This is a genomic window from Paracoccus sp. 08, from assembly GCF_024105395.1.
Lineage (GTDB): Bacteria > Pseudomonadota > Alphaproteobacteria > Rhodobacterales > Rhodobacteraceae > Paracoccus > Paracoccus marcusii.
Map to the genome: position 1 here is coordinate 110,971 of NZ_WEKR01000076.1, position 45,847 is coordinate 156,817.

The 45,847-nt window shown below is 67.8% G+C and carries 47 protein-coding genes (1 of these 47 cut by a window edge); 20 read left to right on the forward strand and 27 right to left on the reverse strand.

The window, feature by feature from the left end; genetic code table 11:
* The 9 genes from GBO37_RS21060 to pyrH all read right to left on the reverse strand — a co-directional run.
* Window positions 1–588, reverse strand: partial view of an OmpH family outer membrane protein gene (locus GBO37_RS21060; protein WP_252930691.1) — the 5' portion only. 81 nt of this gene lie to the left of the window's left edge; 588 of the gene's 669 nt are visible here — the first part of the coding sequence; it begins with the start codon at window positions 586–588; the stop codon falls past the left edge of the window.
* Window positions 588–2,888: an outer membrane protein assembly factor BamA gene (gene bamA / locus GBO37_RS21065; protein WP_052715117.1), complete on the reverse strand. Its 2,301-nt coding sequence runs from the start codon at window positions 2,886–2,888 to the stop codon at window positions 588–590. The genes GBO37_RS21060 and bamA overlap by 1 nt, the downstream gene beginning before the upstream one ends.
* Window positions 2,889–2,990: 102 nt before the next feature.
* Window positions 2,991–4,313, reverse strand: a complete 1,323-nt coding sequence (rseP, locus tag GBO37_RS21070; RefSeq protein WP_252930692.1) for an RIP metalloprotease RseP — start codon at window positions 4,311–4,313, stop codon at window positions 2,991–2,993.
* Window positions 4,310–5,461 (reverse strand): 1-deoxy-D-xylulose-5-phosphate reductoisomerase, encoded by a 1,152-nt coding sequence (gene dxr, locus GBO37_RS21075; protein WP_252930693.1) that lies wholly within the window; start codon window positions 5,459–5,461, stop codon window positions 4,310–4,312. Before dxr ends, rseP begins: the two co-directional genes overlap by 4 nt.
* A gap of 3 nt (window positions 5,462–5,464) precedes the next feature.
* A complete protein-coding gene (locus GBO37_RS21080; RefSeq protein WP_045999414.1) occupies window positions 5,465–6,331 on the reverse strand; it encodes a phosphatidate cytidylyltransferase in 867 nt (288 codons plus the stop codon).
* The gene (uppS, locus tag GBO37_RS21085) at window positions 6,328–7,059 is read right to left on the reverse strand and encodes a polyprenyl diphosphate synthase (protein WP_045999415.1); all 732 of its coding nucleotides are present in this window, start codon (window positions 7,057–7,059) and stop codon (window positions 6,328–6,330) included. Before uppS ends, GBO37_RS21080 begins: the two co-directional genes overlap by 4 nt.
* Before the next feature lie 7 nt (window positions 7,060–7,066).
* Window positions 7,067–7,630 carry a ribosome recycling factor gene (gene frr, locus GBO37_RS21090; protein WP_045999416.1) on the reverse strand — a complete coding sequence of 188 codons (564 nt, stop codon included), beginning with the start codon at window positions 7,628–7,630 and terminating at the stop codon, window positions 7,067–7,069.
* 86 nt (window positions 7,631–7,716) lie between these two features.
* On the reverse strand, window positions 7,717–8,514 hold the full coding sequence (locus tag GBO37_RS21095; RefSeq protein ID WP_045999417.1) for an ion transporter: 798 nt from the start codon (window positions 8,512–8,514) through the stop codon (window positions 7,717–7,719).
* Window position 8,515: 1 nt separating this feature from the next.
* Window positions 8,516–9,241 carry a UMP kinase gene (gene pyrH, locus GBO37_RS21100; protein WP_045999418.1) on the reverse strand — a complete coding sequence of 242 codons (726 nt, stop codon included), beginning with the start codon at window positions 9,239–9,241 and terminating at the stop codon, window positions 8,516–8,518.
* Window positions 9,242–9,322: 81 nt separating this feature from the next.
* On the opposite strand from pyrH, the gene miaA reads away from it, so the two are divergent.
* Both miaA and GBO37_RS21110 read left to right on the forward strand, forming a co-directional pair.
* Window positions 9,323–10,216, forward strand: a complete 894-nt coding sequence (gene miaA / locus GBO37_RS21105; protein WP_252930694.1) for a tRNA (adenosine(37)-N6)-dimethylallyltransferase MiaA — start codon at window positions 9,323–9,325, stop codon at window positions 10,214–10,216.
* An 86-nt stretch (window positions 10,217–10,302) separates the two neighbouring features.
* The gene (locus tag GBO37_RS21110) at window positions 10,303–11,349 is read left to right on the forward strand and encodes an AraC family transcriptional regulator (RefSeq protein ID WP_252930695.1); all 1,047 of its coding nucleotides are present in this window, start codon (window positions 10,303–10,305) and stop codon (window positions 11,347–11,349) included.
* 66 nt (window positions 11,350–11,415) lie between these two features.
* Here GBO37_RS21110 and GBO37_RS21115 read toward each other — a convergent pair whose 3' ends face one another.
* Entirely contained in the window at window positions 11,416–12,159 is a 744-nt protein-coding gene (locus GBO37_RS21115) for an RlmE family RNA methyltransferase (RefSeq protein ID WP_252930696.1), read from the reverse strand.
* A gap of 1 nt (window position 12,160) precedes the next feature.
* Window positions 12,161–13,282, reverse strand: coding sequence for a Ppx/GppA phosphatase family protein (locus GBO37_RS21120; RefSeq protein ID WP_042245371.1), 1,122 nt, complete (start codon window positions 13,280–13,282; stop codon window positions 12,161–12,163).
* A 118-nt stretch (window positions 13,283–13,400) separates the two neighbouring features.
* Here GBO37_RS21120 and GBO37_RS21125 point away from each other — a divergent pair, with 118 nt between their 5' ends.
* The gene (locus GBO37_RS21125; protein WP_127898279.1) at window positions 13,401–14,852 is read left to right on the forward strand and encodes a TrkH family potassium uptake protein; all 1,452 of its coding nucleotides are present in this window, start codon (window positions 13,401–13,403) and stop codon (window positions 14,850–14,852) included.
* Here the strand turns inward: GBO37_RS21125 and GBO37_RS21130 are convergent.
* Complete coding sequence (locus tag GBO37_RS21130) at window positions 14,849–16,132, reverse strand: peptidoglycan-binding protein (RefSeq protein WP_252930697.1); 1,284 nt, start codon at window positions 16,130–16,132, stop codon at window positions 14,849–14,851. The genes GBO37_RS21125 and GBO37_RS21130 overlap by 4 nt on opposite strands.
* Window positions 16,133–16,239: 107 nt before the next feature.
* Between GBO37_RS21130 and GBO37_RS21135 the strand changes: the two genes are divergently transcribed.
* The 3 genes from GBO37_RS21135 to glyS are packed head-to-tail and all read left to right on the forward strand — an operon-like array spanning window position 16,240 to window position 19,894.
* Window positions 16,240–17,163 (forward strand): glycine--tRNA ligase subunit alpha, encoded by a 924-nt coding sequence (locus GBO37_RS21135; protein ID WP_045999422.1) that lies wholly within the window; start codon window positions 16,240–16,242, stop codon window positions 17,161–17,163.
* Window positions 17,160–17,636: a DUF6446 family protein gene (locus GBO37_RS21140; RefSeq protein WP_252930698.1), complete on the forward strand. Its 477-nt coding sequence runs from the start codon at window positions 17,160–17,162 to the stop codon at window positions 17,634–17,636. The genes GBO37_RS21135 and GBO37_RS21140 overlap by 4 nt, the downstream gene beginning before the upstream one ends.
* Window positions 17,636–19,894, forward strand: coding sequence for a glycine--tRNA ligase subunit beta (gene glyS, locus GBO37_RS21145; RefSeq protein WP_252930699.1), 2,259 nt, complete (start codon window positions 17,636–17,638; stop codon window positions 19,892–19,894). Before GBO37_RS21140 ends, glyS begins: the two co-directional genes overlap by 1 nt.
* 147 nt (window positions 19,895–20,041) lie before the next feature.
* Here glyS and GBO37_RS21150 read toward each other — a convergent pair whose 3' ends face one another.
* The 12 genes from GBO37_RS21150 to GBO37_RS21205 form a co-directional block, all read right to left on the reverse strand.
* Window positions 20,042–20,821, reverse strand: coding sequence for a succinate dehydrogenase iron-sulfur subunit (locus GBO37_RS21150; RefSeq protein ID WP_045999425.1), 780 nt, complete (start codon window positions 20,819–20,821; stop codon window positions 20,042–20,044).
* Between the two features lie 12 nt (window positions 20,822–20,833).
* On the reverse strand, window positions 20,834–21,658 hold the full coding sequence (locus tag GBO37_RS21155; protein ID WP_252930700.1) for a hypothetical protein: 825 nt from the start codon (window positions 21,656–21,658) through the stop codon (window positions 20,834–20,836).
* Entirely contained in the window at window positions 21,655–21,969 is a 315-nt protein-coding gene (locus GBO37_RS21160; protein ID WP_252930701.1) for a hypothetical protein, read from the reverse strand. Before GBO37_RS21160 ends, GBO37_RS21155 begins: the two co-directional genes overlap by 4 nt.
* A 4-nt stretch (window positions 21,970–21,973) precedes the next feature.
* Window positions 21,974–22,342 carry a hypothetical protein gene (locus tag GBO37_RS21165; RefSeq protein WP_252930702.1) on the reverse strand — a complete coding sequence of 123 codons (369 nt, stop codon included), beginning with the start codon at window positions 22,340–22,342 and terminating at the stop codon, window positions 21,974–21,976.
* The gene (sdhA, locus tag GBO37_RS21170; protein ID WP_139597446.1) at window positions 22,342–24,144 is read right to left on the reverse strand and encodes a succinate dehydrogenase flavoprotein subunit; all 1,803 of its coding nucleotides are present in this window, start codon (window positions 24,142–24,144) and stop codon (window positions 22,342–22,344) included. The genes GBO37_RS21165 and sdhA overlap by 1 nt, the downstream gene beginning before the upstream one ends.
* A 7-nt stretch (window positions 24,145–24,151) precedes the next feature.
* On the reverse strand, window positions 24,152–24,541 hold the full coding sequence (locus GBO37_RS21175) for a succinate dehydrogenase, hydrophobic membrane anchor protein (RefSeq protein WP_045999429.1): 390 nt from the start codon (window positions 24,539–24,541) through the stop codon (window positions 24,152–24,154).
* A gap of 7 nt (window positions 24,542–24,548) precedes the next feature.
* The gene (sdhC, locus tag GBO37_RS21180) at window positions 24,549–24,941 is read right to left on the reverse strand and encodes a succinate dehydrogenase, cytochrome b556 subunit (RefSeq protein ID WP_045999430.1); all 393 of its coding nucleotides are present in this window, start codon (window positions 24,939–24,941) and stop codon (window positions 24,549–24,551) included.
* Window positions 24,942–25,186: 245 nt separating this feature from the next.
* The gene (locus GBO37_RS21185) at window positions 25,187–26,221 is read right to left on the reverse strand and encodes a MaoC family dehydratase (protein WP_252930703.1); all 1,035 of its coding nucleotides are present in this window, start codon (window positions 26,219–26,221) and stop codon (window positions 25,187–25,189) included.
* The gene (locus tag GBO37_RS21190; RefSeq protein WP_252930704.1) at window positions 26,218–26,424 is read right to left on the reverse strand and encodes a DUF1737 domain-containing protein; all 207 of its coding nucleotides are present in this window, start codon (window positions 26,422–26,424) and stop codon (window positions 26,218–26,220) included. The genes GBO37_RS21185 and GBO37_RS21190 overlap by 4 nt, the downstream gene beginning before the upstream one ends.
* Before the next feature lies 1 nt (window position 26,425).
* Window positions 26,426–26,977: an NnrU family protein gene (locus GBO37_RS21195; RefSeq protein ID WP_252930705.1), complete on the reverse strand. Its 552-nt coding sequence runs from the start codon at window positions 26,975–26,977 to the stop codon at window positions 26,426–26,428.
* 42 nt (window positions 26,978–27,019) lie between these two features.
* Window positions 27,020–27,862, reverse strand: a complete 843-nt coding sequence (locus GBO37_RS21200) for a CoA ester lyase (RefSeq protein WP_252930706.1) — start codon at window positions 27,860–27,862, stop codon at window positions 27,020–27,022.
* An 82-nt stretch (window positions 27,863–27,944) separates the two neighbouring features.
* Complete coding sequence (locus GBO37_RS21205) at window positions 27,945–28,694, reverse strand: sulfite exporter TauE/SafE family protein (RefSeq protein WP_371927666.1); 750 nt, start codon at window positions 28,692–28,694, stop codon at window positions 27,945–27,947.
* Window positions 28,695–28,851: 157 nt separating this feature from the next.
* On the opposite strand from GBO37_RS21205, the gene mdh reads away from it, so the two are divergent.
* From mdh to GBO37_RS21260, 11 genes are all read left to right on the forward strand, one after another.
* Window positions 28,852–29,814, forward strand: coding sequence for a malate dehydrogenase (gene mdh, locus GBO37_RS21210; protein ID WP_045999436.1), 963 nt, complete (start codon window positions 28,852–28,854; stop codon window positions 29,812–29,814).
* A gap of 67 nt (window positions 29,815–29,881) precedes the next feature.
* Window positions 29,882–31,051 carry a hypothetical protein gene (locus tag GBO37_RS21215; RefSeq protein ID WP_252930707.1) on the forward strand — a complete coding sequence of 390 codons (1,170 nt, stop codon included), beginning with the start codon at window positions 29,882–29,884 and terminating at the stop codon, window positions 31,049–31,051.
* Window positions 31,052–31,236: 185 nt separating this feature from the next.
* Entirely contained in the window at window positions 31,237–32,430 is a 1,194-nt protein-coding gene (gene sucC / locus GBO37_RS21220; protein WP_127898268.1) for an ADP-forming succinate--CoA ligase subunit beta, read from the forward strand.
* A gap of 81 nt (window positions 32,431–32,511) precedes the next feature.
* The gene (gene sucD, locus GBO37_RS21225; RefSeq protein ID WP_045999684.1) at window positions 32,512–33,396 is read left to right on the forward strand and encodes a succinate--CoA ligase subunit alpha; all 885 of its coding nucleotides are present in this window, start codon (window positions 32,512–32,514) and stop codon (window positions 33,394–33,396) included.
* Between the two features lie 92 nt (window positions 33,397–33,488).
* Window positions 33,489–33,842, forward strand: a complete 354-nt coding sequence (locus GBO37_RS21230; protein ID WP_139085319.1) for a hypothetical protein — start codon at window positions 33,489–33,491, stop codon at window positions 33,840–33,842.
* A 34-nt stretch (window positions 33,843–33,876) separates the two neighbouring features.
* Entirely contained in the window at window positions 33,877–36,843 is a 2,967-nt protein-coding gene (locus tag GBO37_RS21235; RefSeq protein ID WP_252930708.1) for a 2-oxoglutarate dehydrogenase E1 component, read from the forward strand.
* 4 nt (window positions 36,844–36,847) lie between these two features.
* A complete protein-coding gene (odhB, locus tag GBO37_RS21240) occupies window positions 36,848–38,365 on the forward strand; it encodes a 2-oxoglutarate dehydrogenase complex dihydrolipoyllysine-residue succinyltransferase (protein WP_252930709.1) in 1,518 nt (505 codons plus the stop codon).
* A 98-nt stretch (window positions 38,366–38,463) separates the two neighbouring features.
* Window positions 38,464–38,718, forward strand: a complete 255-nt coding sequence (locus GBO37_RS21245) for a hypothetical protein (RefSeq protein WP_252930710.1) — start codon at window positions 38,464–38,466, stop codon at window positions 38,716–38,718.
* A complete protein-coding gene (locus GBO37_RS21250) occupies window positions 38,718–39,119 on the forward strand; it encodes an MAPEG family protein (protein ID WP_252930711.1) in 402 nt (133 codons plus the stop codon). Before GBO37_RS21245 ends, GBO37_RS21250 begins: the two co-directional genes overlap by 1 nt.
* 62 nt (window positions 39,120–39,181) lie before the next feature.
* Entirely contained in the window at window positions 39,182–40,570 is a 1,389-nt protein-coding gene (lpdA, locus tag GBO37_RS21255; protein WP_252930712.1) for a dihydrolipoyl dehydrogenase, read from the forward strand.
* Window positions 40,563–41,084, forward strand: a complete 522-nt coding sequence (locus GBO37_RS21260; RefSeq protein ID WP_252930713.1) for a lytic transglycosylase domain-containing protein — start codon at window positions 40,563–40,565, stop codon at window positions 41,082–41,084. The genes lpdA and GBO37_RS21260 overlap by 8 nt, the downstream gene beginning before the upstream one ends.
* Before the next feature lie 3 nt (window positions 41,085–41,087).
* Here the strand turns inward: GBO37_RS21260 and GBO37_RS21265 are convergent, their stop codons facing one another.
* Window positions 41,088–41,708 (reverse strand): lytic transglycosylase domain-containing protein, encoded by a 621-nt coding sequence (locus GBO37_RS21265; RefSeq protein ID WP_045999444.1) that lies wholly within the window; start codon window positions 41,706–41,708, stop codon window positions 41,088–41,090.
* Window positions 41,709–41,881: 173 nt separating this feature from the next.
* Between GBO37_RS21265 and ssb the strand changes: the two genes are divergently transcribed.
* Both ssb and GBO37_RS21275 read left to right on the forward strand, forming a co-directional pair.
* Window positions 41,882–42,397, forward strand: a complete 516-nt coding sequence (ssb, locus tag GBO37_RS21270) for a single-stranded DNA-binding protein (protein ID WP_045999445.1) — start codon at window positions 41,882–41,884, stop codon at window positions 42,395–42,397.
* 227 nt (window positions 42,398–42,624) lie between these two features.
* Window positions 42,625–43,671, forward strand: coding sequence for a Glu/Leu/Phe/Val dehydrogenase dimerization domain-containing protein (locus GBO37_RS21275; RefSeq protein WP_252930714.1), 1,047 nt, complete (start codon window positions 42,625–42,627; stop codon window positions 43,669–43,671).
* A 76-nt stretch (window positions 43,672–43,747) separates the two neighbouring features.
* Here GBO37_RS21275 and aroB read toward each other — a convergent pair whose 3' ends face one another.
* Window positions 43,748–44,854, reverse strand: coding sequence for a 3-dehydroquinate synthase (gene aroB, locus GBO37_RS21280; RefSeq protein WP_252930715.1), 1,107 nt, complete (start codon window positions 44,852–44,854; stop codon window positions 43,748–43,750).
* Window positions 44,851–45,402: a shikimate kinase gene (locus GBO37_RS21285; RefSeq protein ID WP_240542382.1), complete on the reverse strand. Its 552-nt coding sequence runs from the start codon at window positions 45,400–45,402 to the stop codon at window positions 44,851–44,853. Before GBO37_RS21285 ends, aroB begins: the two co-directional genes overlap by 4 nt.
* Window positions 45,403–45,528: 126 nt before the next feature.
* Between GBO37_RS21285 and GBO37_RS21290 the strand changes: the two genes are divergently transcribed.
* Window positions 45,529–45,693: a hypothetical protein gene (locus GBO37_RS21290; RefSeq protein ID WP_164871414.1), complete on the forward strand. Its 165-nt coding sequence runs from the start codon at window positions 45,529–45,531 to the stop codon at window positions 45,691–45,693.
* Window positions 45,694–45,847: the final 154 nt, after the last annotated feature.

Consider the following 45,847-nt stretch of genomic DNA (forward strand, 5'->3'; position numbering starts at 1 on the left):
GACCAGCTGTTCGGTGACGTCGATCGCGTCCAGCGACACGAAGATCGTGCGCCGGTCCAGAACCGCCACGGCGCCCCGGTCCTGCATCACCTGACCCATCACCGGCAGCGCGGCCCGAAAGAAGGCCGCCCGGTCGGCCTCGGCCCAGGCATTCAGGTCCTGGACCGCTTGCGCGCGCTCCCGGCGGATGCGCGTCGCGCGGATGTCGAAGCTTTCGGCCAGCTCGCGGAATTCGGCCGCGGGCAGCGTGCTGCGCTGTTCGGTCAGGCGTGCCTCCTCCGAAGACAGCAGCTGCGTCAGGCGGTCGTTCTCGGCGGTGACCTCCTCGCCCTTGGCCTCCAGCCGGGCCTGCGCGCGCAGACCCCAGGCCGAGGACAGGTACAGAACCTCCTGGTCCAGCGTCAGGATCGGCGCGCTTTCGGCCGCCTCCTCGGGGCTGGGAATGGTGCTGTTGGGCAGGACGGGCGGTGTGGCGATCGGCGGGATCTCGGGCGCCGGGATGTCGGGCACCGTCGCATCCTGCGCGGCGGCGGGCAGCGCCATCAACGCCGCCGCCACCAGCCGCAGTCCCGTCCGAAGGACCGGCATCAGAAGTTCGTCTGGATCGTCAGGTCGAAATTCTGTTCCAGGTCATAGTCTTCCTTCTGCAGCGCCTGCGAGAAGTTGAAGCGCAGCGGACCGATGGGCGTGGTCCAGAAGATCGACGCGCCGACCGCGGCGCGCGTGTACATGTCGTCATCGACCGGGACGCCGCCGGTGCCGATGGTCCGGTCCAGACCCCACAGCGAGCCGACATCGACGAAAAGACCGCCCTGGATGCCGTATTCCTCGGGAAGGCCGATGGGAAACTGCGCCTCGCCGCGCGCCGCCCAGTAGAAGTTGCCGCCCAGGCCGTCCTCGTTCACCGCAGCCAGGTCGCGCGGCCCGATGCCGTTCGGCTCGAACCCGCGGACGCGGTTGCCGGTGCGGAAGCGGTCCAGGATCCAGGTCGAATAATCGCCGTAGGTATAGATCGCCCCGGCCTCGACCTCGCCGCGCAGGGTCACGCTCTCGCGCCAGGCGGTGCTTTCGACGCCGGCCAGCGCGGTCGTGGTGATCGTCTTGGTGTCGCCCCCCGCACCCGCGAAATCCTGCGAGAAGCGGAACCGGTACGCGGTCAGCGGGTCCAGCCCGGTGCGGCGCGAATCCCAGTTGTAGGTATAGCCAAGCGACGAGGTCAGGCGCGTGCCCTCCTCGGCGATCAGCAGGGCCGAGCTGTCCTCGGTCACGTTGGACAGCTTGTCCTCCGAAATGCGGTAGCGCAGCTCGATCCGTGCATTGGCCGAGATCGGGAACTCCAGCGACGGCTGGATGCGGATCTGACGGGTGTCGAAATCCGAATTCAGGCCCTCGGTCTCGGTGTAGTTGGCCGAGAAACCAAAGCGCAGGTCGCGGCCCAGGAAGAACGGCTCGATGAAGGTGACCCCGGCGGCGCGGTCGTCGGTCGCGGTCTGCAACTGCAGGCCCAGGGTCTGGCCGCGGCCCAGGAAGTTCTGCTCGGTCAGGCCGATGTTGAAGCCCACGCCCGAATTGACGCCATAGCTGGCGCCCAGGGACAGCGACCCGGTCGGCTGTTCCTCGACATTGACGCCGACGATGACCTGGTCGGGGCTGCTGCCCTCGCGGGTCTGGACCTGCGCATCCGCGAAATAGCCAAGCGCCCGCACGCGTTCGGCCGAATTGCGGATCTCGCGCGGGTTGAAGGGGTCGCCCTCGACGGTGGTGAACTGGCGGCGGATCACCTGATCCAGCGTCGTGGTGTTGCCCTCGATGTCGATGCGCTCGACGAAGACGCGCTGGCCGCGGGTCAGCGCGAAGGTCAGGTCCAGCGTCTGGTTTTCCGGGTTGCGCGTGACGCGAGGCTCGATGTTGACGAAGTTCAGGCCCTGCTGGATGGCGATCGTCTCCATCCGGCGGATCGACGTGTCGATCACCGACGGGTTGTAGAACGACCCGCGCCGGACGCGGCTCTGCTCGGCGAACAGCGACGCATCGACGCCCGGGATCTCCGAGATGGTCTCGACCCGGCCAAAGCGATAGCGCGGCCCTTCGGAAATGTTGAAGGTGATGAAGAACGCGTCACGTTCACGCGCGATTTCGGGCGCCACGCCCTGCACGCGAAAATCGGCGTAACCCTGCGAACGATAGAAATCGGTCAGCAGCTGTTCGTCCAGCGGGATGCGCTCGGGCGCAAAGGTGTCGCGGCGGATGAAGGTCCGCAGCAGGCCCGCCTGCTTGGTCTCCAGCACGTTGCGCAGGCGGCGGTCCGAATAGGCGCGGTTGCCGACAAAGCTGACGCGCTCGATCTCGGTGACGTTGCCTTCGCGGATCTCGAAGACCAGATCGACGCGGTTGCCGCTGCGGCGGATGATGCGCGGATCGACGCGGGCGGCCAGGCGTCCCTCGGCGGCATAGGTCTGGGCGATGGCCTGGGCATCCTGGATGGCCTGGCTGGGCTGATAGACGCGGCGCGACTGGCTGCGCACGATCTCGGCCAGACGCTCGTCGTTCAGGCGGCGGTTGCCCTCAAAGGTGATCTGGTTGACGATCGGATACTCGCTGACGCGCACGACCAGGGTGGACCCCTGCGGGATCAGTTCGACCGTCTCGAACAGGCCGGAGTTCTGCAGGCGCTGCAGGCCGTCGTTGATCTGGCCGGGGCTCAGGTCCTGGCCCTGCGGCAAGGCCAGCGTGGACAGCACGGCGCCCGTCTCGATCTGCTGGTTGCCCTGAACCTGGATGCTGCCGAAGACCACGGCGGCGGCCTGCTGCGGGATCATTCCGATTGGCGCCGCGATCGCCAGGGACGTCACCAGCGCCAATGCGCCCTTGCCCAGTTTCCGTTCCATGATGGCCCCTCTTGTATCCGCCTGCACGCGCCCGGTTCGGGCTGTCGTTTTGCCTATGGTCTGTAGCCCCATCGGGGCGGGGCTGTCAAAACCGCAAGCGCATCAAGGGCAGAAAAGATCGTTCGTGAGCCCGAAAATCATCAGTGACAGGACCGCCGCCATGCCAATCGCGGTCAGCAGGTTCAGCGCCTTGTCCGAGGGCGGGCGTCCGCGGACGGCCTCGTAGGCGTAGAACATCAGGTGGCCGCCATCCAGCACGGGGATCGGCAGCAGGTTCAGGAACCCGATCGCCGCCGACAGGACCGCGATCCACCACAGGAAGTTCGCGCCGCCCGCGCTGGCCGCTTGGCCGGTGCTTTCCGCGATGCTGATCGCGCCGCCCAGGTTGCAGGTGCCGATCTGCCCCGAGATCATCGCCCACATCCCCGTCAGCGACGACGTGATGATCCCCCAGGTCTGCCCGACGCCCAGGCCAAGCGCCTCCAGCGGCCCGGCACTGCGGGTCTGGGGCGAGAAGAAGCTTTCGCCGCCCGTCACCCCGATCAGCCAGCGCTGCTCGAACCCGCCGCCATCGGCCGGCAGGTCTGACAGCTTGGGTGACAGGGTCACGTCCAGCTCTCCGGTGCCGGGACGCCACAGGCGAAGGTCCAGGGGCCGGCCCTCGGCAGCCTCGACCGCCTCGCGCATCTGGGTAAAGCGGGTGACGGGCTGGCCGTCGATGGCCAGCACCACGTCGCCCGCGCGCATGCCGGCATCGGCCGCGGCACTGCGCGGCGCCACGCCGCCGATGCGCGCCGGCATCGGGTCGGGGCCTGTCACGGTCAGCGTCCGGCCGTCGCGTTCGACCTGCCAGTCCTGCTGCCCGGCCACCGGCAGCGTTTCGGTCAATGCGCCGATGTCGCGCCAGGTGGCGACCGGCTGGCCGCCAAGGGCCAGGATACGGTCGCCGGGCTGCAGGTCGTTGACGATGGCGGGCGGCGCCTCGCTGACGGCGCCCACGCGCACCTCGTCCACGGGCAGGCCCTGGACGATCGCGAAGCCCGCGAAGACCAGGATCGACAGCACAAAATTGAATACCGGCCCCGCCAGCAGCGTCGCGAACCGCGCCCACAGCGGCGCGCCCTGCAACGTCTGGCGGCGCAGGGCGGGGTCGACAGCGCGCCCCGGCCCGGCACTGGCCGCGTTGTCGTCGCCCAGGAACCGCACATAGCCGCCAAGCGGCAGCGCCGCGACCTGCCACAGCGTCCCGCGACGGTCACGGCGAGAGAACAGGCGCGGGCCAAAGCCCACGCTGAACACCTCGGCCCGGATGCCCGACCAGCGGCCGACGATGTAATGGCCGTATTCGTGGACGGTCACGATGACCGCCAGGGCGGTGACGAAGGCCAGCAGCGTGCCGGCGGTCTGGGCAAAGGCGTTGATCACTGGGCGGCCTTTCGTCGGGCCAGGCCGTCCCAATGCAGGACGGTGGGCAGGTCTTCGGGGTCGCGGGCAAAGCCGGGCTGGGCGGACAGCGCCTCCAGCGTGGCCTCGACCCTGGGGGCCATGTCGGTAAAGCGGATGCGCCCGGCGATGAAATCGTCCAGCGCCTGTTCCTTGGCGGCGTTGAAGACCGCGCCTGCGGCCCCGCCCGCGGCCATCACCTCGCGCGCAAGGCGCAGGGCGGGCCAGCGCGTCTCGTCGGGGGCGCGGAAGGTCAGGCTGCCAAGCGCGGCCAGATCCAGCGCGGCCACGGGCAGCGGCCGCCGTTCTGGCCAGTGCAGCGCATAGCCAATCGCGTGGCGCATGTCGGGGGCGCCCAGATGGGCGATGGTGCCGCCGTCATGATGGGTGACCATCGCGTGAATGATCGATTCTGGGTGGACCAGAACCTTGATGCGGTCGGCGGTCAGGCCGAAGAACTCCTTGGCCTCGATGACCTCCATCGCCTTGTTGAACATCGAGGCGCTGTCGATGGTGATCCGCTGACCCATCGCCCAGTTCGGATGGGTCGATGCCTCGGCCACCGTCGCGGCCGCCAGCCGCTCCAGCGGCCAATCGCGGAACGCGCCACCCGATGCGGTGATGGTCACATCCTTGACGGATTCGAGCTTATCGGTCCCAAGCGCCTGAAACAAAGCGGAATGTTCACTGTCGACGGGCAGGATCGTGGCACCCGACCGCGCGCCGGTGTCCCGCAGCAGCGCGCCCGCGCAGACCAGCGATTCCTTGTTGGCCAAGGCCAGCACACAGCCCTGCGACAGCGCCGCCAGACCCGGCGCCAAGCCCGCGGCGCCGACGATGGCCGACAGGATCCAGTCGGCAGGCCGATGCGCGGCCTCGATCAGCGCGGCCTCGCCAGCGGCGGCCTGGACGTCGGTGCCGGCAAGAGCGGTCCGCAGGTCGTCCAGCAGTTCGGGATGCGCGGTGACCGCGATCTGGGCGCGCAGATCGCGCGCCATCTGCGCCAGCCGCGCAATGTTGCGACCGCCGGTCAGAGCCACGACCTGATAGGATTGGGGATCGCGGCGGATCAGATCGACGCCGTTCGCGCCGACCGACCCGGTCGCGCCGAAGATGGAAATGCGTCGCATCGGTCAGTTCACCACGGGCAGTTTCGTCAGAAACCCGATCAGCATGGTCGCCAGGACCGCCCCGGTCACTGCGTCAAAACGATCCATGAAGCCGCCATGCCCCGGTATCAGGTTCGAGCTGTCCTTGACCCCCGCGCGCCGTTTCAGCCAGCTTTCGGCCAGATCGCCCATCTGCCCGGCAAGGCAGACGATGGGGGACACCCAGATCAGCGTTGCGTCACCCTGCCCCGCCATCCACAGGATCGCGCCGAACAGGCAGGTGCCGATCCAGCCCGCGATGGTGCCCGACCAGGTCTTCTTGGGGCTGAGCGCGGGCCAGAATTTGGGCCCGCCCAGGATGCGGCCGAAGAAATACCCCGCCGTATCCGAGATGATGATGACCCCCATCAGCCACAGGACAAAGTTCAGGCCGTAATTCTCACGAAACCCAACAAGGCCAAAGGCCACGATCAGGATCGCGATGCCGAAAAGGGTATAGGTCGCGCGGTCGCGCCGTGCCGCGCCCGGCAGGCCCAGCAGGATCGGGACGGCCAACGCCACCCACGCCCAGGGCATGCCGGTCAGCGCAAAGGCCTGCGACACGCCCGCAATCGCGGCCAGCGCGATGGGGCGCGACCGTCCGAACAGCGTCACGTGCCGCGCCGGGTTGCGCCAGCCGGTCATGGCCGCCAGCTCCCAGAAAGTGATCGCGGAGATGACCGCCATGCCCAGGCGCAGCCACGGTCCCTGCGCCACCGCCAGCATCACGCCGATGCCCAGCAGGACCAGGGTCGAGGCCACGCGACGCGACAGGTCGCCCCATTTGCCGCCCGACTTGCCGGGACCGCCAGCGCCGGGCACGGACCCGGCGGAATGCCGTGCTGAGGTCATGCGCCCCCAAAGCGCCGGTCGCGCAGGCCGAAGCGGTCCAGGATCGTCGCCAGGTGATCGGGGGTGAAGTCGGGCCACAGGGTCGGCGTGAATTCGTATTCCGAATAGGCCGCCTGCCAGGGCAGGAAGTTCGAGGTCCGCGTCTCACCGGAGGTGCGGATCACCAGGTCGGGATCGGGATGCCCGGCGGTGTCCATGCAATCGGCCAGGTCGGCCTCGGTCGGGTTGATCACGTCGCCGCGGGCGATGCGTTCGGCCAGACGCCCGGTGGCGCGGACCAGCTCGTCCCGGCCGCCATAGTTGATGGCGACCGTCAGGTTCAGCCGCGTGTTGCCCGCCGTCCGCGCCTCGATCGAGGCCATCAGGTCCTGCAGCTTGCGGTCCAGGCGGCCGCGTTCGCCGATGAAGCGCATCCGCACGCCCTCGGCCGACATGTCCTCGGCCTCGCGCTGGATATAGCGGCGAAAGATCTTCATCAGGCCCAGAACCTCTTCGGTCGAGCGCTTCCAGTTCTCGGTCGAGAAGGCATAGATGGTCAGCCAGTCCACCCCCAGGTCGGGGCAGGCACGGACGATCTGCTTGACCCGCTCGGCCCCGCGACGGTGACCGACCAGACGCGGCCAGCCGCGTTCGGTGGCCCACCGGCCATTGCCATCCATGATGACCGCGACATGGCGGGGACGTGTCGTCCCCCCAGTTTCGGCAGCTCTCGACAAGCCCCACGCCATCGTCGGATCAGACCTGCATGATTTCGGCCTGCTTGGCCGTCAGCGCCTCGTCGACCGATGCGATCATGCGGTCGGTCAGGGACTGGATTTCGGTCTCGTACAGCTTCTGGTCGTCCTCGGGCATGCCGTTGGCCTTGCCCTTCTTGACCTGGTCCATGCCGTCGCGGCGGACGTTGCGGATCGAGACGCGGGCGCTCTCGGCGTATTGCGCGGCGACCTTGGTCAGCTCGCGGCGACGCTCCTCGTTCAGTTCCGGGATCGGCAGCATGATGATCGTGCCGTTGGTCTGCGGATTGATCCCCAGGCCGCTTTCGCGCAGGGCCTTTTCGACCTTGTTGACCATGCCCTTGTCCCAGATGTTGATCGTGACCATGCGCGGTTCGGGCACGTTGACGGTGCCCAGCTGGTTGATCGGGGTCATCTGGCCATAGGCCTCGACCTGCACCGGCTCGATCATCGAGGCCGAGGCCCGGCCGGTCCGCAGGCTGGCGAATTCGCCCCGCAGGCTTTCCATCGCGCCCTTCATGCGGCGCTCCAGGTCGTCAATATCGATCTCGATGTCCTCAGCCATTGTCGGACTGCCTCTGCTTTGAATTTTTTTCGCTTGTAACGGGAATGCCGCAGCTTGGCAAAGCCTTTGCCCGCTTTTCGGCCCCGTCAGGGATCGTTCCGCGGGGGTTCGCCCGCGGACAGCCGCGCCTCGATCTGGGCCAGCCGGGCCAGGACCTCGTCGCGATAGGCCTCGGTCGCGGCAGTGCCTTCCTCCTGGTGGGCCTCCTGCATCGAATTCACGATCAGACCCACCACCAGGTTCATCACCGCAAAGGTGGTAACCAGGATAAAAGGCAGGAAAAACAGCCAGGCGTTCGGGTGAACCTCCATCACCGGGCGCACGATGCCCATCGACCAGCTTTCCAGCGTCATGATCTGGAACAGCGAATAGGCCGAATTGCCCATGTCCCCGAACCAGTCCGGAAAGGTCGGCCCGAACAGCTTGGTCGCCATGACCGAGAAAATGTAGAAAATGATACCCATCAGCAGGAAGACCGACGCCATGCCGGGCAGTGCGGACAGGAATCCCTCGACCACGCGACGCAGGCGGGGCGTGACCGACACGATGCGCAGCAGCCGCAGGATGCGCATGGCGCGCAGGACGGACAGACCCTCGGTCGCGGGCAGCACGGCGATTCCCACGACGATGAAGTCGAACACGTTCCAGCCGTCGCGGAAGAACCGCAGCCCGCGGGCATAGAGCTTCAGCCCGATCTCGATCACGAAGATCGCAAGGCACACCCGGTCCAGCGCGATCAGCAGCGGGCCGGCCGCCGCCATCACCCGCGGCCAGGTTTCCAGCCCCAGGATCAGCGCGTTGAACAGGATCACGGCCGTGATCACGCCTTGGGCCCGGGGCCCGTGGATGAAGCCGTCGACGCGGCCCCGCAGGCTGGTGGTCATGTCAGTTGTGGACCCGCGTATAGGTGCCGCGGCCTTCCAGGATCGACCGGAACCCGCCCGGCGCGTCCAGCGAGAAGACGATGATCGGCAGCTTGTTGTCGCGGGCCAGCGCGATGGCCGATGCGTCCATCACGCCCAGATGCTTCTGCAGCACCTCGTCATAGCTGACATTGCCGTAACGCTTCGCGTCGGCATGCTTGACCGGGTCCTTGTCATAGACGCCGTCGACCTTGGTACCCTTGAAGATCGCCTCGCAGTTCATCTCCGACGCGCGCAGGGTGGCTGCGGTGTCGGTGGTGAAATACGGGTTGCCGGTGCCGGCGGCAAAGATCACGATCCGCTTCTTCTCCAGGTGGCGGATGGCGCGGCGACGGATGTAGGGCTCGCAGACCTCGTCCATGCGGATCGCGCTGATGACGCGGCAATGCAGGCCGCGGCTTTCCAGCGACGACTGCATGGCCAGCGCGTTCATGACCGTCGCCAGCATGCCCATATAGTCGGCGGTGGTCCGCTCCATCCCCTGGGCGCTGCCCTGCAGGCCGCGGAAGATGTTGCCGCCGCCGATGACCATGCAGACCTCGACGCCCATTGCCTGGACGGCCTCGACCTCGCTTGCGATGCGGGCGACGGTGGGGGGATGCAGGCCGTATCCCTGATCGCCCATCAGCGCCTCGCCCGAGATTTTCAGCATCACGCGGCCATATTGCTTGGGGACTTCGGTGGTCATCGGGGGCTCCTGTCGCCGGCTGCTTTCATCGCGCCGTTAAATGTCGCAAAAGGGCTGCCGGATCAACTGCCCGGATCGGCCATGCGTGACCCTGACCTGACACAGATCGACGCCGCCCGCCACCTGCTGATCGCCGGACCCACCGCCAGCGGCAAATCTGCGCTGGCACTGGCGGTCGCGCGGGCACAGGGCGGCACGGTGGTCAATGCGGATGCCCTGCAGGTCTGGTCCTGCTGGCAGGTGCTGACCGCCCGCCCGTCCGCCGCCGACCTGGCACAGGCGCCCCACGCCCTTTACGGCCATGTCGCGCCGGGCACCGCCTGGTCGGTCGGCGACTGGCTGCGCCAGGTCGCGGCGCTGCGGGGGCGGCTGATCGTGGTGGGCGGCACGGGGCTGTACCTGACCGCGCTGACCCGCGGGCTGGCGCAGATTCCCCCGACGCCCCCCGCCATCCGCGCCACGGCCGATGCGCGCATCGCGGGCGGCGGTCTGGCCGCGATGGTGGCCGAACTGGACCCCCGCACACGCGCGCAGATCGATCTTGCGAACCCGGTCCGCGTCCAGCGCGCGTGGGAGGTTCTGACCGCCACCGGCCGCGGCATCGCCGATTGGCAGGACGACACGCCCCCGCCCCTGCTGGCCCCCGACGACTGTCAGCGCGTGCTGATCACAAGTGACCGCGACTGGCTGGCGGACCGGATCGCCGGGCGCTTTCACGCGATGCTGGACCAGGGCGCCCTGGAGGAGGTGCGTGCGATGCTGCCCCTGTGGGACCCGGCCGCGCAATGGGCCAAGGCCATTGGCGCGCCCGATCTGGTCGCCCACCTGCAGGGTCATGCGACCCTGGCCGAGGCCATCGAACGCGCCATCATCGCCTCACGGCAATATGCCAAGGCGCAGCGGGTCTGGTTCCGCGGCCGGATGCGCGACTGGCAGATGTGGCAGGCGGGCAACGCTGGGCTGATCACGGTTTAATTCCCGGAAACCCATACGGCGTTCATTGAGTTTTCCCACAGATCGGCGATAATCCGCCGATAGGATCCATGATGTGGGAGGGTGTCATGTCGGTATGGGATCGCTCTGACTGGACCAAGGGGTTTCCGTTCACACCGACCCGGCTGGCGCCGCTTGGTCGGGGCATCCGCGGGCAAGGCGGCCAGATCGACGTCAACGGTCCCCACCTGCAGACCGAAGGCACCGCCCCCATGCCCGTGCAGCGGGCAAGGGCCGCGGACCGCGTGGCCGTTCCGCAGGCGCTGTCCGTCCGCGTTGCGCCCGCCTCGCACCGGTTCGGGCCGCGGCAGGCCAGCCTTCGCCTGCTGCCTGCAGGCGCTTTCACCTGGGGCGGGCGTGCCGTGCCCGTCCAGCCGCGCACGCGCCCCGACCATGTGCTGATTTGGCTTACCGAAGGGCGCATGCGCATCGACTTTCCGCGCAGCGGCGGCATTCTGGCCGCAGGCGACGTCCGCTTCGTCCCCGCCGGAACCGCCTTCGCCGCCCGGCCGCTGGACGGGGCAGAGGGTCAGGTGCTGCTGATCGCGCCCGAACTGACCGCGCAGGTCGATCCGCCCCTGCCCCGTTCGGTGGTCGCGGGATGCGCGGGCAGCGGTGCCGCGCTGCTGTCGGCCACCTTGGCCGAACTGATGGCCGAGGCCGCCCGCAGCCCCGATCACCGCACCCTAGGCTGCTATCTGAACATGCTGTCGCTGCGCCTGTCGCGTCTGGACCCGCCGCGGGATCACCGGACCGATCCCGGCGCGGTCCACACGGATCGCCCGCTGGTCGACCGCTTCCTGGCGCTGGCCGCGGTCGAGATGGGGTCGTGCCGGACCCTGGCCGATCTGGCGCAGGACTTGGGCACCACGCTGACCCATCTGGACCACGCCTGCATCGAGGCGCGGGGCCATCGCGCCATCGACCTGCTGCATGAATTGCGGGTGGACCGTGCGGGCGAACTGCTGCGCCATACCGACCGACCCGTTCCGCGCCTGGCTCAGGAGCTGGGCTATGCCAGCCACGCCCATTTCACCCGCGCCTTCGCCGCCGCAACCGGCCGCACGCCCGAGGCGTACCGCAGCCAGATGCGAAACGCCCCGCCCCACGATTAGGCAGGGCGCCCAGCAGGGGGTCCGGGGGACGGTCAGTCCCCCGGCGTCGCGGGACGCAAGGGGTGTTCAGGCTTCGGCGGGGGTCTCGCGGCCCCTGAACCCGGTGGCCACCACGAATTTCTCGGACGAATCGCTGCGGCTGGCGGGGGGCTTCACGTTCGCGACCTTGGTGAAGTTCTTCTTCAGCATGGTCTGCATGTCGGTCTCGGCACCGCCCGCCAGGACCTTGGCGACGAAAGTACCGCCCGGCTCCAGCACGTCGAAGGCCAGTTGCGCCGCCGCCTCGACCAGCGCCACGATCCGGTTGTGGTCGGTGTTCTTGTGCCCCGACGACGCCGCCGCCATGTCGGACATCACCACATCCGCAGGTCCGCCCAGCCATGCCTTGACCTTGTCGTCGGCCCCGTCCTCCAGAAAGTCGAGCACGTGGATCTCGGCCCCCGCGATCGGATCGACCTCCTGCAGGTCCAGACCCAGCACCCGCCCGACCTTCTTGCCCGATTTCGTGCCCAGGGCGTTCACGCGGGCCACCGCCACCTGGCACCAGCCGCCGGGCGCGCAGCCCAGGTCAAGCACCCGCGCTCCGGGCACCAGGAAGCGGTACTTGTCGTCCAGCTCCAGGATCTTGTAGGCCGCGCGCCCGCGGTAGCCCTCGCGCTTGGCGCGGGCCACATAGGGGTCGTTCAGCTGCCGCTCCAGCCACAGGGTGGAGGACAGCTTGCGCCCCTTGGCCGATTTCACCCGCACGCGCAGATCGCGCGCACCGCGGCCGCTGGTCTTGCCGTCCCGGCTGGTCGGTGTCTTCGTCATCTCATGCCACTCCGTTCAAACCTTCCGGCGCCAGCACCCCATCGCGCACCATCTGGGCATAAAGCAACCCCTCGCGCAGGCCGCGATCCGCGACCGACAGTTTGTTCGTGGGCCAGACCCGCATCAGCGTCTGCAGGATCGCAGCCCCCGACATGATCAGCGCATGGCGTTCGCGCCCGATGCGCGGGTCCGTGCGCCGCCCCTCGGGGCCCAGCTGCAGATAGGAATGGATCACCCGGTCGATCTGGTCGCTGGTCATCTCCAGTCCGTCCACCTTGGTCCGGTCATAGCGGCGCAGGCCCAGGAAACTGGCCGCGACCGTGGTGACCGTCCCTGATGTGCCGATGATCTGGAACCCCTCGTCGGGCGATCCGTCCGCATAGGGGGTGAAATTCGCCAGCGCCTCCTCGAAGAACCACGACATCAGCGCGAAGCGGCCCTGGTCGTCCTCGACATCAGCGAACTGGTCGCGCAGCGTCGCGACGCCCAACGGCACGCTGATCCAGTCGACCACGCGGGCGCCGCCCGGCTGCGGGTTCCCGAAACCGTCCGACAGGCGCATGATCGCGCGGGGCCGCTCCTTGGGCTCCACATCCTCCAGGTCGATCCAGACCAGCTCGGTCGATCCGCCGCCGATGTCGACGACCATCAGCGTCTCGGTCTTGTGGCTGACCAGCGGCGCGCAGCTGATGACGGCCAGCCTTGCCTCCTCCTCGGCGCCGATGATCTCGATGGGCAGGCCGGTCTCGCGCCGGATCGTGCGCAGGAAATCGCGGCTGTTGCGCGCGCGCCGGCATGCCTCGGTCGCCACGAGGCGCATGTTACGCACCTTGTGCTGATCAAGCTTGCGCTTGCAGACCTGCAGCGCGTGCACGGTACGCGCCATCGAGCTGCGGGACAGGCGTCCCGAAGCTTCCAGCCCCTGACCAAGCTGAACCGGCTTGGAGAAGCTGTCGACGACCTGGAACTGACTGCCCGTCGGTCGGGCAATCAGCATCCGGCAAGAATTCGTTCCCAAATCCAAGGCAGCATACAGCGCCCCTTCATCAGGTTGTCGGGTGCCCGACGGCTCGACCGTATTTCTCGGGAACGCGTCCGCACCCGCAGGACGCTTGGGCGTCATAACACACGCCCTCCGATGACAAGTTGAACAAAACGTAACCTGCCATCGGCGACCATTCAAGGGGCCGCGACCGCCGCGGCCACTTGACGGGCGCGCGGGGGCGCGGCAACCAGAAGCGATGATCGACATCCGTCCCGTTGCCCATCCGATCGGCAAGATCCTGACCGCGATCGGTGGCATGATGCTGGCGCCGATGATGGTCGACTGGTGGCATGGCGACCCGCACTGGATGGTGTTCCTGCAATCGGCGGTAATCACCATGGCGGCGGGCGTCTTCGTCGCGGTGGCGACGGCCGGGCGCTATGACCACCTGTCGCTGCATCAGGCGTTCCTGCTGACGTCGGGGATCTGGCTGGTCCTGCCCCTGTTCGGTGCCCTGCCCTTCATGCTGGGCGCGCCGAACGCGACCTTCACCGACGCGATGTTCGAATCGATGTCAGGCTTCACGACCACCGGCACCACGGTCCTGCCGCAGCTGGATTCGCTGGCGCGCGGCATCCACCTGTGGCGCGCGATCCTGCACTGGGCCGGGGGCCTGGGGATCGTCGTCGTGGCGATGGTCTTCCTGCCGGTGATGAAGGTCGGCGGCATGCAGTTCTTCCGATCGGAAGGCTTTGACACGCTTGGCAAGGTCCTGCCCCGCGCCGGCCAGATCGCGACCGAGATGACGCAGCTGTACCTGATCCTGACCGGGGCCTGCATCATCACCTATCTGATCCTGGGCCTGACCGGGTTCGACGCCGTCGTGCAGGCGTTCAGCACGATCTCGACCGGGGGCTTCTCGAATTACGACGCCAGCTTTGGGGCGTTCCTGGGGCCTGCGGAATGGGCGTCGTCGGTCTTCATGGTGCTGGCGTCGATCCCGTTCATCCGGATGGTCCAGCTGATGCGCGGCCAGGCGAAACCGCTGTGGCGTGACATCCAGGTGCGCGCCTATCTGCGCTGGATCGGCTATGCCTGCGTGATCATCCTGCTGTACCGCGTCCTGTGGCTGGGCCAGACCGGTCACCCCGAGGAGATGCTGCGGGAGACCGTGTTCAACGTCATCTCGACCTTCTCGGGGACCGGCTTCGCCTCCACCGACGTGACGCAGTGGGGCCATCTGCCGCTGATGGTCCTGGTGATCTGCGGGCTCATCGGCGGCTGCACCGGATCGACCGGCTGTTCGGTCAAGGTCTTCCGCTATCTGGTCCTGTTCGAGGCCGTGCGCGCCCAGATCCGACGGATGCATTCGCCCCACCGCGTCTATCCGCTGCGCTATGACGGCCAGCCGCTGGAACAGGACGTGGTCGATTCGGTCATGGCGTTCTTCACGCTGTTCTTCCTGACCTTCGGCCTGCTGATCGTGGGGCTGTCGCTGACCGGCCTGCACCCGCGCACCGCGCTGACCGCCGCCTGGACCGCCATCGCGAATATCGGCCCCGTCTGGGGCCCCGAGGTGACGCGCAACGGCTCGATCGCGGAATTTCCGACCTCGGCCAAGTGGCTGATGACCGTGGGAATGTTCCTGGGCCGGCTGGAGCTGGTGTCGGTCCTGGTCCTGCTGCTGCCGCGGTTCTGGCGCGACTAGGGCAGCGCGGTGGGCGCGGCGCCGGCATTCGCGCCGGGCCCGTGGCGCGTCAGGCTGTCGCTCAGTTCCGCCTGCAGGCGGGTCTGGGTTTCCGCGTCCGACGCCGGCCAGATCAGCACGAAGCCTTCGGCCCGGCCATCTCGGACCCAGCCTTCGGCGGCACCGATATGGGCGTCATTCGCGCCATGCAGGGTCACGTGGCCCGGCTTGACCACGCGGTCGGGCCGGGGCACCCAGCCAAGCGCCGTGACCAGACCGGCCAGATCCAGCAGCTCCTGCTGGCCACCCGGCTGGCTGAACAGGATCAGCGCCGCCCCCGATCCGTCCTTCGGACCATAGATCGACAGCGCCCGTTCGGCCCGGTCGAAGGTCAGCGCATGCAGGGGGGCGGTGACCGTCAGCCCGGTCGCCGCGTCGACCAGCGGTGCCAGCCCCTGCGCCTCGGCCCAGGCCGCACGGCGTTCCGCCAGCAGCCGCAGTGCCGTGCCCGGATCGGTCGAGGCGCGGGTCCGCGTGATCTCGGCCTGGATCGCGGCGCGGGTGCGGGGACCGTCCTTGCCGTCGATCTGGCCGTCGTAATGCCCCGCCCACCGCAACGCGCGCTGGACCTGGTCCAGCGGCGGCAGGGGTTCGGACGCGCCGGGCGCGGGCAGGTCCGGAGCCTGGCCCACGTCCAGCGCTTCGCCCAGATCGGCGGCGCGGGCCAACATGGCGTCGTCCGGGATCATGTCGGCCTTGGCCAGCACCGGCAGCCAGGCGGCGGCCGCATCGTCGGCCACCGGGCCAAGCGCCACCGCGAACCACCCGTCGGGCAGGCGCCACAGCCCGGCCTCGGGGAAATCGGCCCGGATCCGCGCCAGCGCGGCGCGGGCCTCGGGTTCGGCCTGAACCGATTCCAGCCGCAGATAGGCGTCGGGCGGCGGCGGGGCCACCACAGCCGGGGCCGCCGCCGCGGTATCGCCCACCGGCACCAGCGCGGTCCCCGGCGCGGGCGTGCTGACGAACGCGTCCTGGGGCACCTTGCCGGCCTGCTTCAGCCGCTCCAGCAGGGGCCCGGCGCGATCCTCGGGCAGCGGCCCGATGGCGATCCCCGTCCAGCCGCCCGGCAGGGCCAGCGTCACGACCCCGTCGAACCGGTCGGCCCATCCCTGCGCCGCCTGCGCCGCCGCCTGGGGATCGCGCTTGGCCTCCAGACGGATCACCGCGCCCTGGGCCAGCACCGCACCGGGCAGCGCCCCCGCCAGGACCAGTCCCATCACCAAGCGCAAAGGCGTCGTCATCCTGTCCATCCTGTCGCGGGTGTCCCCCCGCCGTCGGGCCTTCATTGACCCTGTTGCATCGCGCGCCTAGAAGACGCCTTGCCCGATCTACGCAAAAGGATGGCCCGATGACCAGCCCCAACCGACCCCGCAGTTTCCAGGAGATCATCTTGGCGCTGCAGACCTATTGGGCAGGCCAGGGCTGCGCCGTCCTGCAGCCCTATGACATGGAGGTGGGCGCCGGGACGTTCCACCCCGGGACCACGCTGCGCTCTCTTGGATCGCGGGCCTGGGCCGCGGCCTATGTCCAGCCGTCGCGCCGCCCCACCGATGGCCGGTACGGAGAGAACCCCAACCGCCTGCAGCACTACTATCAGTTCCAGGTCATCATCAAACCGTCGCCCCCCGACCTGCAGGAGCTGTATCTGGGCAGCCTGCGCGCCATCGGACTGGACCCGATGGTCCATGACGTCCGCTTCGTCGAGGATGACTGGGAATCGCCTACGCTCGGCGCATGGGGCCTGGGCTGGGAGGTCTGGTGCGACGGCATGGAGGTCAGCCAGTTCACCTATTTCCAGCAGGTCGGCGGTCATGACTGCCGCCCCGTCTCCGGAGAGCTGACCTATGGCCTGGAACGCCTGGCCATGTACGTGCTGGGCGCGGAACACGTGATGGACATGCCCTTCAACGACCCGGACAGCCCGATCGCGCTGACCTATGGCGACATCTTCCGCCAGACCGAACAGGAATACTCGCGCTGGAACTTCGACCAGGCAGACACCGACATGCTGTTCCAGCATTTCAAGGACGCCGAGGCCGAATGCGCCCGCATCCTGGCCGCCGACCGCACCGACGGCGCTGGCCGCACCATCCCGATGGCGCATCCCGCCTATGACCAGGCGATCAAGGCCAGCCACCTGTTCAACCTGCTGGACGCGCGCGGTGTGATCTCGGTCACGGAACGCCAGGCCTATATCGGCCGGGTTCGGGCGCTGGCCAAAGGCTGCGCCGACCTGTTCCTGACCACCGATGCGGCGGGGTCGCCCGCGTGAACTGGGGCAAGGTCGCGGCGCTGGCCCTGCTGGGCAGCACCATCGCCGCGGGCGCGGGCATGTGGTACGCGCAGGAATACCTGTACTATGACCCGATCGACCCGAACGGCCCCAATGCCGCCATCGCGGTGGCCACCCCCGCCGGCGAACGGCCCCTGACCCTGACCGGGTTCGAGGGGATCGACGCCGACAGCAGCCCGCTGCGCTGGCGCGCCTGCGCCACGGTGGACACGGTTCCCGCCGATGCCCTGCCCTTTGACGGCGCCACGCCCCTGAACGCACCCGGATGGTTCGCCTGCTTCGACGCGGCGCGGATCGGCGGCGACCTGGAAAGCGGCGCCGCCCGCGCCGTGCTGTCGGTCAGCGAGATCCGCCCCGACGTGGACCGCGTACTGGCCGTCTATCCCGACGGCCGCGTCTACGGCTGGCACCAATACAACGACAAGACCCCGGAACGCGGAGTGATGGACTGATGCCCGACCTGCTGATCGAGCTTTTCTCGGAGGAAATTCCCGCCCGCATGCAGGCCCGCGCGCGCGAGGACCTCAAGCGCCTGGTGACCGATGGCCTGGTTCAGGCCGGCCTGACCTATGCCAGCGCCGGCGCCTTCAGCACGCCGCGCCGCCTGGCTCTGGCGGTCGAGGGCCTGACCGCCGCCAGCCCCACCACGCATGAGGACCGCAAGGGCCCCCGCACCGACGCCCCCGATGCCGCGCTGGAGGGCTTTTTGCGCTCCACCGGGCTGACCCGCGACCAGCTGCAGGCCCGCGACGACAAGAAGGGTCAGGTCTGGTACGCGACCGTCACCAAGCCCGGCCGCCTTGCCGCCGACATCGTGGCCGAAGTGCTGGAGGCGGCGATCCGCAATTTCCCCTGGCCCAAATCCATGCGGTGGGGGACGGGCAGCCTGCGGTGGGTGCGCCCGCTGCATTCGATCCTGTGCATCCTGTCGGACGAGGCCGGCGCGACCGTCGTGCCGCTGACCGTCGACGGCATCGCGGCGGGCAACACCACCCGCGGCCACCGCTTCATGGCGCCCGACGCGTTCACGGTCAGTGGCTTTGACGACTATGCCGCCAAGCTGCGTCGCGCCCGCGTGATGCTGGACACCCAGGAGCGCGCCGCCGAGATCCGGTCGCAGGCCGACAACCTGGCCTTTGCCCGCGGCTGGCAGATCGTCCCCGACGACGCCCTGCTGGCCGAAGTCGCGGGCCTGGTCGAATGGCCCGTGCCCCTGATTGGCGTGATCGAGGACCGCTTCCTGGCCCTGCCCCCCGAGGTCCTGCAGACCTCGATGAAGGAGCACCAGAAGTTCTTCTCGGCCCGCAATCCGTCAACGGGCCGGATCGAAGGGTTCGTGACGGTCGCCAACATCCAGACGCCCGACGACGGCGCGACGATCCTGGCCGGCAACCAGCGCGTCCTGGCCGCGCGCCTGTCGGACGCGGCGTTCTTCTGGGAAAACGACCTGCGCGAGGCGAAATCGGGCATGGCGACCTGGGCCGCGGGCCTGGCTTCGGTCACCTTCCACAACAAGCTCGGTTCGCAGGCCGACCGGATCGAACGCATCGCGGCCCTGGCTCGCGAGATCGCACCCTTGGTCGGCGCCGATCCCGATCAGGCCGAATGCGCCGCGCGCCTGGCCAAGCTGGACCTGCGCTCGGCCATGGTCGGAGAGTTCCCCGAACTGCAGGGCACGATGGGCCGCTACTACGCGCTGGAGGCCGGAGAGACCGAGGCTGTGGCCAATGCCGCCCGCGACCATTACAAACCCCTCGGCCCCTCCGACGCGGTCCCCACCGCCCCCGTCTCGGTCACCGTGGCGCTGGCCGACAAGATCGACACGCTGACCGGCTTTTGGGCCATCGACGAAAAGCCCACGGGATCGAAGGACCCCTTTGCGCTGCGGCGTGCAGCACTAGGACTTATCAGGTTGATTCTTAGTAGCGATAGAAAATTTAAGCTGAAAGTTCCTCTTGAAGTCGGCTTGCTAAGAGCACGCGGTGCCTCCCTTTCGGCTAAGCGAGGAGACTTGTTAGGTAACCTTGCGAGTCGTTTGAAAGAGGCGTCCCACGACCCTGTTGCCTATGCCGATGCATTGACTTTGGCCGCGAAAGGCTCCGATGTTGGCGTGCCAAGTAAGTTAGTCGCTCAGGATCTGAGCCACAGTTCTTGGTCTGACTACACGAATTGGGAGAATGGACTGGATACCCTCCTCTCCTTCCTCCACGACCGCCTGAAGGTCTACCTGCGCGACCAGGGCATCCGCCACGACATCATCGACGCGGTGCTGGCGCAGGAGGGCAGCGACGACCTCGTGCAGGTGGTGAACCGCGCCACCGCACTGAACGCCATGCTGGCGACAGAGGACGGCAAGAACCTGACGCAGGGTCTGAAACGCGCCGGCAATATCCTGGCCCAGGCCGAGGACAAGGACGGCGTAGAATACAGCTTCGGTGCCGACGTCAAGTTCGCCGAGACCGATCAGGAACGCGCCCTCTTCACCGCGCTGGATACCGCAGAACCGGCGATCCGGCACGCCATGGCCGCGCAGGACTTCCCCGCCGCCATGACCGCCATCGCCGCCCTGCGCACGCCGATCGACGCGTTCTTCGAGGCCGTGCAGGTCAACACCGACAGCCAAATCGTCCGGCGCAACCGCCTGAACCTGCTGTCCCGCATCCGCGAAGCCGGTCGCCAGATCGCCGACTTCACCCGCATCGAAGGCTAAGGCCCCACCAAACCAAAACGGCCCGGAGATTGCTCTCCGGGCCGTCTTTGTATGTCCGCCCTGCCGCAGGGGAGCACGAGGGGACGGCACGTCCCCTCGGCGGGGGGTGCGGGGGGCTGGCCCCCCGCCCGCCGTCGCGGGACGCAGTCAGACCGCGCGTTCCACCATCATGTGCTTGATCGACGCGATGGCCTTGGCGGGGTTCAACCCCTTGGGGCAGGTGTTGGTGCAGTTCATGATCGTGTGGCAGCGGTACAGCTTGAAGGGATCCTCCAGCTCGTCCAGACGCTCGCCCGTGGCCTCGTCGCGGCTGTCGATGATCCAGCGATAGGCGTGCAGCAGCGCGGCCGGCCCCAGGTACCGATCGCCGTTCCACCAATAGGACGGGCAGGCCGTCGAACAGGAGGCGCACAGGATGCACTCGTACAATCCGTCCAGCTTCTTGCGGTCCTCGATCGACTGCTTCCACTCCTTGCCGGGGGTCGGCGTCTTGGTCTGCAGGTAGGGGTTCACGGACGCGTGCTGCGCATAGAAATGCGTCAGGTCCGGCACCAAGTCCTTGACCACCGGCATGTGCGGCAACGGATAGATCGCGACGTCGCCCTTGACCTCGTCGATGCCGAAGATGCAGGCCAGCTTGTTGCCGCCGTCGATCACCATCGCGCAGGACCCGCAGATCCCCTCGCGGCAGGACCGGCGGAAGGACAGGGTCGGGTCGATCTCTGCCTTGATCTTGATCAGGGCGTCCAGCATCATCGGCCCGCACTTGTCCAGATCGACGAAATACGTGTCCAGACGCGGATTCTCGCCAGTCTCGGGGTCCCACCGGTAGATCTTGAACTTCTTGACGTTGGTTGCGCCCTCGGGCTTGGGCCAGGTCTTGCCGACGCGGATCTGACTGTTCTTGGGCAGGGTGAACTGGACCATGGGTAGCTCCTTTCAGAGAGTGCCTTCGGACGGCACATGGGCCGCAAACAGGGGTTGCGACCGGGCCACCAGATCGGCCACCCGGTCGCGGGCATGAGGGTTAAGCGCCAGCCCGTTCAGGCGGCGCAGGAATTCGGTGGCGCCGGGCGTCAGACGCTCCATCGCGCGGGATTCCAGCGGCGGCAATGCGTCCAAACGCGCGTCAGGGACGCCCGCCAGCGACAGCAGCTGACGGCCGGGACGATCGGCGTCCGCCTCGTCCTCCAAACGCAGCCGGGTAACAGGAACAGACGACAGCGCGCCGTCCAACCGCCGCAGCAGGTCGCCCCATCCGGGCAGTTCGGACGTCTGCGAGCGGAATTCGGGCAGCGTCAGGGCATAACCATCGGTGCGCACGGCCTGCGCCCAGACCGACGGAAGCCACGCCGTCATCCGCCGCGTATAGATCACGACATGCGGGGCAAAGCCGCGATCGGCCGCGACCTGCACCAGCGTCGCCAGCATCGCGGGCAGTGCCGGGAACAGACGGGTCTCTCCGCCGTTGCCGGGCATCGCGCCGGCCAGATTCTCGTGGGACAGGATCACCGGGCGGTCGTCGTCCGGCAGACCGTCCAGAACCGTCTCGAATGCCGCGACCAGCGTGGCGCGGTGATCATCGTCAGGTGCAAGGCTGCATGCGATGGCTGCACGTCCAAGCGGACGCATCGGCGTCCCCTCCTCGGGGGTGCGGATCACGACCGCGTCCGCCAGCGCCGGGGCCGAACGGCGCAGGAACCGCTGCAGGCTGGTGGTACCGGTCTTCTGGACGCCGACATGCAAGAACAGCGGACGGCTCACCGCGTCCCCCGCCAGCCGGGCTGGTCGGCCAGCGCGCGCTCGGGCATCTGGCCCGACCGGCGCTGGACGCAGCGGTTGAAGACGTCGGACGGATCGCGGCCGCGGATGTAGTCGCTGCTGATCTCCAGTTCGACGCTGCCAAAGCCGCGCGTGCCGCCCGACCCCGAGCCGACGCCCATCGCAATGCTGCCACGGGGGCGTTCGGCCATTTCGGCATCGCGCAGGCAGATTCGTTCGGCCTGGTCCACCGGGACCGGACCGCAGGCCGCCACCACAGGCAGCAGACCCACGAAGATTGCCCGCGCGATCATCAGATCACGCCGTGCGCGCCGCGGCGGCGATGCACTGCGTCGTCGCCGGACGCGACACGATCGCGGCCACGCTGTCGGCGGTGCCGGTCACGCCCGAACGCGACATCTGCGCGATGTCGATCAGCTCGGCGGTCGAGGCGTTGTTGACCACGCAGTCGGTATAGGGCGTGACATTGACGCCCGGCAGGCGGCGCTGCATCTCGCTATCGACGACGTTGCGGGCGATCTGGCGCGACGCCGCGTCCAGCACGGTCGGCGCGGGCGCGACGCCGGGGGCGGTCGGCACGGCGGGGCCGGTCATGGGGACCGGGGCGACGCAGCCCGCCAAGGTGGCGGCGGCAATGCCGAAAGCGGCGATGAGATTGAAGTGCATCAGTAAACCCTTTTCTTCGGAGCGATCTTTTGCAGGTCGATCCCGCCTTCCTCGGCCGTGGTCAACGGCTCCAGGTGGACGGGGCGGTAGGCCAGTTTAACCTTGTTCCCATCGACCCAGGCAAGCGAATGCTTGCGCCAGTTGGCGTCATCCCGCTCAGGGTAATCCTCGTGCGCATGGGCGCCGCGGCTCTCCTTGCGGGCCTCGGCCGCGACGATCGTTGTCAGGGCGTTGGGCATCAGGTTGGTCAGCTCCAACGTTTCCATCAGGTCCGTGTTCCAGATCAATCCGCGATCGGTGACCTTGATGTCATCCATCTTGCCCGCGATGCCCTCCATCTTGACCACGCCCTCGGCCAGGGTCTTGTCGGTGCGGAAGACGGCGGCATCCAGCTGCATCGTGCGCTGCATCTGGTCGCGCAACTCCGCGGTGGCCATGGTGCCATTGGCATGGCGCAGCCCGTCAAAACGGTCCAGCGCGCGGTCGACCTCGGCCTTGTTGGTTGCGGGAACGGCACCGGCACGGTCCACGACCTCGCCGGCGCGGATCGCGGCGGCGCGGCCGAACACCACCAGGTCGATCAGACTGTTCGACCCAAGACGGTTCGCACCATGCACCGACGCACAGCCCGCCTCGCCCACCGCCATCAGGCCGGGGAAGATCGCGTCAGGATTTTCTTCCGTCGGCGCAAGGACTTCGCCCCAATAGTTCGTGGGAATTCCACCCATGTTGTAATGAACCGTCGGCAGGACCGGGATCGGCGCGCGGGTCAGGTCGACACCGGCAAAGATCTTGGCGCTTTCGCTGATGCCGGGCAGGCGCAGGTCCAGCGTCTCCGGCGGCAGGTGCATCAGGTTCAGGAAGATGTGGTCCTTGTCGGGACCGACGCCGCGACCCTCGCGGATCTCCATCGTCATGCAGCGGCTGACGACGTCGCGGCTGGCCAGGTCCTTGTAGGTGGGCGCATAGCGCTCCATGAACCGCTCGCCTTCCGAGTTCGTCAGGTAACCGCCTTCGCCCCGCGCGCCTTCCGTAATTAGGCAGCCCGAGCCATAGATGCCGGTCGGGTGGAACTGCACGAATTCCATGTCCTGCAGCGGCAGGCCCGCGCGGGCGACCATGCCGCCACCGTCGCCGGTGCAGGTATGGGCGCTGGTCGCGCTGAAATAGGCGCGGCCATAGCCGCCGGTCGCCAGCACCACCATCTTGGCGTTGAAGACGTGCATTGTGCCGTCATCCAGCTTCCAGCAGACGACGCCGGTGCAGCGGCCATCGGTGATGATCAGGTCCAGCGCGAAATATTCGATGAAGAACTCCGCGTTGTTCTTCAGCGACTGGCCGTACAGGGTGTGCAGGATGGCGTGGCCGGTGCGGTCGGCCGCGGCGCAGGTGCGCTGGACCGGGGGGCCTTCGCCGTATTCGGTGGTGTGACCGCCGAAGGGGCGCTGATAGATGCGCCCGTCCTCGGTCCGGCTGAACGGGACGCCGTAATGCTCCAGCTCGTAGACGGCCTTGGGGGCCTCGCGCGCCAGGTATTCCATGGCGTCGGTGTCGCCCAGCCAGTCCGAGCCCTTGACGGTGTCGTACATGTGCCACTGCCAGCTGTCGGGGCCCATGTTGGACAGCGACGCAGCGATACCACCCTGAGCCGCGACGGTGTGCGAGCGCGTCGGAAAGACCTTGGTCACGCAGGCCGTGCGCAGCCCCTGTTCGGCCATGCCGAGCGTCGCGCGCAGACCCGCGCCGCCGGCCCCGACGACGACCACGTCATAGTCATGAACGATTGTTTCGTAAGCTGCCATGTCGTCCTCAGATCGCGGGAAGGGTGAAGGCCATCTTGGCCAGCGCAAAGATGGCGGCGGCGATCACGCCCCAGCCAAAGATCGCGATGGCGACCATCGTCAGTTGCTGGGCGGTGCCGTGGACATAGTCCGCGATCGCCCCGCCCTGAGAGCCCTTGATGAAATGGATCATGCCCACGATGACGAACAGCGCGGTGATGATGCCGGGAAAGGGTCGGCCGAAATGGGCCACGACCTGATCCTGGGGCAGGCCGATGGCGCCGCCCACGGCGATCAGGAACAAGGGCGTCAGCACGATCAACGCATAGCTGCTCATCGTGATGTTCCAGTGATGCGCGGTGCCGGCGCGGGCAGAGCCCAGACCCTGGGCGGCCTTGCGGGGAGTGATGTAACGCATGATGCCCTCAGCCAATGAAGAAGATGATCAGGCTCAGCACGGTCAGCGCGACCGAACCGATGATGATGGCCCAGGAGCCGCGCTTGGCCTCGTCGATCTCAAGGCCCAAGCCATTGTCGTAGAACAGGTGACGCACGCCCGACAGGGCGTGGAACCACAGAGCCCAGGTCGAGCCGGTCATGATCAGGAAGCCCAGCCAGGACCGCAGGACCCAATCGGCCGTGGCGAAGGCGCCGGGGCTGCTGACCGCGGCGACCAGCCACCAGACCAGCAGCAGGATGCCCGCCGACAGTGCGTGGCCGGTGATGCGCGTCAGGATCGAGGTGACCGCGGGGATCGGCAGGCGATAGACCTGAAGATGGGGGGAAAGGGGCCGGTTGCCCCGGTTCACGTCGGCCATCGGCGGCCCTCCTTTGTCGGTTCAGCTTATCCCGTCGCAGAGGCCCGGAAGGGACCGGGCTGGCCGCGCGGGCTGGCGATTGGTGCCGTTCTTGACGCTACAGATGCCATCTGTCATCCACAGATACCACCCCGCGCGCGCAAATGACGCGGAAATGGGGCTTTGTGATCACAGGCACGGCGGCTGTGATCACAGGTGTCCCACCGTTAGCGGCGGACATCGAAACGTCGCGACTCGACGCGCCGTCACACCGGCATCAGCGCCCAATAGTCCAGATCTAGCAGCACGTCCGGCAGGTACTTGCCCTGATCGTCGCGCAGGATGCCGGCCGGTGCGCCGTTCCGCGTCGCGACCAGCCGCAGGCGGATCGCGCCGACGCCCGGCGCATCCGTCGGCGCACGGTCCAGCACCTGGGACCAGGCGCGCACCGTATCGCCGGCGAAGCACGGATTGGCATGCGCGCCGGCGTTCAGCGCCACGATCATCTGCGCGTTGGCCAACCCGTTGAAGGACAGCGCGCGCGCCAGGCTGATGACATGGCCGCCATAGATCAGCCGCCGCCCGTCGGGACGATGCGTGGCGTCGAAATGCACCTTGGCCGTGTTCTGCCACAGGCGGGTGGCCAGCATGTGCTCGGCCTCCTCGATGGTGACGGCGTCGACATGGTCGATGACCTCGCCCACGGCATAATCGCCCCACCGGTGCGGTTCCCCTGCCAGATCAAAGTCGTATTCGGCAAAGCTCAACCCTTCCGGCACGATCAGGTCGGCCGCGTCTACGCTGTCGGCCAGATCGGGAACCACCGCTTCGGGCGCGGGGGACTGGGGGTCGCGCTTGCGGACCATGACCCACCGGACATAGTCCAGCACGACCTCGTCCACCTGGTTCAGGCCCTGGGTCCGCACCCAGACCACGCCCGACTGGCCGTTGGAGTTCTGCCGCAGGCCGATCACCTGGCTTTCGGCGCGCAGCGTGTCGCCGGGCCAGACCGGCCGCAGCCAGCGCCCCTGGGCGTATCCCAGATTGGCCACCGCGTTCAGGCTGACATCGGGCACCGTCTTGCCGAAGACCGTGTGAAAGGCCAGCAGATCGTCCAGCGGGCTGCCGTCCAAACCACAGGTGATCGCGAATTCGTCCGACGAATACAGCGCATGCCGCGCCGGATACAGCGCGTGGTACAGCGCCCGTTCGCCTTCCGCCACGGTGCGGGGCACGGCGTGGCGGATGGTCTGGCCGACGGTGTAATCCTCGAAGAACCGGCCGGGATTGGTCTTGGTCATTGCTGTCCCAGCTTCATGTCGGGGTGGTATTCAGCCTCGATCTCCTTGGTGACGGCCTGCCCCATGCGCATCACGCCCTTGATCGGGTCATGGGCCATGGACGGGCCGCCGTGCAGCGACCAGCCCTTGGACAGGGCCTCGCTGACGCGGTGGCAGAACTTGGACGTGTCGTCGTCGGTGATGCAGCGATAGATCAGGGGCATGTCAGGCTCCTCCGAAGGGCCAGGGGCCGATCCATCCGTGGATCAGGCCGATCACGATCATGACGATGACGGCGCCGACGGCGGCCATCGCCTCCTTGCGGGCGGGGAAGGGGCCGGTCGGGCGGACCCACGGGCTGGCGCGGTTTATCGCCACCATCTCGACGAAGGACCAGGCCAAGAGGCCGCCGAACAGGATAAAGGACGGCGTGTCGCCGTTCACCAGCAGATGCGCGCCTGCCCACAGGGCAAAGCCCCACAGCATCGGATGGCGGGTCATCGCGGTCACGCGGGTCTTCATGCCGCTGGCCGCGAACAGATAGAGGGCCACCAGGACCAGCAGGTTGTTGATTCCCACCAGCGCCGGGTTCGGCCCCCAGAAGAACGCGCCCTCGACCCCGCGATAGCCGATGACCATCAGGATGATCGACAGGACCAACAGGCCCGTGACCATGCCCTTGCCCCGCTCGCCCATCGAGGCGCGGCTGGCGGGGGCCACCCGCTTGTAGAGATGCGCCGCCCACCACAGGGCCACGCCTAGGATCAGGATCAGCATCTGGCTTTCCTCTTGCTGGAGCTTGTGGCGCGCAGACTGCCCTTATTGCGCCATGGCCGCAATCGCCTGCGCACGTTCCAGCGTCTGGCGCGCGGTGGCGACGTGCAGGTTCTCGACGATGCGGCCATCGACGACGGCGACACCCCGCCCCTGCGCGGTGGCTGCATCAAAGGCCTCGATCTGGCGGCGGGCCAGGGCGACCTCCTCCTCGGTGGGCGCGAAGGCGGCGTTGGCGATGCCCAGTTGGGCGGGGTGGATCAGGGTCTTGCCGTCGAACCCCATGTCGCGGCCCTGTTCGCATTCGGCGCGCAGGCCGTCGTCGTCCTTGAAGGCGTTGAAGACGCCGTCGACGATCACCACCCCATGCGCCTTGGCCGCCAGCAGGCACAGCCCCAGCCCGGCCATCATCGGCAGGCGGTCGGCGCGAAAGCGGCTGCCCAGATCCTTGGCCAGGTCGTTCGTGCCCATCACCATCCCCGCCAGCCGCGGATGCGCCGCGATGCCGGCGGCGTTCAGCATGCCCAGGGGCGTCTCCATCATCGCCCAGAGCGGCGTGTCGGGGATCAGCGCGGCCACGCGGTCCAGATCGTCCGGGCCGTCCACCTTGGGGATCAGCACCGCATCGATGTCCAGCCCGGCGCAGGCGCTGGCATCGTTCGCGCCCCATGCCGTGGACAGCGCATTGATGCGCACGATCCGCGCGCGGGGGCCGTAATCCTGGGTCAGGGCCTGGGCCAGCGCGTCGCGCGCGGCGGCCTTGGCATCGGGGGCCACAGCATCCTCGAGGTCAAAGATGATCGCGTCGGCTGCAAGGCCGCGGGCCTTTTCCATCGCACGGGCATTGGCAGCGGGGATGTACAGAACCGAGCGGTAGGGACGAGCCATGAGAAACCTCCGGGCAACAATGTTGCGCCTTGGTGCCGCGTTGCGCCATATATGGCAAGCGAAAAATGCCGCATTGCGGCGATCAGCCCGCCAGCCCCTGCCAGATCAGCCGCAGCGACACCGCCAGCAGACCCCAAGTGATCAGCCGATAGAACAGCGCGGGTGGAATGATCCGCACCAGCCGCAGCCCCACCCAGACCGCCGCCAGCGACACCGGCATCAGCACTGCCGCCGTGGCCAGGTTCGCCGGCGACAGTTGGCCCAAGGCGGCATAGGGGATCAGCTTGACCCAGTTGCCGATGGCAAAGAACCAGGTCGTCGTGCCCGCATAGATCAGCGGCGACAGACGCAAAGGCTGGGCATAGACCTGCCACAGCGGCGCGCCCGCATGGCTGACGAAGCTGGTGTAACCCGCAAGCCCGCCCCAGATGGTGGCCGCCCTGCCCCGCGCGGGCCGGGGCACGGCGTCCAGTGCCGGCCGGATCAGCGCGTTCAGCGCGAATCCCAGCCCGATGACCCCCACGATCAGCGTAACGCCCCGCACCGGCACGATGCTGGCCGTGGCCCAGCCCACGCCGATGCCCACCATCGCGCCGGGCAGCGCCAGCATCAGCGCGCGGCGGTCCAGGTTGCGGCGGAAGGCGATCAGCCCGCCCACGTCCGACACGACATAGATCGGCAGCAGCAGCCCCGCCGCCTGCACCGGCGACATGACCAACGACATCAGGGGCACGCTGATGATGCCCACCATCGCCAGCCCGCCCTTGGACAGGCCCACGGCGATCGCCGCGATCACGGCCAGCGCCCAGCCCGCGCCCGACAATTCCAGCATGGGCCTCTCCCTGCACGACGTGCAATCTGTGGCCCGTGGCGGGGATGAAGACAAGTGTTAGCACAACCATGCCACCCGGCCGTGGGACCGTCTTGCGATTCCTTGCGCGACCGCTTACCCCTGCCGCAACTTTTCACCACCCAATCGGAGGTTATCCATGGCCCGACCCAAAATCGCACTGATCGGTGCGGGGCAGATCGGCGGCACGCTGGCGCATCTGGCCGCGATGAAGGAACTGGGCGACGTCGTCCTGTTCGACATCTCGGAAGGCACGCCGCAGGGCAAGGCGCTGGACATCGCGCAATCGGGCCCGTCCGAGGGATTCGACGCCCGCATGAAGGGCGCCAACGATTACGCCGACATCGCCGGCGCCGACGTCTGCATCGTGACCGCGGGCGTTCCGCGCAAGCCGGGCATGAGCCGCGACGACCTCTTGGGCATCAACCTCAAGGTCATGAAATCCGTGGGCGAGGGCATCGCCAAGCACGCCCCCGACGCCTTCGTGATCTGCATCACCAACCCGCTGGACGCGATGGTCTGGGCGCTGCGCGAGTTCAGCGGCCTGCCCCACAACAAGGTCTGCGGCATGGCCGGCGTGCTGGATTCGGCGCGCTTCCGGCACTTCCTGTCGCTGGAGTTCAACGTGTCGATGCGTGACGTGACGGCCTTCGTGCTGGGCGGCCATGGCGACACGATGGTGCCGCTGACCCGCTATTCAACCGTGGCCGGCATCCCGCTGCCCGACCTGGTCAAGATGGGCTGGACCACGCAGGAGAAACTGGACGGCATCGTTCAGCGCACCCGCGACGGCGGCGCCGAGATCGTGGGCCTGCTGAAGACCGGCAGCGCGTTCTATGCCCCCGCGACCAGCGCCATCGAGATGGCCGAGGCGTACCTGAAGGACCAGAAGCGCGTCCTGCCCTGCGCGGCGCATGTGGACGGTGCCTATGGCCTGAAGGGCATGTATGTCGGCGTGCCGACCGTGATCGGCGCCGGCGGCGTGGAAAAGATCATCGACATCAAGCTGGACCGCGACGAACAGGCGATGATGGACAAGTCGATCGAGGCCGTGAAGGGTCTGGTCGAGGCCTGCAAGGGCATCGATTCCTCGCTGGCCTGATCTTCGCTTGCGAAATCCCGGAACGGCGCGCCATGATCGGCGCGCCGTTTCCCGTTTCAGGTGTGCCATGCGCTGTCTTCTTGCCGTCCTGTCGCTGCTTGCCGCGCCCGCCCTGGCGCAGGAGACGTCGGCGCTGATCGCGGACCGGGGCCTGATGGGGGCACGAACGCAGCTGCTGGCGCAGGCGCCCTCGGCCGACCGCGACCTGGCCATCGCCGCGACACGGTTCCTGGGCGGGGTCGAGGCCGCGTTCCAGGCCCGCTACCGGATCGGCGCGACGGACCCGCTGGTGCCCCTGCCGCTGCTGGGGGCGACGCTGCCGCCGAACCCCGATCCGCAACCGATGACGGCCGATTTCGTCACCGCGATGATGCGCGACCTATCGCAGGCCATGCAGGACACCCGCGACGCCCTGCCCGACGGCCCCGCGACGCTGACCCTGGACGTGCGCGACCTGTGGCTGGACGTCGACGGCGACGGCACGCGCGGTCCGGCCGAGGATCTGGCGGCGCTGTCGGGTCTGCCTTTGCCCGAAGACCCGGCTGTGGTGCGGTTCGACGCCGCCGACATCCATTGGCTGCGTGCCTATACGCATCTGATCAACGGGGTGGCGACGCTGATCCTGGCCTTCGATCCCGAACCCGCGCTGGCGCAGCGGATCGCGCTGGATGCGGCGCTGGCCGAACAGTTTGCCCAACCGCCCGGCCAGATGGCCCGCGCACCCAATTTCGACATGCAGGCCCGCGCCTTCGGTCCGATCGTGGACCGGGTGGCTGCGGTGATCCAGACGCTGCGCCGCCAGCCCGACCCTGCGCTGACCCGCGCCGCGGGGGATCATCTGCGGGCGATGGTCGCCGCCAACCGCGTCTTCTGGACCGAGGTCGCGCAGGAGACCGACGACGACCGCGAATGGATTCCCAACGATGCCCAGCAGGCGGCGCTTGGCTTTGTCCTGCCGCCGGAGACGGGGTCGATGTGGCTGGCGATCCTGGACGAGGTCGACCAGGCACTGGCCGGACGGATGCTGATCCCCTTCTGGCGCTTTGCCCCCGGACATGGGGTCGACCTGGTGATGTGGCTGGACGATCCGCGCCCGGTCGATGTGGCGGACTGGGTCCAGGGCACTGCCGCCCTGCCCTATGCCCGCCCTGGCCTGACCGTCGGGCGCGACAACTGGGACCGGTTCCTGAACAGCTTTCAGGGGCAGGCGGGGCTTTACATGCTGCTGCTGAACTGACCGCGGCGCGCGAATCAACCTGCTTGCGCTATCGGCGCGGATGTTTGTGATCACGGCAAATCTGGCTGTGATCACATTCGGCGGCTTCCCGCCGGTTTTCGGCATTTTACGGGGAATTCGTTTCTGTGTGCCCTTCATGCGTGGCACAAGGCCCCAAATCTGTCGAACCGAATGAGGGGGTCGAGATGAACATCCACGAATACCAGGCCAAGGCGCTGCTGCGTCAATACGGCGCGCCCGTCAGCGAAGGCCGCATCGTGATGAAGGCCGACGAGGCCAAGACCTGCGCCAGCGAGATGGACGGTCCGCTGTGGGTCGTCAAGGCGCAGATCCACGCCGGTGGCCGTGGCAAGGGCCATTTCACCGAGGCTGCGGCCGGTGAGAAGGGCGGCGTCCGCCTGGCCAAGTCGGTCGAGGAAGCCGAGGAACTGACCCGCCAGATGCTGGGCCGCACCCTGGTCACGCACCAGACCGGACCGGCCGGCAAGCAGGTCAACCGCATCTATATCGAGGACGGCAGCGACATCGCGCGCGAGCTGTACCTGGCCCTGCTGGTGGACCGCCAGACCTCGCGCGTCAGCTTCGTCGCCTCGACCGAGGGCGGCATGGACATCGAGGAAGTGGCCGAGCACACCCCCGAGAAGATCGTCAGCTTCAGCGTCGATCCGGCGTCGGGCCTGTCGGATTTCCACGGCCGCCGCGTGGCCTTTGCCCTGGGCCTGGAAGGCCAGCAGGTCAAGCAGTGCGTGGCCCTGGTCAAGAACCTGTATCGCATGTTCATCGAGAAGGACATGGAGATGCTGGAGATCAACCCGCTGATCGTCACGCCCGAAGGCCAGATCAAGTGCCTGGACGCCAAGATGGGCTTTGACAACAACGCGCTCTATCGCCAGCCCGACATCATGGCGCTGCGCGACGAGACCGAGGAGGACAGCAAGGAGCTGGCCGCCTCCAAGTTCGACCTGAACTACATCGCGCTGGACGGCGAGATCGGCTGCATGGTGAACGGCGCAGGCCTGGCGATGGCCACGATGGACATCATCAAGCTGTTCGGCGCCGAGCCTGCCAATTTCCTGGACGTCGGCGGCGGCGCGACGACCGAGAAGGTCACCGAGGCGTTCAAGATCATCACCAGCGACCCGAACGTCAAAGGCATCCTGGTCAACATCTTCGGCGGCATCATGCGCTGCGACATCATCGCGGAGGGCATCATCGCCGCCGTGAAGGAAGTCGGTCTGCAGGTCCCGCTGGTCGTCCGCCTGGAAGGCACGAACGTCGAGCTGGGCAAGGAGATCATTGCCAACAGCGGCCTGAACGTGATCGCCGCCGACGACCTCAAGGACGGCGCCGAGAAGATCGTGAAAGCGGTCAAGGGCTGATCCATCCGGGCGCGCGGGTCACGCGCGCCCTCCTCTGGAACATCGCGGTGCGTCTGGCGCCGCTTACGCAAGGAGGCCATGATGGCCGTTCTCGTCGACAAGAATACCAAAGTCATCTGCCAGGGGATCACCGGATCCCAGGGCACCTTCCACACCGAACAGGCGATCGCCTATGGCACGCAGATGGTCGGTGGCGTGACGCCGGGCAAGGGCGGCACGGATCACCTGGGCATGCCCGTCTTCAACTCGGTCCACGAGGCCGTGGCCAAGACCGGCGCCAATGCGTCCGTGATCTATGTCCCGCCCCCGTTCGCGGCGGATTCGATCCTGGAAGCCATCGACGCGCAGATCCCGCTGATCGTCTGCATCACCGAAGGCATCCCGGTGCTGGACATGATGCGCGTCAAGCGCGCGCTGGCCGGATCGCAGTCGCGCCTGATCGGGCCGAACTGCCCCGGCATCATGACCCCCGACGAATGCAAGATCGGCATCATGCCGGGCAGCATCTTCCGGCGCGGGTCGGTGGGCGTCGTGTCGCGTTCGGGCACGCTGACCTATGAGGCGGTCAAGCAGACCTCGGACGTGGGCCTGGGCCAGTCCTCGGCGGTCGGCATCGGCGGCGACCCGATCAAGGGCATGGAGCATATCGACGTGCTGCAGATGTTCCTGGACGATCCCGAGACCGAGTCGATCATCATGATCGGCGAAATCGGCGGATCGGCCGAGGAAGAGGCCGCCGAGTTCCTGGCCGAGCAGAAGCGCAAGGGCAAGTGGAAGCCCACCGCGGGCTTCATCGCGGGCCGCACCGCGCCTCCGGGCCGTCGCATGGGCCATGCCGGCGCGATCGTGTCGGGCGGCAAGGGCGACGCGGAATCCAAGATCGAGGCCATGAAGAAGGCCGGCATCATCGTCGCCGACAGCCCCGCGGGCCTGGGCGAGGCCGTGCTGAAGGCGATCAAGGGTTGATGATTTGACAGTCCGCCCCCCGGTACCCACCTGTTGGGGGGCGGATTGACGCAAAGGGAAAGACCGTGGACCAGCAGGCAGGCCAACACGACATGACAGCATCTGCACCCCGCGCGGGCCGATGGCTGTCGCTTGTGGCGCTGCTGGGCCTTGCGGGCTGCGGGGACAGGATGACCAACGACATCCTGCCCGGCGGCATCCCGGCGCGCACCAACCTGCACCAGGCCAGCGGCCTGCCGCCGGAATCGGTGCGCACCGTCTCTCGGCGGGATTTCGGGTGGCGGGTGATCTATCGCCCCGCCTATGCCCCGCCGAATGCCGAAAGCCGCACCGCCGTCGCGCTGTGCGGCCTTGAACGTCGGGCCCCGCTGCGGATCCAGCAGCAGCCCCGGCTTGACCCGACCGCCGATCCCGGCGCCCGCATCTTCGACATCTACTGCGCCTGATCCAACCCATATTTGCCCTGAACGGGGACCAGCCATGACCGACCAGCCAAAGAACACCGATTTCCACGATTCCTCGTTCCTGCAGGGCCATAACGCCGCCTATGTGGAACAGTTGTACGGCCAGTGGGCCAAGGACGCAGGCGCGGTGGACGAAGCCTGGGGCAGCTTCTTCCGCTCGCTTGGCGACGATCAGGACGTGGCCGTCCGCGAATCCGAGGGTGCAAGCTGGAAGCGCGCCGACTGGCCGCCGGTCCCACAAGATGACACCACCAGCGCCCTGACCGGCGAATGGCCCTCCGCGTCCAAGGGCGACGCCGACGCCGCGATCAAGAAGATCGCCGCCAAGGCCGAGGAAAAGGGCCTGAAGCTGTCGACCGACCAGATGCGTCAGGCCGTGCTGGACAGCATCCGCGCGCTGATGCTGATCCGCGCCTTCCGCATCCGCGGACACCTGCACGCGCAGCTGGACCCCCTTGGCCTGCGCGAAGTGCCCGATCATGGCGAGCTGAAGCCCTCGACCTATGGCTTCGGTCCCGGCGACATGGACCGTCCGATCTTCATCGACAACGTCCTGGGCCTGGAGATCGCGTCGATCCGCCAGATCACCGACCTGATGACCCGTACCTATTGCGGCACGTTCGCGCTGCAGTACATGCACATCTCGAACCCCGAGGAAGCCGCCTGGCTGAAGGAGCGGATCGAGGGTTACGGCAAGGAGATCGCCTTCACCCGCGAAGGCCGCCGCGCCATCCTGAACAAGCTGGTCGAGGCCGAGGGCTTTGAGAAGTTCCTGCACGTCAAGTACATGGGCACCAAGCGCTTCGGCCTGGACGGCGGCGAGGCGCTGATCCCCGCGATGGAGCAGATCATCAAGCGCGGCGGCGCGCTTGGCGTGAAGGAGATCGTGTTCGGCATGCCGCACCGCGGCCGCCTGTCGGTCCTGGCCAACGTGCTGTCGAAACCCTATCGCGCGATCTTCCACGAGTTCCAGGGCGGCAGCTTCAAGCCCGAGGACGTGGACGGTTCGGGCGACGTGAAATACCACCTGGGCGCCAGCGCCGACCGTGAATTCGACGGCAACAATGTCCACCTGTCGCTGACCGCCAACCCCAGCCACCTGGAGGCCGTGAACCCGGTCGTGCTGGGCAAGGCGCGCGCCAAGGGCGACCAGCTGGGCGACCTGACCGACCGCAGCTCGGTCCTGCCGATCCTGCTGCACGGCGACGCGGCCTTTGCGGGCCAGGGCGTCGTGGCCGAATGCCTGCAGCTGTCGGGCATCCGCGGTCACCGCACGGGCGGCTGCATCCACATCGTGGTGAACAACCAGATCGGCTTTACCACCGCGCCGGCGTTCAGCCGCACCTCGCCCTATCCGACCGACATCGCGCTGATGGTCGAGGCGCCCATCTTCCACGTGAATGGTGACGACCCCGAGGCCGTGGTCCATGCCGCCCGCGTGGCCATCGAGTTCCGCCAGAAGTTCCGCAAGGACGTCGTTCTGGACATCATCTGCTATCGCCGCTTTGGTCACAACGAAGGCGACGAGCCGATGTTCACGAACCCGGCGATGTACACCAAGATCAAGGCGCAGAAGACCACGCTGCAGCTGTACACCGAACGCCTGGTCGCCGACGGGCTGATCCCCGAGGGCGAGATCGAGGACATGAAGGCCGCCTTCCAGGCGCACCTGAACGAAGAGTTCGAGATCGGCAAGAACTACAAGCCGAACAAGGCCGACTGGCTGGACGGCAAGTGGTCGGGCCTGAACCGCGAGGGCACGGACTATATCGCAGGCGAGACCGGCATCACCCCCGAGGTGATGACCCAGGTCGGCCGTGCGCTGACCAACGCGCCGGATGGTCTGACCCTGCACAAGACCGTGGGCCGCCTGCTGGAAGCCAAGAAGCAGATGTTCGAGACGGGCGAAGGCTTTGACTGGGCCACGGCCGAAGCGCTGGCCTTCGGTTCGTTGGTGACCGAGGGGCATGGCGTGCGCCTGTCCGGTCAGGACAGCACCCGCGGCACGTTCAGCCAGCGGCATTCGGCCTTCATCGACCAGAAGTCCGAGGACCGTTACTATCCGCTGAACAACATCGCCGAGGGTCAGGCCCGCTATGAGGTCATCGACAGCATGCTGTCGGAATACGCGGTGCTGGGTTTCGAATACGGCTATTCGCTGGCCGAACCCAACACGCTGACCCTGTGGGAGGCACAGTTCGGCGACTTCGCCAACGGCGCGCAGATCATGTTCGACCAGTTCATCTCCTCGGGCGAGAAGAAGTGGCTGCGCATGTCCGGCCTGGTGATGCTGCTGCCGCACGGCTTCGAGGGCCAGGGCCCCGAGCACAGCTCTGCCCGTCTGGAGCGGTTCCTGCAGCAATGTGCCGAGGACAACTGGATCGTCGCGAACTGCACCACGCCCGCGAACTACTTCCACATCCTGCGCCGGCAGATCCACCGCGGCTTCCGCAAGCCGCTGGTGCTGATGACGCCGAAATCGCTGCTGCGTCACCCGCTGGCCATCAGCCGCGCCGAGGAGTTCCAGTCGGGTTCGACCTTCCACCGCGTGCTGTGGGACGACGCGCAGCGCGGCCGTTCGGACACCAAGCTGGTGGCCGACGACCAGATCAAGCGCGTCGTCGTGTGTTCGGGCAAGGTCTATTACGACCTGCTGAAGGCGCGCGACGAGGCCGGCATCACCGACACCTATCTGCTGCGTCTGGAGCAGTTCTATCCGTTCCCGGCACAGTCGATGGTCAAGGAACTGGGCCGCTTCAAGCAGGCCGAGGTCGTCTGGTGCCAGGAGGAGCCCAAGAACCAGGGCGGCTGGAGCTTCGTCGAGCCCTATCTGGAATGGGTGCTGGAGCGGCTTGGCGCCAAGCACACCCGCGCGCGCTATGCGGGCCGGAACGCCGCGGCCTCGGTCGCCACGGGCCTGGCATCGCGCCACAAGGCCGAACAAGAGGCGCTGGTCGCCAACGCCCTGAACCTTGAAGGATGATCCGATGACCACCGAAGTCCGCGTACCCGCCTTGGGCGAATCCGTCACCGAGGCCACGATCGCCACCTGGTTCAAGAAGCCCGGAGACCGCGTCGAGGTCGACGAGATGCTGTGCGAGCTGGAGACCGACAAGGTCACCGTCGAGGTGCCCAGCCCCGCCGCCGGCACCCTGGCCGAGATCGTCGCCGCCGAGGGCGAGACGGTCGGGCCTGACGCGCTGCTGGCCCAGATCAGCGAGGGTGGCGAAGCCGCCGCCCCCGCCCCGAAACCTGCCAAGGCCGAAGCACCGGCCGAAAAGACCGAGGAACAGAAGACAATGAGCGGCAATTCCGTGGACGTGATGGTCCCGTCCCTGGGCGAAAGCGTGACCGAGGCGACCGTCGCCACCTGGTTCAAGAAGCCGGGCGACCGCGTCGAGGCCGACGAGATGCTGTGCGAGCTGGAGACCGACAAGGTCTCGGTCGAGGTCCCGGCCCCCGCCGCCGGCGTCCTGGCCGAGATCCTGGCCGAGGAAGGCGCGACCGTCGATGCCAAGGCGCGCCTGGCGATCATCACCGAGGGTGCCGCCGGCACCGCCGCGCCCAAGGCGTCGGATGCGCAGGAGACCGTCCTGCCGAATGCCGGCCCCGAGGAGACCAAGCCGCGCGACGTCGAGGATGCACCCTCGGCCAAGAAGGCCATGGCTGAGAAGGGCGTCACCCGCGACCAGGTCCAGGGTTCGGGCCGCGACGGCCGCGTGATGAAGGAGGACGTGGCCAAAGCCAAGGCAGCCCCCGCGCCCGCCGCAAAGGCCCCCGCCGCCCCCCGCCCGGCCGAGGATGCCGCGCGTGAGGAGCGGGTCAAAATGACCCGTCTGCGCCAGACCATCGCCCGCCGCCTGAAGGACGCGCAGAACACCGCCGCGATGCTGACGACCTACAACGAGGTCGACATGTCCGCGATCATGGGCCTGCGCAACGAGTACAAGGACGCCTTCGAGAAGAAGCACAAGGTCAAGCTGGGCTTCATGTCCTTCTTCGTAAAGGCCTGCTGCCACGCGCTGAAGGAAGTCCCCGAGGTCAATGCCGAGATCGACGGCACCGACGTGGTCTACAAGAACTACGTCAACATGGGCGTCGCGGTGGGCACGCCCTCGGGTCTGGTCGTGCCCGTCGTGCGCGACGCGGACCAGAAAGGCTTTGCCGCCATCGAGAAGGAGATCGGCGAGCTGGGCCTGAAGGGCCGCGACGGCAAGCTGTCCATGGCCGAGATGCAGGGCGGCACCTTCACCATCTCGAACGGCGGCGTCTACGGCTCGCTGATGTCGTCGCCGATCCTGAACCCCCCGCAGTCGGGCATCCTGGGCATGCACAAGATCCAGGAGCGTCCCGTGGTCGTCGGCGGTCAGATCGTCATCCGCCCGATGATGTATCTGGCGCTGTCCTATGACCACCGGATCGTCGACGGCAAGGGCGCGGTGACCTTCCTGGTCCGCGTCAAGGAAGCGCTGGAAGATCCGCGCCGCCTGCTGATGGATCTCTGATCCCGCCGGGGGCCCTTCGGGGCCCCTCTCGCACCACGGGCTTGCGCTGCCGCCGGCGCAGGACCAAAGCTGGGCCGTCACGAACCGGAGCCTGACCCATGCAACTGATCGTCCGCTACACCCATGCCGACCCTGCCACGTTCCGCACGGCCTTCGATGCCGATGCCGAGGATCGGGGCCGGAACGGCCTGACGCTGCTGCAACTGTGGCGCGAGGATGACGGTCATTCCTGGGCGCTGTTCCAGGTCGGAAACCTAAAGGCCGCCCGCGATTACCTGGACGGCGCGGCGGCGGTCTTCGCGACCCAGGCCGGCGTCACCGCCACCGACGCACATTTCGTGGAAACCATCTGATGCCCCCCGAGGTCGCAGCCCTGGCCGTCGCCGGCCTGATCCAGACCGCGCAGTTCGCGACCTATTCCGTGATGGCGCAGCGCCAGGTCGGCCGCCGTGCCGCCATGAGCCCGCGCGACGGCGGCAAGGTCGAGCTGACCGGGACCGCCGGCCGCCTGCAACGTGCCTTCAACAACCATTTCGAAGGCCTGATCATGTTCACCCTGGCGGTGGTCGTGGTCACGCTTGGAGACGCATCCGGCACGCTGACCGCGATCTGCGCCTGGACCTATGTGGCCGCGCGCATCCTCTATATCCCCGCCTATGTGCGGGGCTGGGTGCCGGGCCGCTCGATCATCTGGGTCGTCGGCTTTGCGGCGACGGTGCTGATGATCCTCTTTGCCCTGATTTCTTCTTTGTGAAAATACCCCGCGGGGCCCGGGGGCGCGAAGCCCCCGGCCGCGGTCTGACAAAAGGAACTGCCATGTATGATCTCATCGTGATCGGCGCCGGCCCCGGCGGCTATGTCTGCGCCATCCGCGCGGCGCAGCTGGGCCTGAAGGTCGGCGTGGTCGAGGGCCGCGAGGCTCTTGGCGGAACCTGCCTGAACGTCGGCTGCATCCCCTCCAAGGCCCTGCTGCATGCCAGCCACATGCTGCACGAGGCGCATGAGAACTTCGAGAAGATGGGCCTCATGAACGCCCATGTCGACGTCGACTGGACCAAGATGCAGTCCTACAAGGCCGACACGGTCCAGGGGAACACCAAGGGCATCGAATTCCTGTTCAAGAAGAACAAGATCGACTGGATCAAGGGCTGGGCCTCGATCCCCGAAGCCGGCAAGGTCAAGGTCGGCGACACCGTCCACGAGACGAAGAACATCGTCATCGCCACCGGGTCGTCCCCCGCCGCGCTGAAGGGCGTGACGGTCGACAACGACGCGGGCGTGATCGTCGATTCCACCGGCGCGCTGGCCCTGCCCAAGATCCCGAAATCCATGGTCGTGATCGGCGCAGGCGTCATCGGTCTGGAATTGGGTTCGGTCTATGCCCGCCTCGGCGCCGAGGTGACGGTGGTCGAATACCTGGACGTCATCACCCCCGGCATGGACGGCGAGGTGCAGAAGCAGTTCCAGAAGATGCTGTCAAAGCAGGGCCTGTCCTTCGTCATGGGCGCCGCCGTGCAGTCGGCCGAGGCCAAGGACGGCCAGGCCACCGTCACCTATGCGCTGAAAAAGGATGACAGCACCCATAGCCTGACCGCCGACGTGGTCCTGGTCGCCACGGGCCGCCGTCCGCATGTCGAGGGCCTGGGCCTCGACGCGCTTGGCGTGACCATGACCGATCGCGGCTTCGTCAAGGTCGACGATCACTGGGCGACCAGCATCAAGGGCGTCTATGCCATCGGCGACGCGGTGCCCGGCCCGATGCTGGCCCACAAGGCCGAGGACGAGGGCATGGCGGTGGCCGAGGTCATCGCGGGCAAGCATGGCCATGTGAACTATGGCGTCATCCCCGGCGTGATCTACACCACCCCCGAGGTCGCCAATGTCGGCCTGACCGAGGAGCAGGCCAAGGAAGGCGGGCGCAAGGTCAAGATCGGCAAGTTCCCCTTCATGGGCAATGCCCGCGCCAAGGCGCAGTTCCTGGGCGAGGGTTTCGTCAAGCTGATCGCCGATGCCGAAACCGACCGCATCCTGGGCTGCCACATCATCGGCCCATCGGCGGGCGACCTGATCCACGAGGTCTGCGTGGCGATGGAATTCGGCGCCTCGGCCGAGGATCTGGCCCTGACCTGCCACGCGCATCCGACCGTGTCGGAAGCCGTGCGCGAGGCGGCGCTGGCCTGTGGCGGCGGCGCCATTCATGCCTGACGCGCGTATGGTGGCGGGGGCCCTGCCCCCGCGGCCTGCGGCCCATCTGGGTCGGCGCGGGCTGCTGATCTCGATCCTGGCGCTGGCCGCGTGCGGCGGTGGCGGGGTCCGGTCCGGCAGCAACGGGCGGATCGGCGGTTCGGGCCTCTACCCGAACGAGACGCCCTATCTGCGCCAGCGCATCAACTTCTGGGCACGCCATTACGACGTGCCCAGTTCGCTGGTCCAACGGGTGATCCTGCGCGAATCCAGCCACCGTCCCGACATGCGGAACGGCCCGTATCACGGGCTGATGCAGATCGTGCCGCAGACGGCGCGCACGATGGGCTATCGTGGGCCGGATCGTGGTCTGCTGGATGCCGACACGAACCTGCGCTATGGCGTGAAATACCTGCGCGGCGCCTGGATGGTGGCCGAGGGCGACCCCGACCGTGCCGTCATGTGGTATTCGCGCGGCTACTACTACGAGGCCAAGCGCAAGGGCCTGCTGAAGCGGACCGGCCTCAGCGGCTGAGGATCAGCCGCCCGCGATGATGCGGACATAGTTCCGCGTCTCGCGATAGGGCGGGATGCCGCCGTGCTTCTGCACCGCGCCGGGCCCCGCGTTATAGGCGGCCAGCGCCAGCGTCCAGTTGCCGAACTGGTTGTACATCATCCGCAGATAGCGCGCCCCGCCGTTCAGGTTCTGCACCGGATCGTTGGGGTTCACGCCCAGCTTGGCGGCCGTTCCCGGCATCAGCTGCGCCAGTCCCATCGCACCCTTGTGGCTGCGCGCGTTCGGGTTCCAGCCTGATTCCTGCTGGACCAGCCGCAGGAACAGGTCCTCGGGAATGCCGTGACGCTGCGCCGCCTGGCGCGCATGGGGCAGGTATTCGCTGCGCCGGCCCGTATAGCGGGGAATGTTCGGCGCCGTTTCCAGCAGCACCTCCTGGCGGCCCGCATTCGGCTGCAGCCGGGCGGAGGACTGGTACTGGGTCGACAGGCGCGAATCCATCAGCCGGGTCTGGCGCGCGAACTGTTCGGCGCGCGACTTGGAGGAGGCGCCCGACAGGCGCAGGCCCTGCGCGTCGGCAGGCAGTGCCAGGCTTCCGATCACCGCTGCACAGAAGGTTGCCTTCAGGGTATGGCCTAGCCGCATGATCTCCGCCCTCGTCCTTGTCGCACCGGCCTGTCGCCGCTTTTGTCCCGGACTATACACGAAATCGGTCATGCTGCCAGTCGGCCCTTGGCGCTACGCGACTTCCTGCTTGGCTTCACCCGGCGGGCTGGGCTAGACCCGACGCAAAGGCACATAATCCAAGGATCCTGATCATGGCAGGCAGCGTCAACAAGGTCATTCTGGTCGGCAATCTTGGCCGCGACCCGGAAATCCGCAGCTTTCAGAACGGCGGCAAGGTCGCGAACCTGCGCATCGCCACCTCCGAGAACTGGAAGGACCGCACCACCGGAGAGCGCAAGGAGCGCACCGAGTGGCACACCGTCGCCATCTTCAACGAGGGCTTGGTGGGCGTCGTCGAACGCTATCTGAAGAAGGGCAGCAAAGTCTATGTCGAGGGCCAGCTGGAAACCCGCAAGTGGCAGGACCAGTCCGGCCAGGACCGCTATTCGACCGAGATCGTCCTGCGCGGCATCGGCGGCACGCTGACCATGCTGGACGGCGCCAGCGGCGGTGGCGGCGGCATGGGTGGTGGCGGCATGGGCGGCGGTGGTCGCGACAGCGGCGGCTATGACGACTATAACCAGGGCGGCGGATCGTCGTCGTCGCGCGGCGGCGGCGGCGGCCAGGGCGGCGGACGCGCCGATTACGACGACGAGATCCCGTTCTGATCCGATCAGGGCGAATCACCGGAAAGGGGCGGCCATGGGGCCGCCCTTTTTCGTTGCCGGCGCGCGACGCGATCTTGCCGGCGCGCACCCCGCCCTTGCCGCAAGTTGCGCGGTGGGCGGTCCGGGCTTTGCGAATGATCCTGCGCTTGCATTGCGTCCGCGCTGGCGGTTTCTGGGCTGATCCCTGCGCGGGACGGCCCGCGCGCCTGCCACAGGAAGGCTTGCAGATGGCACTGACACTTACCGATCTGACCGCACCCCAGGGGTTCGAACGTCTGGTTCTGGCACAGGACCCGCAGGCCGGGCTGCGCGCGCTGATCTGCCTGCATTCGACCACGCTCGGCCCTGCCGCGGGCGGGTGCCGCATGTGGGCCTATGCCGACGACGATGCCGCGATCCATGACGTGACGCGTCTGGCCCGCGGCATGACATACAAGAACGCGATGGCCGACCTGGGCCTGGGCGGCGGCAAGGCGGTCATCATCGGCGACGCGCGCACCGACAAGACCCCGGCGATGATGCGTGCCTTCGGCGAGGCCGTCGACGCGCTTGGCGGCACCTACTGGACGGCCGAGGATGTCGGCATCTCTCCGGCGGACATGGCCCATGCGGCCGAGGCGACGCGCTTTGCCGTGGGCCTGTCCGGCGCATCGGGCGACCCCTCGCCCTGGACCGCCGAGGGCGTGTTCCGCTGCCTGCGCGTGGGCGCGCGCCATGCGTTCGGCACGGACGATCTGACCGGGCGGCGGGTGCTGGTGCAGGGGCTGGGCCATGTCGGCCTGTCGCTGGCCGAAAAGCTGGCCGCCGCGGGGGCACGGCTGATGGTGACCGACATCCATCAGGCGGCGCTGGACGACGCCGCGACACGCCTTGGCGCAACCGTGTGTGCGCCCGACGTGGTCTTCGATCAGCAGATGGACATCCTGGCTCCCTGCGCCCTGGGCGGCGTGCTGACGCGGGACACCGCCACGGCGCTGACCGCGACGCTGGTCTGCGGCGCCGCGAACAACCAGCTGGGCGATGACGGCGTGGCGGACATCATGGCCGAACGCGGCATCACCTATCTGCCCGACTATGTCGTGAACGCAGGCGGCATCATCAGCGTCGCAAGCGAGATCCACGGCAAGCCCGACGCGTGGCGCCTGGATCGCCTGACCGCCATCGCCGGCCGCGTCGACCAGATGCTGACCCGCGCGCGCGACACGGACCAGCTGCCTTCGGCCGTGGCCGATCAGATGGTGCATGACATGCTGACCACCCGTCGCGCCGCCTGAGGCGGCGTCGGCGACAGCCAGCCGTGGCGGCCCCCTCGATGGGAGCTGTCGCGGCTTCGCGGGCCGGGACGGACGCCTAGCGCGCGTCGTGCAGGACGCGTGCCAGCATGTTACCTTCGACCGCGTCGCTGACGAAGGCCTCGCCGATCCCGCGGGCCAGCACGAAACGCAACTGGCCGTCCACGACCTTCTTGTCCTGCCCCATCAGCGCGATCAGGCCCCCGTCGTCCGGCAGGGCGCCGGGGATCTCGGACAGCCGTGCGGGCATGCCCATCTGGCGCAGATGCGCCAGGACACGGCTCGGCGCCTCCTGCGAACACAACCCCATCCGCGCCGACAGATCGAAGGCCAGCGCACAGCCGATGGCCACGCCCTCGCCATGCAGCAGCCGGTCCGAATACCCGGTCGCCGCCTCCAGCGCATGACCGAAGGTGTGGCCCAGGTTCAGCAGCGCACGTTCGCCCTGTTCGGTCTCGTCACGGGTGACGATGCCCGCCTTCATGGCCACCGAATGCGCGACCGCCTGCTGGCGCAGGCCCGCATTCCGCGCCAGATCGGGGCCGTTCTCCTCCAGCCAGGCGAAGAAATCCGCATCCCCCAGCAGACCGTACTTGGCGACCTCGCCATAGCCCGACAGGAAATCGCGCGGGCGCAGCGTGTCCAGCACGTCGATATCGGCCAGGACCAGCGAGGGCTGGTGGAACGCGCCGACCAGATTCTTGCCATGCGCGCTGTTGATCCCGGTCTTGCCGCCCACGCTGCTGTCGACCTGCGCCAACAGCGTCGTGGGCAGCTGCACGAACCGCACCCCGCGCCGCAGGATCGCCGCCGCAAAACCCACCAGGTCACCGATCACCCCGCCGCCAAGCGCCAGGACGACGTCGCGCCGCTCGACCTGCTGGTCCAGCAGCCAGTCGACGCAGGTCGTCAGATGCGGCCAGCTTTTGGTCCCCTCCCCGGCCGGCAGGACCAGCGCCTCGCTGGCGATCCCCGCGTCGCGCAGCGCGGCCTGCAGCGGTGCCAGATGCAGCCCTGCCACCGTTGCGTCGGTGACGATCGCCACGCGCGGCCGCGACAGAAGCGGTGCGATCTCGGCACCCGCGCGACCCAGCAGGCCCTGCCCGATGCGCACGTCATAGGCGCGCGCTCCAAGGGGCACGGGAACGGTGACGGGATCGGTCATGGCTTCTCCTGGGTCAGGGTGGGATGGGCGGCGGTCAGTTCGGCGATCAGGCGGGTCGCGGTCGCCTCGATCGTGTCGCCGGCGCGGGACACGAATTCCAGGTCCGCCAGCGCATAGACGGGGCTGCGCTCCGCCAGCAGGCGCAGCAGCGTGCCCTTTGGGTCGGCGGTCTGCAGCAGGGGGCGCGTCGGGCGCTGGCGCACGCGCGCCCACAGCGTCTCGGGCGAACAGTTCAGCCAGACGGACAGGCCCCGTTCCCCGATGATCTGCCGGTTCTCGGGGCGCATCCACGCGCCGCCCCCGGTCGAGACGACGCCCGGTGCCCCCGCCAGCAGGCGCGACAGCACCTGCGCCTCGCGCGCGCGAAAGAACGCCTCGCCGTCGCGGGCGAAGATCTCGCTGATGGACATGGCCGCCGCGGCCTCGATCTCGGCGTCGGAATCGGTGAACGGCACGCGCAGCCTGCGGGCCAGTTCCGACCCGATGGCGGTCTTGCCCGCGCCCATCATTCCGATCAGCACGATATGGCGCGTCAGCACCTGTGTCATCCGGCCCCCCGTCAATCGGGTGACTGAATGACGTGATCTTTCGGAAATTGCCATATATATTCGCCCCGAGCCGGCCCAAGACCGGTGCAAGAACACAGAAAACACGGTCGAGCAAAGGCGAATGCAATGCGGATGTTGAAACTGCTGGTGGTGCTGATTCTGGCGGGCCTGATCGGCCTCGCGGGCTATGCCTATTTCGGCGACATGGCCCCGACCCGCCAGGAGGTCCGCACCCCCCTGCAGCTGGACACCCCCGCGGCCGAACAGCCGGCCGAGGCTGCCGGTGACTGACAGAGCCACCCTCTGCGCACTGGTCCTGGCGCTGCTGCCCAGCCTTGCCCTGGCGCAGCAGCAGCCCCTGTCGGCCAGCGACTGGCTGTCAGGCAGCGTCCGCGGCCCGGTGCGCGAAAGCTCGGCTTGGCGGCCCGGCGACGTCCCGCCACCC

Coding starts and splice junctions, on each gene's coding strand:
- bamA (WP_052715117.1), bottom strand. CDS start 2,888: ATGGAACGGAAACTGGGCAAGGGCGCATTGGCGCTGGTGACGTCCCTG.
- dxr (WP_252930693.1), bottom strand. CDS start 5,461: ATGCGACGCATTTCCATCTTCGGCGCGACCGGGTCGGTCGGCGCGAAC.
- GBO37_RS21080 (WP_045999414.1), bottom strand. CDS start 6,331: ATGACCTCAGCACGGCATTCCGCCGGGTCCGTGCCCGGCGCTGGCGGT.
- uppS (WP_045999415.1), bottom strand. CDS start 7,059: ATGGCGTGGGGCTTGTCGAGAGCTGCCGAAACTGGGGGGACGACACGT.
- frr (WP_045999416.1), bottom strand. CDS start 7,630: ATGGCTGAGGACATCGAGATCGATATTGACGACCTGGAGCGCCGCATG.
- GBO37_RS21095 (WP_045999417.1), bottom strand. CDS start 8,514: ATGACCACCAGCCTGCGGGGCCGCGTCGACGGCTTCATCCACGGGCCC.
- pyrH (WP_045999418.1), bottom strand. CDS start 9,241: ATGACCACCGAAGTCCCCAAGCAATATGGCCGCGTGATGCTGAAAATC.
- miaA (WP_252930694.1), top strand. CDS start 9,323: ATGCGTGACCCTGACCTGACACAGATCGACGCCGCCCGCCACCTGCTG.
- GBO37_RS21110 (WP_252930695.1), top strand. CDS start 10,303: ATGTCGGTATGGGATCGCTCTGACTGGACCAAGGGGTTTCCGTTCACA.
- GBO37_RS21115 (WP_252930696.1), bottom strand. CDS start 12,159: ATGACGAAGACACCGACCAGCCGGGACGGCAAGACCAGCGGCCGCGGT.
- GBO37_RS21120 (WP_042245371.1), bottom strand. CDS start 13,282: ATGACGCCCAAGCGTCCTGCGGGTGCGGACGCGTTCCCGAGAAATACG.
- GBO37_RS21125 (WP_127898279.1), top strand. CDS start 13,401: ATGATCGACATCCGTCCCGTTGCCCATCCGATCGGCAAGATCCTGACC.
- GBO37_RS21130 (WP_252930697.1), bottom strand. CDS start 16,132: ATGACGACGCCTTTGCGCTTGGTGATGGGACTGGTCCTGGCGGGGGCG.
- GBO37_RS21135 (WP_045999422.1), top strand. CDS start 16,240: ATGACCAGCCCCAACCGACCCCGCAGTTTCCAGGAGATCATCTTGGCG.
- glyS (WP_252930699.1), top strand. CDS start 17,636: ATGCCCGACCTGCTGATCGAGCTTTTCTCGGAGGAAATTCCCGCCCGC.
- GBO37_RS21150 (WP_045999425.1), bottom strand. CDS start 20,821: ATGGTCCAGTTCACCCTGCCCAAGAACAGTCAGATCCGCGTCGGCAAG.
- GBO37_RS21160 (WP_252930701.1), bottom strand. CDS start 21,969: ATGATCGCGCGGGCAATCTTCGTGGGTCTGCTGCCTGTGGTGGCGGCC.
- GBO37_RS21165 (WP_252930702.1), bottom strand. CDS start 22,342: ATGCACTTCAATCTCATCGCCGCTTTCGGCATTGCCGCCGCCACCTTG.
- sdhA (WP_139597446.1), bottom strand. CDS start 24,144: ATGGCAGCTTACGAAACAATCGTTCATGACTATGACGTGGTCGTCGTC.
- GBO37_RS21175 (WP_045999429.1), bottom strand. CDS start 24,541: ATGCGTTACATCACTCCCCGCAAGGCCGCCCAGGGTCTGGGCTCTGCC.
- sdhC (WP_045999430.1), bottom strand. CDS start 24,941: ATGGCCGACGTGAACCGGGGCAACCGGCCCCTTTCCCCCCATCTTCAG.
- GBO37_RS21185 (WP_252930703.1), bottom strand. CDS start 26,221: ATGACCAAGACCAATCCCGGCCGGTTCTTCGAGGATTACACCGTCGGC.
- GBO37_RS21190 (WP_252930704.1), bottom strand. CDS start 26,424: ATGCCCCTGATCTATCGCTGCATCACCGACGACGACACGTCCAAGTTC.
- GBO37_RS21195 (WP_252930705.1), bottom strand. CDS start 26,977: ATGCTGATCCTGATCCTAGGCGTGGCCCTGTGGTGGGCGGCGCATCTC.
- GBO37_RS21200 (WP_252930706.1), bottom strand. CDS start 27,862: ATGGCTCGTCCCTACCGCTCGGTTCTGTACATCCCCGCTGCCAATGCC.
- GBO37_RS21205 (WP_371927666.1), bottom strand. CDS start 28,694: ATGCTGGAATTGTCGGGCGCGGGCTGGGCGCTGGCCGTGATCGCGGCG.
- mdh (WP_045999436.1), top strand. CDS start 28,852: ATGGCCCGACCCAAAATCGCACTGATCGGTGCGGGGCAGATCGGCGGC.
- GBO37_RS21215 (WP_252930707.1), top strand. CDS start 29,882: ATGCGCTGTCTTCTTGCCGTCCTGTCGCTGCTTGCCGCGCCCGCCCTG.
- sucC (WP_127898268.1), top strand. CDS start 31,237: ATGAACATCCACGAATACCAGGCCAAGGCGCTGCTGCGTCAATACGGC.
- sucD (WP_045999684.1), top strand. CDS start 32,512: ATGGCCGTTCTCGTCGACAAGAATACCAAAGTCATCTGCCAGGGGATC.
- GBO37_RS21230 (WP_139085319.1), top strand. CDS start 33,489: ATGACAGCATCTGCACCCCGCGCGGGCCGATGGCTGTCGCTTGTGGCG.
- GBO37_RS21235 (WP_252930708.1), top strand. CDS start 33,877: ATGACCGACCAGCCAAAGAACACCGATTTCCACGATTCCTCGTTCCTG.
- odhB (WP_252930709.1), top strand. CDS start 36,848: ATGACCACCGAAGTCCGCGTACCCGCCTTGGGCGAATCCGTCACCGAG.
- GBO37_RS21245 (WP_252930710.1), top strand. CDS start 38,464: ATGCAACTGATCGTCCGCTACACCCATGCCGACCCTGCCACGTTCCGC.
- GBO37_RS21250 (WP_252930711.1), top strand. CDS start 38,718: ATGCCCCCCGAGGTCGCAGCCCTGGCCGTCGCCGGCCTGATCCAGACC.
- lpdA (WP_252930712.1), top strand. CDS start 39,182: ATGTATGATCTCATCGTGATCGGCGCCGGCCCCGGCGGCTATGTCTGC.
- GBO37_RS21260 (WP_252930713.1), top strand. CDS start 40,563: ATGCCTGACGCGCGTATGGTGGCGGGGGCCCTGCCCCCGCGGCCTGCG.
- GBO37_RS21265 (WP_045999444.1), bottom strand. CDS start 41,708: ATGCGGCTAGGCCATACCCTGAAGGCAACCTTCTGTGCAGCGGTGATC.
- ssb (WP_045999445.1), top strand. CDS start 41,882: ATGGCAGGCAGCGTCAACAAGGTCATTCTGGTCGGCAATCTTGGCCGC.
- GBO37_RS21275 (WP_252930714.1), top strand. CDS start 42,625: ATGGCACTGACACTTACCGATCTGACCGCACCCCAGGGGTTCGAACGT.
- aroB (WP_252930715.1), bottom strand. CDS start 44,854: ATGACCGATCCCGTCACCGTTCCCGTGCCCCTTGGAGCGCGCGCCTAT.
- GBO37_RS21285 (WP_240542382.1), bottom strand. CDS start 45,402: ATGACACAGGTGCTGACGCGCCATATCGTGCTGATCGGAATGATGGGC.
- GBO37_RS21290 (WP_164871414.1), top strand. CDS start 45,529: ATGCGGATGTTGAAACTGCTGGTGGTGCTGATTCTGGCGGGCCTGATC.